General features: G+C 73.4%; 47 protein-coding genes (2 of these 47 only partly in view). 27 read left to right on the plus strand and 20 right to left on the minus strand.

What is annotated here, in order from left to right; all coding sequences use genetic code 11:
* From ESZ52_RS13065 to ESZ52_RS13075, 3 genes are all read right to left on the minus strand, one after another.
* Nucleotides 1–138 carry the 5' end (the start) of a regulatory protein RecX gene (locus tag ESZ52_RS13065; RefSeq protein WP_131105313.1) on the minus strand. It extends 543 nt beyond the left edge of the window, so only the first 138 of its 681 coding nucleotides appear in the window; the start codon lies at nt 136–138; the stop codon falls past the left edge of the window.
* Complete coding sequence (recA, locus tag ESZ52_RS13070) at nt 138–1160, minus strand: recombinase RecA (protein WP_425600053.1); 1023 nt, start codon at nt 1158–1160, stop codon at nt 138–140. The genes ESZ52_RS13065 and recA overlap by 1 nt, the downstream gene beginning before the upstream one ends.
* Nucleotides 1161–1563: 403 nt before the next feature.
* Nucleotides 1564–2751: an NYN domain-containing protein gene (locus tag ESZ52_RS13075; protein WP_131105315.1), complete on the minus strand. Its 1188-nt coding sequence runs from the start codon at nt 2749–2751 to the stop codon at nt 1564–1566.
* Between the two features lie 142 nt (nt 2752–2893).
* Between ESZ52_RS13075 and ESZ52_RS13080 the strand changes: the two genes are divergently transcribed.
* On the plus strand, nt 2894–4165 hold the full coding sequence (locus ESZ52_RS13080; RefSeq protein WP_131105316.1) for an aspartate kinase: 1272 nt from the start codon (nt 2894–2896) through the stop codon (nt 4163–4165).
* 5 nt (nt 4166–4170) lie between these two features.
* Nucleotides 4171–5274: an aspartate-semialdehyde dehydrogenase gene (locus ESZ52_RS13085; protein WP_131105317.1), complete on the plus strand. Its 1104-nt coding sequence runs from the start codon at nt 4171–4173 to the stop codon at nt 5272–5274.
* A 15-nt stretch (nt 5275–5289) separates the two neighbouring features.
* Here the strand turns inward: ESZ52_RS13085 and ESZ52_RS13090 are convergent, their stop codons facing one another.
* Complete coding sequence (locus ESZ52_RS13090) at nt 5290–5514, minus strand: DUF3046 domain-containing protein (protein WP_131105318.1); 225 nt, start codon at nt 5512–5514, stop codon at nt 5290–5292.
* 18 nt (nt 5515–5532) lie between these two features.
* Nucleotides 5533–6456 (minus strand): AEC family transporter, encoded by a 924-nt coding sequence (locus tag ESZ52_RS13095; protein WP_238154430.1) that lies wholly within the window; start codon nt 6454–6456, stop codon nt 5533–5535.
* A 115-nt stretch (nt 6457–6571) separates the two neighbouring features.
* Between ESZ52_RS13095 and ESZ52_RS13100 the strand changes: the two genes are divergently transcribed.
* Nucleotides 6572–8455, plus strand: a complete 1884-nt coding sequence (locus tag ESZ52_RS13100) for a carboxyl transferase domain-containing protein (protein WP_131105319.1) — start codon at nt 6572–6574, stop codon at nt 8453–8455.
* A gap of 4 nt (nt 8456–8459) precedes the next feature.
* On the opposite strand, the gene ESZ52_RS13105 is transcribed toward ESZ52_RS13100, so the two are convergent.
* Both ESZ52_RS13105 and ESZ52_RS13110 read right to left on the minus strand, forming a co-directional pair.
* A complete protein-coding gene (locus ESZ52_RS13105) occupies nt 8460–10409 on the minus strand; it encodes an ABC transporter ATP-binding protein (protein WP_131105320.1) in 1950 nt (649 codons plus the stop codon).
* The gene (locus tag ESZ52_RS13110; RefSeq protein WP_131105321.1) at nt 10406–12478 is read right to left on the minus strand and encodes an ABC transporter transmembrane domain-containing protein; all 2073 of its coding nucleotides are present in this window, start codon (nt 12476–12478) and stop codon (nt 10406–10408) included. The genes ESZ52_RS13105 and ESZ52_RS13110 overlap by 4 nt, the downstream gene beginning before the upstream one ends.
* 141 nt (nt 12479–12619) lie before the next feature.
* Here ESZ52_RS13110 and ESZ52_RS13115 point away from each other — a divergent pair, with 141 nt between their 5' ends.
* From ESZ52_RS13115 to ESZ52_RS13140, 6 genes are all read left to right on the plus strand, one after another.
* A complete protein-coding gene (locus ESZ52_RS13115; RefSeq protein WP_131105322.1) occupies nt 12620–12817 on the plus strand; it encodes a hypothetical protein in 198 nt (65 codons plus the stop codon).
* Between the two features lie 60 nt (nt 12818–12877).
* Nucleotides 12878–17833 (plus strand): Lhr family ATP-dependent helicase, encoded by a 4956-nt coding sequence (locus ESZ52_RS13120; RefSeq protein WP_202865340.1) that lies wholly within the window; start codon nt 12878–12880, stop codon nt 17831–17833.
* Between the two features lie 114 nt (nt 17834–17947).
* Entirely contained in the window at nt 17948–18433 is a 486-nt protein-coding gene (locus ESZ52_RS13125) for a DUF2500 domain-containing protein (protein ID WP_202865341.1), read from the plus strand.
* A 110-nt stretch (nt 18434–18543) separates the two neighbouring features.
* On the plus strand, nt 18544–19440 hold the full coding sequence (locus ESZ52_RS13130; RefSeq protein WP_131105323.1) for a hypothetical protein: 897 nt from the start codon (nt 18544–18546) through the stop codon (nt 19438–19440).
* 4 nt (nt 19441–19444) lie between these two features.
* Nucleotides 19445–20047 (plus strand): peroxidase-related enzyme, encoded by a 603-nt coding sequence (locus ESZ52_RS13135; RefSeq protein WP_131105324.1) that lies wholly within the window; start codon nt 19445–19447, stop codon nt 20045–20047.
* A gap of 4 nt (nt 20048–20051) precedes the next feature.
* The gene (locus ESZ52_RS13140; protein ID WP_131105325.1) at nt 20052–20855 is read left to right on the plus strand and encodes a DNA-formamidopyrimidine glycosylase family protein; all 804 of its coding nucleotides are present in this window, start codon (nt 20052–20054) and stop codon (nt 20853–20855) included.
* 25 nt (nt 20856–20880) lie between these two features.
* On the opposite strand, the gene ESZ52_RS13145 is transcribed toward ESZ52_RS13140, so the two are convergent.
* From ESZ52_RS13145 to ESZ52_RS13165, 5 genes are read right to left on the minus strand one after another with little or no spacing between them, the layout of a single operon-like run.
* Nucleotides 20881–21222 (minus strand): helix-turn-helix domain-containing protein, encoded by a 342-nt coding sequence (locus ESZ52_RS13145; RefSeq protein WP_131105326.1) that lies wholly within the window; start codon nt 21220–21222, stop codon nt 20881–20883.
* A 21-nt stretch (nt 21223–21243) separates the two neighbouring features.
* Complete coding sequence (locus ESZ52_RS13150) at nt 21244–21780, minus strand: CinA family protein (protein ID WP_131105327.1); 537 nt, start codon at nt 21778–21780, stop codon at nt 21244–21246.
* A gap of 16 nt (nt 21781–21796) precedes the next feature.
* Complete coding sequence (pgsA, locus tag ESZ52_RS13155; protein WP_131105328.1) at nt 21797–22399, minus strand: CDP-diacylglycerol--glycerol-3-phosphate 3-phosphatidyltransferase; 603 nt, start codon at nt 22397–22399, stop codon at nt 21797–21799.
* Entirely contained in the window at nt 22396–23919 is a 1524-nt protein-coding gene (rimO, locus tag ESZ52_RS13160; RefSeq protein ID WP_131105329.1) for a 30S ribosomal protein S12 methylthiotransferase RimO, read from the minus strand. The genes pgsA and rimO overlap by 4 nt, the downstream gene beginning before the upstream one ends.
* A 34-nt stretch (nt 23920–23953) precedes the next feature.
* Nucleotides 23954–26710, minus strand: a complete 2757-nt coding sequence (locus ESZ52_RS13165) for an FtsK/SpoIIIE family DNA translocase (protein ID WP_131106631.1) — start codon at nt 26708–26710, stop codon at nt 23954–23956.
* A gap of 392 nt (nt 26711–27102) precedes the next feature.
* Here ESZ52_RS13165 and ESZ52_RS13170 point away from each other — a divergent pair, with 392 nt between their 5' ends.
* On the plus strand, nt 27103–27546 hold the full coding sequence (locus ESZ52_RS13170; protein ID WP_238154431.1) for a 2TM domain-containing protein: 444 nt from the start codon (nt 27103–27105) through the stop codon (nt 27544–27546).
* A gap of 15 nt (nt 27547–27561) precedes the next feature.
* Here the strand turns inward: ESZ52_RS13170 and ESZ52_RS13175 are convergent, their stop codons facing one another.
* Nucleotides 27562–29247 carry a ribonuclease J gene (locus tag ESZ52_RS13175; RefSeq protein ID WP_131105330.1) on the minus strand — a complete coding sequence of 562 codons (1686 nt, stop codon included), beginning with the start codon at nt 29245–29247 and terminating at the stop codon, nt 27562–27564.
* Nucleotides 29248–29292: 45 nt separating this feature from the next.
* On the opposite strand from ESZ52_RS13175, the gene ESZ52_RS13180 reads away from it, so the two are divergent.
* From ESZ52_RS13180 to ESZ52_RS13195, 4 genes are read left to right on the plus strand one after another with little or no spacing between them, the layout of a single operon-like run.
* A complete protein-coding gene (locus ESZ52_RS13180; protein ID WP_131105331.1) occupies nt 29293–30114 on the plus strand; it encodes a thymidylate synthase in 822 nt (273 codons plus the stop codon).
* A gap of 16 nt (nt 30115–30130) precedes the next feature.
* Nucleotides 30131–31129: a dihydrofolate reductase gene (locus ESZ52_RS13185; protein ID WP_131105332.1), complete on the plus strand. Its 999-nt coding sequence runs from the start codon at nt 30131–30133 to the stop codon at nt 31127–31129.
* A gap of 53 nt (nt 31130–31182) precedes the next feature.
* The gene (locus ESZ52_RS13190) at nt 31183–33168 is read left to right on the plus strand and encodes an alpha/beta hydrolase family protein (protein ID WP_131105333.1); all 1986 of its coding nucleotides are present in this window, start codon (nt 31183–31185) and stop codon (nt 33166–33168) included.
* A gap of 40 nt (nt 33169–33208) precedes the next feature.
* Nucleotides 33209–34495: a threonine/serine exporter family protein gene (locus ESZ52_RS13195; protein WP_131105334.1), complete on the plus strand. Its 1287-nt coding sequence runs from the start codon at nt 33209–33211 to the stop codon at nt 34493–34495.
* A gap of 97 nt (nt 34496–34592) precedes the next feature.
* On the opposite strand, the gene ESZ52_RS13200 is transcribed toward ESZ52_RS13195, so the two are convergent.
* Nucleotides 34593–36164 (minus strand): acyl-CoA carboxylase subunit beta, encoded by a 1572-nt coding sequence (locus ESZ52_RS13200; protein WP_425600016.1) that lies wholly within the window; start codon nt 36162–36164, stop codon nt 34593–34595.
* A 43-nt stretch (nt 36165–36207) separates the two neighbouring features.
* Nucleotides 36208–37389, minus strand: coding sequence for an acyl-CoA dehydrogenase family protein (locus tag ESZ52_RS13205; RefSeq protein WP_131105336.1), 1182 nt, complete (start codon nt 37387–37389; stop codon nt 36208–36210).
* Between the two features lie 155 nt (nt 37390–37544).
* Between ESZ52_RS13205 and ESZ52_RS13210 the strand changes: the two genes are divergently transcribed.
* Nucleotides 37545–37964: a MerR family transcriptional regulator gene (locus tag ESZ52_RS13210; RefSeq protein ID WP_181009905.1), complete on the plus strand. Its 420-nt coding sequence runs from the start codon at nt 37545–37547 to the stop codon at nt 37962–37964.
* Nucleotides 37965–38033: 69 nt separating this feature from the next.
* Nucleotides 38034–39809, plus strand: a complete 1776-nt coding sequence (locus ESZ52_RS13215) for an acetyl/propionyl/methylcrotonyl-CoA carboxylase subunit alpha (protein ID WP_131105338.1) — start codon at nt 38034–38036, stop codon at nt 39807–39809.
* A gap of 236 nt (nt 39810–40045) precedes the next feature.
* Here the strand turns inward: ESZ52_RS13215 and ESZ52_RS13220 are convergent, their stop codons facing one another.
* Entirely contained in the window at nt 40046–41512 is a 1467-nt protein-coding gene (locus tag ESZ52_RS13220; RefSeq protein WP_131105339.1) for an NAD(P)H-quinone dehydrogenase, read from the minus strand.
* A 32-nt stretch (nt 41513–41544) separates the two neighbouring features.
* On the opposite strand from ESZ52_RS13220, the gene ESZ52_RS13225 reads away from it, so the two are divergent.
* From ESZ52_RS13225 to ESZ52_RS13265, 9 genes are all read left to right on the plus strand, one after another.
* A complete protein-coding gene (locus ESZ52_RS13225) occupies nt 41545–42393 on the plus strand; it encodes a purine-nucleoside phosphorylase (protein ID WP_131105340.1) in 849 nt (282 codons plus the stop codon).
* A 13-nt stretch (nt 42394–42406) separates the two neighbouring features.
* Entirely contained in the window at nt 42407–44128 is a 1722-nt protein-coding gene (locus ESZ52_RS13230) for a phospho-sugar mutase (RefSeq protein WP_131105341.1), read from the plus strand.
* On the plus strand, nt 44125–44757 hold the full coding sequence (locus ESZ52_RS13235) for a hypothetical protein (RefSeq protein WP_131105342.1): 633 nt from the start codon (nt 44125–44127) through the stop codon (nt 44755–44757). The genes ESZ52_RS13230 and ESZ52_RS13235 overlap by 4 nt, the downstream gene beginning before the upstream one ends.
* Nucleotides 44754–45392 carry a uridine kinase family protein gene (locus ESZ52_RS13240; protein ID WP_131105343.1) on the plus strand — a complete coding sequence of 213 codons (639 nt, stop codon included), beginning with the start codon at nt 44754–44756 and terminating at the stop codon, nt 45390–45392. Before ESZ52_RS13235 ends, ESZ52_RS13240 begins: the two co-directional genes overlap by 4 nt.
* Nucleotides 45389–46558 carry a proline-rich domain-containing protein gene (locus tag ESZ52_RS13245; protein ID WP_131105344.1) on the plus strand — a complete coding sequence of 390 codons (1170 nt, stop codon included), beginning with the start codon at nt 45389–45391 and terminating at the stop codon, nt 46556–46558. Before ESZ52_RS13240 ends, ESZ52_RS13245 begins: the two co-directional genes overlap by 4 nt.
* A gap of 7 nt (nt 46559–46565) precedes the next feature.
* Nucleotides 46566–47201: a DUF4129 domain-containing protein gene (locus ESZ52_RS13250; RefSeq protein WP_131105345.1), complete on the plus strand. Its 636-nt coding sequence runs from the start codon at nt 46566–46568 to the stop codon at nt 47199–47201.
* Nucleotides 47198–48424 carry a DUF4350 domain-containing protein gene (locus ESZ52_RS13255; protein WP_131105346.1) on the plus strand — a complete coding sequence of 409 codons (1227 nt, stop codon included), beginning with the start codon at nt 47198–47200 and terminating at the stop codon, nt 48422–48424. Before ESZ52_RS13250 ends, ESZ52_RS13255 begins: the two co-directional genes overlap by 4 nt.
* A gap of 78 nt (nt 48425–48502) precedes the next feature.
* Entirely contained in the window at nt 48503–49537 is a 1035-nt protein-coding gene (locus tag ESZ52_RS13260; protein WP_131105347.1) for an AAA family ATPase, read from the plus strand.
* A 34-nt stretch (nt 49538–49571) separates the two neighbouring features.
* Nucleotides 49572–50921 carry a DUF58 domain-containing protein gene (locus ESZ52_RS13265; protein WP_131105348.1) on the plus strand — a complete coding sequence of 450 codons (1350 nt, stop codon included), beginning with the start codon at nt 49572–49574 and terminating at the stop codon, nt 50919–50921.
* A 25-nt stretch (nt 50922–50946) separates the two neighbouring features.
* Here ESZ52_RS13265 and ESZ52_RS13270 read toward each other — a convergent pair whose 3' ends face one another.
* On the minus strand, nt 50947–51942 hold the full coding sequence (locus tag ESZ52_RS13270) for a stage II sporulation protein M (protein WP_131105349.1): 996 nt from the start codon (nt 51940–51942) through the stop codon (nt 50947–50949).
* A gap of 56 nt (nt 51943–51998) precedes the next feature.
* On the opposite strand from ESZ52_RS13270, the gene ESZ52_RS13275 reads away from it, so the two are divergent.
* Complete coding sequence (locus ESZ52_RS13275) at nt 51999–52802, plus strand: RDD family protein (protein ID WP_131105350.1); 804 nt, start codon at nt 51999–52001, stop codon at nt 52800–52802.
* A gap of 52 nt (nt 52803–52854) precedes the next feature.
* Here ESZ52_RS13275 and ESZ52_RS13280 read toward each other — a convergent pair whose 3' ends face one another.
* Both ESZ52_RS13280 and ESZ52_RS13285 read right to left on the minus strand, forming a co-directional pair.
* Nucleotides 52855–54030, minus strand: a complete 1176-nt coding sequence (locus ESZ52_RS13280; protein ID WP_131105351.1) for an adenosine deaminase — start codon at nt 54028–54030, stop codon at nt 52855–52857.
* Nucleotides 54023–54379, minus strand: coding sequence for a cupin domain-containing protein (locus ESZ52_RS13285; RefSeq protein WP_131105352.1), 357 nt, complete (start codon nt 54377–54379; stop codon nt 54023–54025). The genes ESZ52_RS13280 and ESZ52_RS13285 overlap by 8 nt, the downstream gene beginning before the upstream one ends.
* A 24-nt stretch (nt 54380–54403) precedes the next feature.
* Here ESZ52_RS13285 and deoC point away from each other — a divergent pair, with 24 nt between their 5' ends.
* Nucleotides 54404–55189 carry a deoxyribose-phosphate aldolase gene (gene deoC / locus ESZ52_RS13290; RefSeq protein ID WP_131105353.1) on the plus strand — a complete coding sequence of 262 codons (786 nt, stop codon included), beginning with the start codon at nt 54404–54406 and terminating at the stop codon, nt 55187–55189.
* 151 nt (nt 55190–55340) lie between these two features.
* On the opposite strand, the gene ESZ52_RS13295 is transcribed toward deoC, so the two are convergent.
* On the minus strand, nt 55341–56371 hold the 3' portion of the coding sequence (locus tag ESZ52_RS13295; protein WP_131105354.1) for a thymidine phosphorylase. Its footprint extends 259 nt past the window's final position; 1031 of the gene's 1290 nt are visible here — the last part of the coding sequence; its start codon lies off the right edge, out of view; its stop codon occupies nt 55341–55343.

The following is a 56371-nucleotide window of genomic DNA, read 5'->3' on the forward strand; positions in this document are numbered from 1 at the left end:
AGAGCCACGAGCGCCTGGCTGGTGCCCGCCCTCGGCACCGGCCCTGGCCCCGGCCGGCCGCAGGCCGGACGCGGCGGCGGCCGCCTCCGCGGCCGCCAGCGCCTCCCGAGCTGCAGACAGCCGGTCTGCGCCGCCCATCAGAAGTCGACCGAGACCTCACCGGTGACCGGGTCCACCCCGGCCGGGAGGTCGTCGGTGGGCGTCGGGACGCCGATCCCGAGCTTGGTCTTGATCTTGCGGTCGATCTCGTCGGCCAGGTCGGGGTTGTCCTTGAGGAACTGTCGGGCGTTCTCCTTGCCCTGCCCCATCTGCTCGCCCTCGTAGGTGTACCAGGCGCCCGACTTGCGCACGAAGCCGTGCTCCACGCCCATGTCGATCAGGCCACCCTCTCGGGAGATCCCGTGGCCGTAGAGGATGTCGAACTCCGCCTGCTTGAACGGCGGGGACACCTTGTTCTTGACGATCTTGGCGCGGGTGCGGTTGCCGACCGCGTCGGTGCCGTCCTTGAGGGTCTCGATGCGGCGCACGTCGATGCGCACCGAGGCGTAGAACTTCAGCGCCTTGCCACCGGTGGTGGTCTCCGGGGAGCCGAACATCACGCCGATCTTCTCGCGCAGCTGGTTGATGAAGATCGCGGTCGTGCCGGTGGAGCTCAGCGCGCCGGTGATCTTGCGCAGCGCCTGGCTCATCAGCCGGGCCTGCAGACCGACGTGGCTGTCACCCATCTCGCCCTCGATCTCCGCGCGCGGGACCAGGGCGGCGACCGAATCGATGACGATGATGTCCAGGGCGCCGGACCGGATCAGCATGTCGGCGATCTCCAGCGCCTGCTCGCCGGTGTCCGGCTGGCTGACCAGCAGCGCGTCGGTGTCCACACCCAGCTTCTTGGCGTACTCCGGATCCAGCGCGTGCTCGGCGTCGATGAAGGCCGCGATGCCGCCAGCCTTCTGGGCGCTGGCCACGGCATGGAGCGCGACCGTCGTCTTGCCGCTGGACTCCGGGCCGTAGATCTCCACCACGCGTCCGCGGGGCAGGCCACCCACGCCCAGCGCGACGTCGAGGGCGATGGCGCCGGTGGGGATCACCTGGATCGGCGGCCGCTCCTCGTCACCGAGGCGCATGACCGAGCCCTTGCCGTGCTGCTTCTCGATCTGCGCCATCACGGTGTCCAGCGCCCGCAGCTTGTTGTCGCTGCCCGCTGCCTGCGGGTTCCTCGTGGCCTGTGCCATTGCCTGCTCCTCTACGTCTCGTGGGGTGAGCGCGCCTACCTGCGACCGACCTCGGTGCCGCCCCCCGTGCGAGGGACGCGTTCACCGCCGTCCAGTCAGACGCTAGATGCCCGGACCGACAGACCCGGTCCGACCGCCCCGATCCTGTGGATAACCCGGGACGGAATGGACATCTGGGGCCCAGCGTACTCGCACCTGTGTACGAGGGCGGCGCGACACGCCGCCTGCAGGAGTGGACAGGTGAGCGGGACCTGTGATGGGACGACGCCGCGACGACAAGGGTCGCCTGCGGACAGGGAGCCGCCGGACACCCCCGGAACGTCAGCCGGACCGGTCAGTCGAACGGGTGCACGAGGTAGGCGTTGCCGTCCCGCTCCAGGTCCACCACACCGGCCGCGGCGGCGCCCCGGCAGAACTGCAGGAAGGAGCCGTAGCCCAGGGGTTTCTCGGAGAAGCCCGGGCGGCGCGCCCGCAGCTGGTCCTTCAGCCCGGAGAGCGGCACGCCCTCGCCCTCGTCCATCTCCTGCACGACCTCGGACAGCAGGGCGAACGCCTCCGGCCGGCCCCCCTCGGGCAGGGTCACCTCCGGGTCGCCCTTGGCCGGACCTGCCGAGAGCGCGATGATGCCCCGGTCGGCCAGGTGCTCGAGGAGCTCGCCGAACGCGCGGAACCCGTGGGCCGCCTCGGAGAAGGTCGAGTCCTTGCGCAGCAGGGTGCGCTTGAGGACGGAGGCCGTCACCGCGCCGCCGGAGCCGCGTTGCAGCCCGGCCACGGTCTGCGCGACGAGCACGTCCAGGTCCGGGCTCTCCAGCTCGGTGGTGTCCTCGAGCTCGTCGACCTCGTCCACCTCGTCGACCTGGTCAAGCACGTGGCTTACCGGCTCGTCTGTCCCCTCGTCGAGCGGCTCCTCGACCGGCCTGTCCACCGGCTCGCGAGGCACCTCCGGCCCGGCCGGGCCGTTCCCCTCCCGCCGCGACTTCTGCCCCTTCCCGCCGCCGGCGCCGCGGCGCCGGCCCCGGGACGGTTCCCCGCCCCGGACCTCGCCGTGCGGGGCACCGTCGAGGTCGTCGTAGAAGAGGAACTCGTCGCAGGCGGGCGGCAGCATGGTGGAGGTCGAGTCGCGCACCCCGAAGCCGATCACCCGCTTGTTGAGCTCGCGCAGCTTGTGCACCAGCGGGGTGAAGTCGCTGTCGCCGGTGCAGATGGCGAATGTGGTGATGTAGTCCCGCTCGTAGGCCATCTCGATGGCGTCGACGGCCATCTTGATATCGGCGGCGTTCTTGCGGGAGGCGCCCATCCGCTGCGTCATCTCGATCAGCTCGACATGGTTGCGGGTCAGCATCCGCCGGTCCTCGTCGAAGTAGGACCAGTCTGCGTAGGCCCGTCGGGTGACCACCCGGCCCCGCTCGGCCAGCGCGTCCGCCACCGGCCTGAGGTCGAAGGGTGCCCCGAGGTGGTCCCGGGCCCCCAGCGCCAGGTTCTCGTAGTCGATGAGCAGCGCGATCCGATCCTCGTCATCCATGGCGCCCAGGGTATGCCGCCGCCGCCCTTCCCCGGCGTCAGGGCCAGCCGCGGGGAGCCCTAGACTGGCCTCTCGTCGGGGTGGGATGCCAGCGCGGGCCCGACCCGGCGGCCTGCGCCCCATACCCCAAGGGAAGTTCCGGATGGCTCTGCTCGTGATGAAGTTCGGTGGCTCCTCGGTCACCGACGCCGAGGCGATGCGCCGCGTGGCCCAGCGGGTCGTGGCCGTGCACCGCGCCGGTGCGCAGGTCGCGGTCGTGGTCTCGGCCATGGGAGACACCACCGACGACCTGCTGGACCTGGCCGGGCAGCTCTCCCCCGGCACCCCGCCAGAGCGCGAGCTGGACATGCTGCTGTCCGCGGGCGAGCGGATCTCGATGGCCCTGCTGGCGATGGCGATCCAGCAGCTCGGCGTCCCCGCCAAGAGCTTCACCGGCGCCCAGGCCGGTATGCGCACCGACACCGCGCACGGCCGGGCCCGGCTGCTCGACGTGCAGCCGGAGCGGGTGCGACGCACCCTCGACGACGGCGCGGTGGCCATCGTCGCCGGCTTCCAGGGCATCTCCACCGACGACGACATCACCACCCTGGGCCGGGGCGGCTCGGACACCACCGCGGTCGCCCTGGCGGCGGCGTTGGGGGCCGACGTGTGCGAGATCTACACCGACGTCGACGGCCTCTACACCGCCGACCCGCGCATCGTCCCCTCCGCCCGCCGGGTCACCAGGATCACCATCGAGGAGACCCTGGAGATGGCGGCGCACGGCGCCAAGATCCTGCACCTGCGGGCCGTCGAGTACGCCCGCCGCTTCACCGTCCCGCTTCACGTGCGCAGCTCCTTCTCCGACAAGGAGGGCACCTGGATCCTGGTCGGCCGACCCCTCACGGAGGACACCATGGAAGACCCGCTCATCTCCGGCATCGCCCACGACCGCCGGCTGGCCAAGATCACCGCGGTCGGGATCCCCGACCGTCCCGGGGTCGCCGCGGCGGTGATCGAGGCCGTCGCCCGCGCCGGCGTCGCGATCGACATGATCGTGCAGAACGTCTCGACCTCCCAGGCCGACACCTCGGACCTGTCCTTCACCCTCCCCGAGGAGGACGGCCCGACCGCGGTCGCGGCGGTGCGCCGCCTGCAGGAGTCGATGGGCTTCGCCGACGTCCTCTACACCAGCCACGTGGGCAAGCTGTCACTGATCGGGGCGGGCATGCGGTCCAACCCCTCGGTCGCGGCCCGGCTGTTCTCCGCGCTCGCCGACGCGGGCGTGAACATCGAGATGATCAGCACCTCCGAGATCCGTATCTCGGTCATCTGTGACCAGGCCGACCTGGACCAGGCGGTGCGGGCGGTGCACACGGCGTTCGACCTGGACGCCGAGGAAGATGCCGTGGTCTACGGCGGGACAGGACGGTGAGCGGTATGCCGCACGAGAAGAAGCACCTGCACCTCGCCCTCGTGGGCGCGACGGGCCAGGTCGGCTCGGTCATGCGGCGGCTGCTCGCCGACCGCTCCTTCCCGGTCGCCTCGGTGCGCTACCTGGCCTCGGCCCGCTCGGCGGGCACCGAGCTGCCCTGGGACGGCTCCAGCAGCGGCATCGACGGCTGGGACCAGCCGCGGCAGGTCGTCGTCGAGGACGTGGCCACCGCGGACCTGAGCGGCATCGACATCGCCCTGTTCTCGGCCGGGGGCGGCGCCAGCCGCGAGCATGCCGGCCGCTTCGCCGAGGCGGGGGCCGTGGTCGTGGACAACTCCTCGGCCTGGCGGATGGACGACGCGGTGCCGCTGGTGGTCAGCGAGGTCAACCCCGACGACCTGGAGCTGGCCGTGCGCGCCGGTGGCCCCCGGATCGTCGCCAACCCCAACTGCACGACGATGGCCGCGATGCCGGTCCTGCGTCCGTTGCACGACGCCGCCGGTCTGCAACGGCTGCGGGTCGCGACCTACCAGGCGGTCTCCGGCTCCGGGGTGGCCGGGGTCAGCGAGCTCGGCGGCCAGGTCCGGGCGGGCGTCGAGGGCGAGGTGCCGGTCGAGGCGCTGGCACACGACGGGGCGGCCGTGCAGCTGCCTGACCCGTCGGTCTACGCCGCCCCGATCGCCTTCAACGTGGTGCCGGTCGCGGGCGACCTGGTCGAGGACGGCGAGACCTCCGAAGAGGTCAAGCTGCGGTCGGAGTCCCGCAAGATCCTGGGCATCCCCGCCCTGGCCGTCTCGGGGACCTGCGTGCGGGTCCCGGTCTTCACCGGGCACAGCCTGGCCATCCACGCCGAGTTCGCCGAGCCGATGACCCCCGCGGCGGCCACCGCCCTGCTGACCGACGCTCCCGGCGTCGAGGTCGTCGACATCCCGACGCCCCTGGCGGCGGCCGGTCAGGACGGCTCGCTGGTGGGCCGGATCCGGGTGGACCAGGCGGTCCCGGACGGGCGGGGTCTGGTGCTCTTCGTCAGCAGCGACAACCTGCGCAAGGGCGCGGCGCTCAACGCGGTGCAGATCGCCGAGGTGCTGCTGGAGCGCGACCTGGTCTGAACCACCCGCACGCCCTCAGGCGCGGCGGTCCTCGGGGTCGGCGAGCCAGTGGTGGTGGGGCGGCACGTCCGTGTCCCGCACCACCGCCTCCCAGATCGTCCGGACCGGCACGCCCTCCTCCAGGGCCTCGTGCACGGTCCGTCCCCCGATCGAGCCCAGGGTCTGGGTGCGGGCGACCACCCCGGCATACCCGGAGCCGAACTCCTGCTCCATCAGTGCCCAGAACTCGCTCAGCCGCATTCGGCACAGGCTAGGTCATCACCGCGGCATCACCGAGACGAGGACGAGCATGGCCGGCATGGCCAGCAGCGTGGTGGTGAAGACGACGTCGCGGGCCAGCTGCTCCCCGCGCCCGTAGGCGACGGCCAGGACGAAGACGTTCTGCGCCGTGGGCAGGGCGGCCATCACGCCCGCAGCCAGGACGGCCTGCGGGTCCAGCCCCAGCACCGGGCCGGCCACCAGGACGGCGACGGCCGGCATGAGCGCCAGCTTGAGCCCGGCCGCCACCAGCAGCTCGGTCGCGGTGCCGCCCCGGCCCGGCAGCGGAGAGAGCCGCAGTGAGATACCGAAGGCGATCAGCATGCACGGGATCGCCAGCCCCGCGATGAGGTCCACCGGGTCGAGCACCACCGACGGCAGGGTGATCCCGGTGAGCGAGACGGCCAGGCCCAGCAGCGAGCCGATGGTCAGCGGGTTGGTGAAGGGCGAGCGCAGCAGCCGGGCCAGCGAGATGCGCTCCCCGCCGCTGGCGTCCAGGGCGGCCAGCCACAGCGGCTGCAGCACGAGCAGCTGCAGCAGCACGATGGGCGCGGCCCAGGCCGGGTCGCCCAGGACGTAGATGGCGATCGGCAGGCCGAGGTTGTTGGAGTTGACGTAGGTCACGCTCATCCCGCCCATGACCGTGTGCGTCCAGGTGCGGCGCCACAGCAGCCGGGCGAGCAGCAGGTAGGCCGCTCCGGTGACCGCCACGGCCACCACGGTGGCGACCAGGAAGCCGGAGAAGACCACCTGGACGTCGGCCTCGGCGACGACGAGGAAGAGCAGGCAGGGCGAGCCGACCCGGAAGGTGAGCACGGCCAGCATCCGCTGGGCCTCGACGCCCAGCAGCCGGGTATGGGCCAGGAGCCAGCCGACGGCCACGACGACCCCGATGAGCGAGAAACCCTGGAGGACGGCGGCCACGGGGCCCCATTATCCGCAAGGCTGCCCCCTGGCCGGCACGAGGTCCCGAAGGGTCCGGGTAGGCCGTCCGATCGGCCCCGGCGGAGGGGTCCCGCGCTGCTAGCATGCACAGGCCATGACCGAACCCCGAGGCCCCGACGAGAGCACCCCGCTCGAGCTCGACGCCGACTACATCACCGGCGACGGCGGTCTGACCCGCGAGATGCTGGACCGACGCCCGGTGCAGCCCCGCACGGTGAACTCGCTCTACGAGACGCGCCCTAAGCTCAACCCCACCCAGGCCATCGGGTCCTTCGTGGAGCAGGTGGGTCTCCAGGAGCGGTACGGCCACCTTCGCGTCGTCGATGACCTGGTCGGGCTGCAGCGGCGCGTCGGGGACCGGATCGAGCGCTACATGGACAAGCTGCTCAACGCCGAGGCCAAGTCGGGGACCACCGAGTCGGCCAAGTTCGGCATCGGGCACTTCGCCGGTGAGCGGGCGGTCGTGTATGTCGTGGACTGGGCCTTCTTCGCCGGCTCGCTCGGCGAGGTGGCCGGGGAGAAGTTCGTCCAGGCCGCGGAGCTGGCCGAGCGGGAGAAGCTGCCGCTGGTGAGCATGGGCGCCTCCTCGGGGGTGCGCCAGCACGAGAACGTCCTGGGCCTGATCCAGATGCAGCGGATGGCTGCCGCCGCCAACAAGTTCCAGCACACCACCAACCGTCCCTACATCTCGGTGCTGGCCGGTCAGGTCTGGGGCGGCATGTCCGCGAGCGCGGTCCCGGCGGCCGACCTGATCATCGCGCTGGAGGGCACCGACTACGGCTTCGCCGGGGCGCGGGTCATCGAGACCTTCGAGGGCAAGGCGGTGCCCAAGGGGATGCAGTCGGCCGAGGCCAACTACCTGGACCGCAACGTGGACGTGCTGGTCAAGGGGGTGGACGAGCTCATCGAGCTGCTCGGCCGCGTCTTCGCCGCCGGTCGCGACAGCGGCCGGGTCACCGTCGGCAGGGGTCCCCACGCCGACCGGGCCGGGGAGGGTGAGCGGGAGCTGACGCGTGGCCCGGAGGGCTTCTCCGCCGCCCTGTGGGACCGCCAGCAGGTCGAGGAGACCGTGCTGCTGCCGCGGGCCCGCCGCGACCGCGGGGTCGAGGTGCACCGGGACGCCCTGATGGCCCGCTACAACGAGATCGCCGCCGGTGCGGGGCGCCTGGACACCGAGTTCTTCCTGCGGCACGTCTTCGACTCCGCGGTGCCGTTCTACAACCACGTGCAGTTCGAGGACGAGAAGAAGTACCCCAACATCGTCGCCGCCCTGGCCACCATCGACGGGCACTCCTTCATGGTCATCGGTGACCAGCCCTCCTACCGGATCTCCGCCGGCTACGTCGGCAAGGCGCCGGCCAACCCCTCGCCGGAGGACTTCGAGTACGCCGTGCGGATGATGGAGGCGGCCGAACGCTGGGAGCTGCCGATCATCTTCTTCACCGACACCCTGGGCGCGCTGCCCACGATGGCCGCCGAGCGCCGCGGCCAGTCCCGCGCCATCGCGCAGAGCATCAAGAAGGCAGCCTCCCACCCCTACCCCACGGTCTCGGTGATCTCCGGGGCCATGGGTTCCGGCGGTGGCCTGGCCACCACGCCGTTCGGGCGGGAGACCATCATGCTGGACTCCGCCCTCGGCTTCGTCTCCGAGCCGCGCTCCACGGCCACGATCCTGTATGCCGAGGCCAACCCCAGCGTCGAGCAGGTCGGGATGACCCTGGAGACGATGAAGGCCTCCGCCGACGACCTCAAGGCCCAGGGTCTGGTCGACACCATCGTCGAGGACGACGACAGCCCGTTCGTCACCGCGCAGTCCCTGCGGCAGGCGATCGTCGAGGGCTACAACCAGCAGCAGGGCCTGTCCCCGCGCCGGCTGCGGCAGAAGGCCGACGAGCGCCTGCGACCGCGGACCCTGGGCCGGCTGGCCACCGAGCAACCGGTGGCCATCACCGACCTGGAGCCGGCCGAGGAGCTCTGAGCCCTCAGCTGGTCCAGGCCCGCCAGAGCGCGGCGTACTCGCCGTCCGCGGCGAGCAGCTCCTCGTGGCTGCCCAGCTCGACGATCCGCCCGTCCTGCACCACCGCGATGCGGTCCGCGTCATGCGCGGTGTGCAGCCGGTGCGCGATCGCCACCACGGTGCGGCCCGTGAGCAGGGCGCTCATCGACCCCTCCAGGTGCCGGGCGGTGCGCGGGTCGATGAGCGAGGTCGCCTCGTCCAGCACCAGGGTGTGCGGGTCGGCCAGGATCAGCCGGGCCAGGGCGATCTGCTGGGCCTGCGCCGGCGTCAGCGGGTGGTGTCCCGAGCCCAGGACGGTGTCCAGACCGCGCGGCAGGGCCCGCACCCAGGCGGCTGCGTCCACCGTCGCCAGCGCACGCCATACCTCGTCCTCCCCCGCACCCTCCCGCGCCAGCTCGACGTTGTCGCGCACGCTGCCCCGGAAGACGTGGTGCTCCTGGGTCACCAGCGCGACCTCGGTGCGCAGCCGCTCCAGCGGCAGCGCCGTCAGCTCGACCCCGCCAAGGGCCACCGAGCCGGTGCGCGGGGCGTGGATGCCGGAGAGCAGCCGCCCCAGCGTGGACTTGCCGGAGCCGGAGGGACCGACGACGGCCAGCCGCTCCCCCGGCTGCAGGGCCAGGTCGACGCCGTGCAGCACGTCATGGCCCTCGCGGTAGGCATAGCGCAGGTCCTGGCCCACCAGCTCGGACCCGTCCGGTTCTGCGCGACCGGGGGTACGGTCCGGCGGGACCTCGGCGATCCCGAGGAGGCGGGTGGTGGAGGCGATGCCGACCTGCAGCTCGTCGATGGTGCCCACCAGCCGGTCGAACGGCCCGTAGAAGGTCTCGATGTAGAGCATCGCGGCCGTGATCTGGCCGAGGGTGACGAGGTCCTGGGTGTAGAGGACGGCACCCAGGACCAGGGTGACCACCCGCGGCAGCGAGAACGCCATGTCCATCACGGCGAAGAGGACGTTGCGCAGGAACAGCCCGTAACGCTCGGCCTGCGCCGAGACCTCGATGTCCTGCGACACCGCGCGGCGGCGCCGCTCCTGCAGCCCGTAGGCCTCGACCGTGCGCAGCCCCTCGACGGTCTCGGTGAGGGTGCTGTTGATCTGGGAGTAGGTGGCTCCCTCGAGCAGGTAGGCCGCGGGCGCCCGCTGCAGGTAACGACGCACCTGCAGCATCGACAGCGACGCCGTGACCAGCGTGGGCAGCGCGAGCGCCCAGGAGTTGACGACCATCGCCACGCAGGTCAGGAGCACGGTGACGATACCGATGATGAACTCGGGCAGCGCCCAGCGCACGGCACGGCTCATCGACCCGACGTCGCGGGTGACCCGGGTGACGAGGTCGCCGGTGCTGGCCGCCTCGACCGTGCCCAGGGGCAGCCGCAGCACGGAGCGCACGATGTGCTCGCGCGCCTCCGCGAGCACGCCCTGCCCCAGCACGGACGCGAGCCACTTGGCCAGGTAGGTCAGCACGGCCTGGGCGGTGAGCACGCCGGTGACGACGAGGACGAAGGTGGTGACGGTGCCGGAGGCCGGCACCCCGCCAGCCTCCACCACCGCGTCGACCAGCCGCCCGAGGAGCAGAGGCACCGCCAGACCGGCCGCGGCGGCGAGCGCGTTGGCGATGATGACCACCGCGACGAGGACGGCCCGGCGGCGCAGCAGGCCACCCAGGTAGTCCACGACGGTGCGCGGGGAGGCGACCGGCAGCCCGTGCTCGGGGCTCATCGAGCCGGCGACATACTCCTCGGCCCGGGCGCGCCGCAGGGCGTGCCGCGCCCAGAGCTGCCTGTGGCGCTCCCGCAGCGGCACGCTGCCCGGGGAGGGGGGCCGCAGCTCCGCGGGGATGACGTCGGGGCGGTCTCCCTCGGCGCGCCAGGTGCGCTCGGAGTCGGCCTGGAAGGCCTGGCTCGGCGTGGGGGTCATCGGGTCACCTCCTCGGGGTGCAGCCGCTCCGTGGGGTCGGGCTCGGGGTCGCGTCCGTGCACAGGCTGGTGCCTGGGACCCTGGTCGTGCGCGGTGCCGGGTATGGGGTGCGCTCCGGACACCGGCGGGCCGGACCGGGTCGGGTCGGGGGTGGACAGGTCGGGCTGGTCGGCCGCGTCGGCTGCGTCGACCTCGTCGGCTGCCTCCCCCCGCAGCACGACCGAGCGGTAGCCCGGGTGGTGGGTGACGAGCTCCTCGTGGGTGCCGCTCGCCACGACCCGTCCGTCCTCCAGCAGGACGACGTCGTCGGCGTGGTGGAGCAGCAGCGGGGAGCTGCTGATCACCACGGTGGTCCGTCCCGCGCGGTGGGCCGGCAGTCGCTGGGCGATCCGGGCCTCGGTGTGGGCGTCCACCGCGGAGGTGGGCTCGACCAGGACCAGGACCGGTGCGTCCGAGGCGAGCGCCCGGGCCAGCACCAGACGTTGGCGCTGACCTCCGGACAGGCCGCGGCCGCGCTCGTCCAGCCGGCCCTGCCAGCCGCCGGGCACGATGTCGTAGACGTCCTCGGCCGCGGCGGCATGCAGCGCGGCCTCGGCCTGCTGGCGGGTGAGCCGCCCGTGCGGGTCGACCGCCTCCTGCAGCGTGCCGGCGAAGACCTGGGCGACGCTGTCACTGACCAGGACCAGGGCCCGCGTCTGCGCCAGGGGCAGGTCGGCCAGGTCGGTGCCGGACAGGCTCACGCCCCAGCGTCCCTCGGCTCGTGCCGAGTCCTCCGCGGCCAGGGCTGCCCGGGTGGCGATCCGCTCCGCCAGGGCCTGCCGGGCGGCGCGCCCCGTCACCTCCTCGTCGTCGGCGTCGTCGGCGTTCTCCCGGCCGTCCCCGGCGGGTAGGTAGCGACCGAGCCGGTCGGCGAGGGCGGCGCTGTCGTCGGGCACGGCGCTGACCACCATCGTCAGCCGACCGGGCCGCACCCTCAGACCCGAGGCCTCGTCGACGAGCTCGCCCTCCGCGAGCCGGCTCAGCGTCCGGTCGTCCACGGGCGCCCGCTCGGGCCACGGGTCAGGGGTGCCCAGGACGCCGATCGTCTTGCGGGCGGAGACGAAGGACTGGGTGATCTGCTGGAAGGAGAAGAAGACGACGCGGATAGGTTGGACCAGGAACAGGGCGTAGCCCAGGAAGGTGACCAGCTGGCCGACCTGCAGCTCCCCGGTCCGGACCCGGTCCACGCCCATCGCCAGCAGGGTGACGACGAACAGGCCGGAGAGGAGCACGCCGACGGCCTCCACGAAGGCGGCCCAGCCACCGGCCTGCACTCCCGCGCGGCGGACGCGCTGGGACTGCCGGGCGTAGTTGTCGCCGAAGATCCGCTCACCACCGATGCCGCGCAGGATGCGCAGGCCGGCCACGATGTCCGTGGCCATCGAGGTCAGCTCGGAGTCCCTGGAGCGTTGCCGTGTCTGGGCCGCGGACATCGGCCGCAGCAGGACGCTGGAGACCGCCACCAGCAGCGGGGCCACGAGCAGGACCACGAGCCCGAGCTGCACCGAGATGGACAGCACGATGACCGCCACCAGCGCATACGCGACGAGGTTGCCGACGAGGCGCGAGAAGATCTCGACGAAGTGGCCGAACTGCTCGCCGTCGCTGCCGTTGACCGACAGCACCTCCCCCGTCGGGGCACGGCGCGGCAGCACGTGCCCCAGGCGGACCGCCTTGTTCGTCACCATGCCCGTCTGGCCGTAGGCCGCGATGAGCCAGGAGCGGACGACGACGGTGTGGTAGACCACGCCGCTGGCGGCGCCGATGACGGTGATGAGGAGCAGCACACCCGCCCAGAGCCAGGTCCGGCCACCGTCATGGGGGACGATCCCCTCGTCGATGGCCCGGCCGAGCACCCAGGGGGTGAGCGCGGCCGGCAGCATCCACAGCAGGCTGACCAGGCACCCGGCCACCACCAGACCCCACTGCTGCGCCAACAACCAGCAGAGGAAGCGCAGCGGGGACCGGGTGTCGGGGACGCTCGAGGAGCCCGGGGTCCAGGCCGTGGTGGTGGGTGGGAAGTCGCGCATGGCGTCCTGCAGCGTACGCCTGCCCGCAGACGCGGCACCACGGGTTTTGCCCGACCGCGCTTCCCGTCCGACGACGCGGGGTGAGAGACTGGGGGCCGTCCGTCTGCTCGTCATGCACCTCGTCATGCACCTGGAGGAATCGTGCGCACTCGTCAGGACCTCGCCTGGTGGCAGAAGCCGCTGGTCTTCCTCAAGCTCTGGCGACCCCCGCACCGGACCAAGCACCACGAGGTGAGGGACATGGAGCGACCGCCGGTGCCGCCGGTCACCGGCAACCACGGCAACCTCATCGACACCCGGGTGCGCCGCAGCCGGGTCCCGCAGCGCTCGGACGGCTGAGACCGGCCCCACCCGCTGCGCCCGGCCGCCCCTGTCGGTGGCTCGTGGCAGGCTGACCGCGTGACCAGCCTCGACCCTGCCGAGATCCTCGGCCGGTTCTCCCCCGCCACCCGCTCCTGGTTCGACGCCTCGTTCCCGGGCCCGACCGCCGCCCAGCTGGGCGCCTGGGACGCGATCAGCCGCGGTGAGCACACCCTGGTCGTGGCCCCGACCGGGTCGGGCAAGACGCTGTCCGCCTTCCTGTGGGCGATCGACCGCATCATCACCACCCCCCGGGCCGCACAGGACCCGCGCCCCCGGTGCCGGGTGCTCTACGTCTCTCCGCTGAAGGCGCTGGCCGTGGACGTGGAGCGCAACCTGCGCTCCCCGCTGGTCGGCATCGGGCACGCGGCGGCCCGCCTGGGCTCCCCCTCACCCGGTGTCTCGGTCGCCGTCCGGTCCGGCGACACGCCGGCGGCGGAGCGTCGAGCCTTCGCCAAGGACGGCGCCGAGATCCTCATCACCACCCCCGAGTCACTGTTCCTGCTGCTCACCTCCCAGGCGCGGGAGGCGCTCAGCGGGGTGGAGTCGGTGATCATCGACGAGGTCCACGCCGTGGCGGGGACCAAGCGGGGGACGCACCTGGCGGTGACGCTGGACCGGCTGGACGTGCTGCTGGAGCGGCCCGCGCAGCGGATCGGGCTGTCCGCGACGGTGCGCCCGGTCGAGGAGGTGGCGCGCTACCTGGCCGGGGGGCGGCCGGTGACCACGGTGCAGCCGCCCTCGACGAAGAAGTGGGACCTCGAGGTGGTCGTCCCCGTGCCCGACATGAGCGACCCGGGGGCGACCGAGCGTCCGGAGGTGCCGGGCGCGTCCCCGGCGCAGCGGCGCACAGCTGGCGGCGACCGGGGCACCGGCGGGCAGGACGGTGGTGGGCAGGACGGTGGTGGGCAGGACATGGGTGCCCGGGGGCCGGACGACGACCCTGCCGACGACAGCCAGGGCATCGCTGAGGACGCCTGGCTGGCCGGCCCAGGACCGGTCCTGCCCGACCTCGTCGGGGAGGGCGGCATCACCGACGCCGAGTGGGCCCCGGCCCCGGACCCCGAGGAGCGGGTCTCGATCTGGCCGCACGTGGAGCGTCGGGTGGCCGGGCTCATCGAGGAACACTCCTCGACCCTCGTCTTCACCAACTCCCGCCGGGTGGCCGAGCGGTTCACCTCCCGGCTCAACGAGGAGTGGGAGGAGCAGCAGGAGACGACCGCCGGGACGGAGGAGTCCGCCCCCGGGTCCGACGAGCACGACGATGCGCCGGCTCAGGTGATGGGTCAGGCGGGCGCGAGCCGTGGCGCACCGCCGGCCCTGGCCCGGGCCCACCACGGCTCGGTGAGCAAGGAGCAGCGGGCCGTCATCGAGGACGCGCTCAAGACCGGTGCGCTGCCGGCCGTGGTCGCCACCAGCAGCCTGGAGCTCGGCATCGACATGGGCGCGGTGGACCTGGTCGTGCAGGTGGCCAGTCCGCCGAGCGTCGCCTCCGGTCTGCAGCGGGTCGGCCGCGCCGGCCACCAGGTCGGGGCGGTCAGCCACGGGGTGTTCTTCCCCACCCACCGGGCCGACCTCGTCCAGACCGCCGTCGTGGTCGAGCGGATGCGTGCCGGCATGATCGAGTCCCTGCGGGTCCCCGCCAACCCGTTGGACGTCCTCGCCCAGCAGGTGGTGGCGATGGTGTCGATGGAGGACTGGGCGGTCGACGAGCTCTTCGACGTGGTGCGCCGGTCGGCGTCCTACGCAGCCCTGCCCCGCCCCCTCTTCGAGGCGGTGCTGGACATGCTGGCGGGCCGCTACCCCGGGGAGGACTTCGCCGACCTGCGCCCCCGCGTGGTCTGGGACCGGGTCACCAACACCCTCGCCGCCCGCCGCGGCGCCCAGCTGCTCGCGGTCACCTCGGGCGGCACCATCCCCGACCGCGGCCTGTATGCCGTGATGCTCGCCACCGGCGAAGGGCCCGGCCGCCGGGTCGGGGAGCTGGACGAGGAGATGGTCTACGAGTCCCGGGTCGGTGACGTCTTCACGCTGGGCACCACCAGCTGGCGGATCGAGGACATCACCCACGACCAGGTGCTCGTCACCCCCGCGCCGGGGCAGATCGGCCGGCTGCCGTTCTGGAAGGGCGAGGCGCAGGGCCGGCCCGCCGAGCTGGGCGCCGCCGTGGGCGCCTTCCTCCGCGAGACGGCCGGGCACGCCCAGTCGGGGGGCAGCGCCGCCGTCGCGCGTCTGCAGGAGCGGGGCCTGGACGCCTGGGCGGCCCAGAACCTGCTCACCTACCTGGCCGACCAGCGGGAGGCGACGGGCCACCTGCCCGACGACCGCACGATCCTGGTGGAGCGCTTCCGTGACGAGATCGGTGACTGGCGGGTGGTCGTCCACTCCCCGTGGGGCACCCCCGTGCACGCACCCTGGGCGCTGTGTCTGGCGGCCCGGCTCCGGGAGCGCTACGGCACCGACGTGCAGGCCCTCGCCGCCGACGACGGCATCGTGCTGCGCCTGCCGGACCTGGGCGCCTGGGACGAGGACGGCACCCGCGCGGACCGCCAGGCCGGGGCCCAGCAGCTGGACGCCGAGATCGCCGAGCTGCTCACCCTGGACCCGGAGGAGGTCGCCGACCTGGTCACCCAGGAGATCGGCGGATCGGCGCTGTTCGCCGCCCGGTTCCGGGAGTGCGCCGCCCGCGCGCTGCTCCTGCCGCGACGCAACCCGGGCCGACGGCAGCCGCTGTGGCAGCAGCGACAGCGGTCGGCACAGCTCCTGGAGGTCGCTGCCCGTTACCCGACCTTCCCGATCGTGCTGGAGGCGGTCCGCGAGTGCGTGCAGGACGTCTACGACGTCGACGCGCTCGTCGACCTGATGCGCCGGGTCGCCGCGCGCGAGGTCCGGGTGGTCTCGGTCGCCAGCTCCAGCCCCTCCCCGTTCGCACGGTCGCTGCTCATGGGCTACCTCGCCCAGTTCCTCTACGAGGGCGACTCCCCGCTCGCCGAGCGACGGGCCGCGGCGCTGTCCCTGGACCCCTCCCTGCTGGGTGAGCTGCTGGGCCGGGGCGAGGGCGCGGCGCTGCGTGACCTGCTCGACCCGGAGGTCGTGGCACGCACCCACGCCGAGCTGCAGCGGCTGAGCCCCGAACGCGCCGCCCGGGACGCCGAGGAGGTACTGGACCTGCTGCGGCTGCTGGGTCCGCTGTCGACCCCGGAGATCCGCGAGCGCACCCAGGAGGAGCACCGTCCCCAGGTCGAGGACTGGCTGGGTGCTCTCGACCAGGCCCGACGGGTGATCCAGGTCCGGATCTCCGGCGAGCCCCGCTGGGCCGACGCGCAGGACGCGGGCCGGCTGCGGGACGCGCTCGGCGCGGCGATGCCGGTCGGGGTGCCGGCGGTCTTCCTCGAAGGGGTCGAGGACCCGCTCGGTGACCTGGTGGTCCGCTACGCCCGCACCCACACCCCGTTCACCGTCCCCGACCTGGCTGGCCGGCTCGGGCTGGGCACGGCAGTGGTCCGAGACGCGGTGCGCCGCCTCGTCTCCTCGGGCCGGATGGTGCAGGGCGCCCTGGTGCCGCACAGCACCGGCACCGACGACGTCTGCGACGCCGAGGTCCTGCGCCTGCTGCGCCGCCGTTCGCTGGCGGCGCTGCGCCAGGAGGTCGAGCCGGTCACCCAGGCGACCTATGCCCGCTTCCTGCCCCGCTGGCAGTCGGTCGGCGAGCTGCGCGGGGCGGACGGGCTGCTGCGGGCGGTGGAGCAGCTCGCCGGGGCCCGGATGCCGGCCTCGGCGATCGAGGCGCTGGTGCTGCCGTCCCGGGTGCAGGGCTACTCCCCCGGCCTGCTCGACGAGCTCATGACCTCCGGCGAGGTGCTCTGGCAGGGCCACGGCACCCTGCCGGGCGACGACGGCTGGGTCTCGCTGCACCTGGCCGAGACGGCACACCTGACGATGACGCCGCCGGCACCGGCGCCGACCTCGCCAACCGCCCAGACCACACCTGAGGACGCACCGGCCGGTGCGAGGCTGGTCGACCTGCTCGAGCGGACCCCCGGCGCGGCCTACTTCTTCCGCGCGCTCGCCGACGGCGTCGGCTCCACCGACGACACCGCCCTGATGGGCGCGTTGTGGGACCTGGTCTGGGCCGGCCGGGTGAGCGCCGACACCTTCGCCCCCGTCCGTGCCCTGCTCGGCGGCGGACGGACCGCGCACAAGGTGCGCCGCCCGCCCCCACGACCGGGCCGCTGGTCCCGTACCACCGTCGCCCTGGCATCCCGCCCCTCCCGCCCGGCACTCCCCGCCAGGTCCGGCCCGCCGACCGGTGTGGGCCGCTGGTCGCTGCTGCCCCCTGTCGAGGAGGACCCGACCGTCCGGGCCCTGGCCACCGCCGAGCAGCTGCTCGACCGCTACGGCGTCCTGACCCGCGGGTCCGTGGTCGCGGAGGGGATCCCGGGCGGGTACGCCGGGGTCTACCGCGTGCTGGCCACGGCCGAGGAGGCGGGTCGCGTCCGCCGCGGGTATGTGGTGGAGGGCCTGGGTGCGGCGCAGTTCGGCACGGCCGGTGCCATAGACCGGCTCCGGGCCCTGGCCGGGGACCTGCTGGAGGCCGGGCGCGGGTCGGAGGTGGTGCTGCTGGCCGCCACCGACCCGGGCAACCCCTACGGCGCAGCGGTGCCCTGGCCGGAGCGTGACGACGAGGCGACGCACCGGCCCGGCCGCAAGGCGGGCGCGATGGTCGTGCTGGTCGACGGTGCGCTCGTGCTCTACCTCGAGCGGGGCGGGCGCAGCGCGCTGACCTTCGCCGTGCCCGAGCACCTGGACCCCGACGACACGTGGGCCGCCGTCGCCCGGGCTCTCGTCGGTGCTGTCCGGGGGCAGACCCTCAGCGGCCTGACGATCGGCAAGATCGACGGGACCGGTGCCCTGAGCTCCCCGGTGCCGTTGGCCCGCGCCCTGGTCGACGCCGGCTTCCACACCGCGCCCCAGGGGCTGCGCCTGCGTCGGTGACCCCGACCGTGCGCCGGCGCCGAGCCGGGCCTGTCGGCAGCCGGAACCGTGAACGCGGGTGTACCGTCCGAGCACCGGCCGGGCGCAACCCGGCCCCGAGACCGGAGGTGCCGGATGCGCATGGTGGAGACGATCCCGTGGGAGGACGGCCTCCCGGGGCCGGTCGGGGTGGCTCCGTTCGGTGCGGTCGACCATGCGTTCAGCGGCATCACGTCGATGATCGGGCTGATCGCCTTCGCGGTCGTGGTGGTCGTCGTCCTGCGTCTGCTGCGGGCAGGGCGCCAGCTCGTGCAGAACGTGAACGAGGTCGAGCGGACGCTGCCCGCCCGCGTGGTCGGCAAGCGCACCCACACCCAGGGCGGTGGGGACAGCTCGGTGACGACCACCTACTACGCCACCTTCGAGCTCGACGGTGGCGACCGGCTGGAGCTCACGGTGCGCCACCACCAGTACGGCCAGCTGGTCGAGGGCGACCAGGGCCGGCTCACCCACCAGGGCACCTGGTTCCGCGGCTTCGAGCGCACCAGGATGACGCCGCTGCAGGGCCCGTGGGAGGCTCCTGGAGGTCCTACCCTCCTGCCACCGCCGCCGCCCCACTGACCCCCGCGGACCACATCCCGGCGCCCCGACGTGCGGCACCCGCACCGCAGCACCGGCACGCGGATCGGCCCCCCAGCCGGTCTTCCCCTGTCCGGTGTGAGGATGAGGGCATGTCCTTCCAGCCGACCCGCCGCACGGGGCTCAACCGAACCGTCCTGCTCTCCCCCGGGGCGCCGTGGCACGGTGCCCCCGCAGGCCGCGCCCTGGGTGCCGCCTCCCCGCTGGACGACGGACAGTGGTTGATTGCCCTCGAGCGCCTCGTCAGCAGCCTCGTCGAGCCCACCGAGCAGGACCGGTCAGCCCGCCCGGACTGGAGCGAGGACGACTGGGCCCGGTGGGCCCAGCTGGAGAGGATCGTGCTGTGCGGAGGCGTGCTCGCCGGCGGCCGGGGCGACCTGGTGCGGTCCTTGTTCCGGGCACCCGGCGAGCTGGGCCTGCCCCCGGTGGCGGTCGAGGTCGACCCCGACCCGCTCTCGGCCCCCCTGCGCGGGCTCACCGCCTGGCCGCCCGTCGGGGCGCCCACCCTGGTGCTCGACCTGGGGCACACCGCGGTCAAGGCCGCCGTCTCCACGGCGGTCGGCCAGCTCGGGCCGGTCACCGCCGTCCGGGTGCCCTGGACGCCGTTCGACCTCAGCACCTGGCCGGACCCGCCCACGCTCCTGGCGGTGGTGCGACAGGCGGCCACGCACGCCCTGGCCCACGAGGACCTACCGTCGGACGCCGCGCCCGCCGAGGCCCGGGTCGCGATCGGCAACTACGTCGTCGACGGCCGGCTGGACGAGGATCAGACGTGGGGCACCCTGGCCCGCTCCGGTGAGCCGGCCGACGAGCTGCTCTCCGCCGAGCTGGGGCTGCCCGTCCGCCTGCTCGTCAACGACGGTCAGGCGGCGGCCCTGGGTCGGGCGGGGCAGCGGCATACCGCGGTGATCAGCATCGGCACCTCGCTGGGGGTCGGCTTCCCGCCCAGCTCCGTCCCGACGCCACGGACACCGCCCGGACTAGGGTGAGCCCATGACCACGCGCCCCGACCCGTCGATCTCGGCGCTCCCCCTGCCCGGCCCGGACGACGTGCCGGAGGGCGTGCGGCGGCTCTGGGAGAAGTCCCGGGAGGCCTTCGGCTTCGTGCCCAACGTCTTCGTCGCGCAGGCCTACAACGGCGAGCAGTTCCAGGCGTGGTGGAACTACTTCAACCTGCTGGTCAACAAGGAGGGGCACCTGACCAACGCCGACCGCGAGCTGCTCGCGGTCGTGGTCAGCGGGCTGAACCGGTGCACCTACTGCGCGGTGTCGCACGGCGCTGCTCTCCGGCACTACAGCGGTGACCCGGTCACCGCCGACCTGGTCGCCGTCAACTGGCGCCAGGCCGACCTGTCCCGCCGGGAGGCGGCGCTCGCCGCCTACGCGGAGAAGCTCACCCAGACTCCGGCCGAGGTGACCCCGGACGACCTGGAGCCGCTGCGTGAGGTGGGTCTGGACGAGCACCAGATCCTGGAGGTGGTGCAGGTCATCGGGATGTTCAACATGACGAACCGGGTCGCGACGGCCCTGGCCATGGTGCCCAACGCGGAGTACCACTCCCAGGCCCGCGCGTCGAGCCCGCCGCCCGGGCCCTGAACCGGTGCCGGAAGGCGACGCGGTCTGGCGCACGGCCCGAAGGCTGCACACCGAGCTGGTGGGCCAGGTCCTGCAGGGGTCGGACCTGCGGGTGCCGGAGCTGGCGACCCGTGACCTGTCCGGACGGCGCACGATCGAGGTGGTCCCCCGAGGCAAGCACCTGCTGCACCGGCTCGAAGGTGGCCTGACGCTGCACAGCCACCTGCGGATGGACGGCTCGTGGAAGGTGCAGGGCTCAGGGGCTCGGTATGCCGCGGGCCGCCGGCACACCACGCGCGCCCTGCTCTGGACGGCGCACCGCGTGGCGGTCGGGGACCGGCTGGGCATGCTCGACCTGGTGCGGACCCGGGACGAGGACCAGGTCGTGGGTCACCTCGGCCCGGACCTGCTGGACCCGGGCTTCGAGGTGGCGCAGGCGGTGGCCAACCTGATGGAGCAGCCCCTCGTGCCGGTGGCGGAGGCGCTGCTGGACCAGCGCAACCTGGCCGGGATCGGCACGATCTGGGCCAGCGAGCCGCTCTTTCTGCACCGGATCAACCCCTGGGACCCGGTGGGGAAGGTGGGCGCCAAGGCGCTGGGCGAGCTGCTCGTCGCGACCCGCACGCTGATGGTGCAGGCCTGCCGGGTCGGTCGGCCGGCCACCACGGGACGCACCGGGGCCGGTGAGGAGACCTGGGTCTTCGGGCGCCGTGGCCGGCGCTGCCACCGCTGCGGCGCGACGGTCGAGCAGGGATCGGTGGGCAGGGCGCCGCAGGCGCGAGTCTTCAGCTACTGCCAAGGGTGCCAGGGCGCGCCGGCGGACGCCTGAGCCGGGGCGGCCCAGCGCCTCGACCTCAGGCTGCGGAGATGACGGTCCGGCCCTGCGGGTCGACCACCTTGCGGTGCCGCAGCGGCTTGGCCAGCCCCTCCGTCAGCACCGAGGTCATCTGCTGCTCCGCGGCCTCGGCCAGGCTCACCCGGTCGGCGACGTCGGAGAGCATGTCGGACAGGGGCACGTCCAGCGCCCGGCAGATCGAGGCGAGCAGCTCGGAGGAGGCCTCCTTCTCCCCGCGCTCGATCTCGGACAGATAGCCCAGCGAGCAGGAGGCCGACGCGCTGACCTCGCGCAGCGTGCGGCCCTGCGTCTGGCGGGTCTCACGCAGGGCGTCCCCCAGCTCTCGGCGAAGCAGCACCATCGTCTTCCCTCCTCATTGCCATCACGTCCCGGCCCTCGGCTGCCGGGAATGGTCTTCTACCGTACCCCGCCCGTCCGACAGGTGCGGGCCGAGGACCTCCAGCAGGAGCTCGAGGACGGCGGTCACAGTGTCTGTCCGGACCCGGGTCCGGTCACCACTCAAGGTCAACGCCCGATGGGCGCTCCGCTGTTCCCCGGCCACGGCGACGTGGACGGTGCCCGCGGCCTGACCGTTCGAGGGGCCGGGGCCGGCGACCCCGGTGGTGGACAGGCCCCAGTCCGCGCCCAGCGTCCCGCGGACCCCCTGCGCCATCGCGACGGCGCACGAGCGCGACACCGCACCCTCGTCCTCGAGCACCGCGAGGGGCACCCCGAGCACCTCGGCCTTCACCTCCTCGACGTAGGCCACCACGCCGCCCCGCACGCTCGCGCTGGCACCCGGGACGTCGGTGAGGGCGGCGGCGACCAGACCCCCCGTGAGCGACTCGGCGGTGGCGACAGTCTGTCCGTGGGCCTGCAGCGCGGCCAGCACCCGGGCTGCCAGCGGCGCCGCCGGCATCGTGGTCCTCAGGTCCTCAGGCCGCGCGCCGACGCGGGGACAGCGCCTGGCGCACATAGTCGACACCCGTGACCACGGTGACCACGAGCGCGGCATACATCACCAGCAGGCCGAGCTGGGCGAACCAGCCGGCCACGGGCAGGATGAGGATCGAGATGCCGACTGCCTGCAGCACCGTCTTGAGCTTGCCGCCCTTGCTCGCCGGGATGACCCCGCGCCGGATGACGATGAAGCGCAGGAGGGTGATCCCCAGCTCGCGCACGAGGATGACCACGGTCACCCACCACGGCAACCGGTCGATGACCGACAGCCCGACCAGGGCCGTGCCGATGAGCGCCTTGTCCGCGATCGGGTCCATGAGCTTGCCGAAGGCGGTGATCAGCCCCTGCCTGCGGGCCAGGTAGCCGTCCACCCAGTCGGTGCCGATGGCGACCAGGAAGACCGCGAGCGCCCACCACCGCAGGGAGGTGTCGTCGCCGCCCTGCGACATCAGCAGCCAGCCGAACACCGGCACCAGGAGGATGCGCAGCACGGTCAGCGCGTTCGGGACGTTCCAGGGCGAGGCCAGGGGTGCCTCCGGCGCGCTCGCGAGGTCGGGCCCGTCGGGATCGTGGATCATGCCTCCGGCTCCCGCGCGACCGGGACAGCCACGAGGTCGACCCCCTCTGTGGCGACCACCCTGGCGGTGACGAGGGAGCCGACGGCGAGGGACGGCATACCCCCCTCCTCGTCCTCCAGGTAGGTGACGCCGTCCACGTCGGGCCCCTGCTGGCCGGCGCGGCCGACGAGCCGACCGTCGTCCTCGTCGACGTCCTCGACGAGCACCTCGACGACGGTGCCGATCCGGTCCTCGGCCCGCTGCGCGGTGAGCTCCTCCACGAGGGCGCCGACCCGCGCGACGCGCTCCAGGATCGTGGCCTCGTCCAGCTTGCCGTCGTAGCCCTCCGCCTCGGTGCCGTCCTCGTCGGAGTAGCCGAAGACGCCGACGACGTCGAGCCTGGCCTCCTCGAGGAAGGCGGTGAGCTCGGCGAGGTCCTCCTCGGTCTCCCCGGGGAAGCCGACGATGACGTTGGTCCGGATCCCGGCCTCTGGCACCCGCGCGCGCACCTGCTCCAGCAGGGCCAGGAAGGACTCCCGGTCACCGAACCGGCGCATCCGGCGCAGCAGCGGCCCGGAGGCGTGCTGGAAGGAGATGTCGAAGTAGGGCGCGACCCCGGGGGTGCGGGCCATCGCGTCGAGCAGGTCCGGCCGGATCTCCGCGGGCTGCAGGTAGGACACCCGCACCCGGGCGATCCCCTCCAGGGACGCGAGCTCACCGATCAGGCCGTCGACGAGCCGCAGGTCGCCGAGGTCCTTGCCGTAGGAGGTGGTGTTCTCGCTGACGAGGAAGACCTCCTTGACGCCCCGCTCCGCGAGCCACTGCGCCTCGGCCACCACGTCCTGCGGCGGCCGGGAGACGAAGGCGCCCCGGAACATCGGGATGGCGCAGAACGCGCAGCGCCGGTCGCAGCCCGAGGCGAGCTTCAGCGGGGCCCACGGCCGGCCGTCCAGGCGCGCCCGCACCACGCGTGGCCCGCTCGCCGGCGCCACCTGCGCCAGGGGGGTCGAGGGCTCTTCGCGCGTCACCACCTCGCGAGGCGTGACGGGCTGGCCGGCGGGGCTGGGCTGCTGGTGGCCGGGGAGGGCCACCGCCGTGCTGGCGGTATGCCGTGCCACGGGCGAGACGGGCAGCAGGCGTCGCCGGTCGCGGGGCACGTGCGAGGCGGGGCGCTCCCCCTCGAGGATGCGCTGCAGGTGGCTGGACATGTCCGCGTAGGAGTCGAACCCGAGCACGGCGTCGGCCTCCGGCAGCTCCTCGGCGAGCTGCGTGCCGTACCGCTCGGCCATGCAGCCGACGGCGACCACCTTCTGGGTGCGGGCGGTGCGCTTGAGATCGCCGGCCTCCAGCAGGGCGTCGATCGAGTCCTTCTTGGCCTGCTCGACGAAGCCGCACGTGTTGACGACCGCCACGTCGGCCTCGGCGGCGTCCGACACCAGGGTCCAGCCCTCGGCGGCCAGTCGGCCGGCCAGCTCCTCGGAGTCCACCTCGTTCCGCGTACAGCCCAGGGTGACGACGGCGACGGAACGGGGGTGGGACATGGCGTCAGTCTACGGCCGGGTGGGACGGCCGAGGTCAGTAGCGCTCGCGGCCGCCACGGTCGGTGAGGTCCCAGGCGTCCTCCGACTCCTCCTCACCCTCGTCCTCGACGGAGGACCCGCTGACCGGGTCGTTGTCGTAGCGGGCGTCGCGGGGACGGGACCGGGCGTGGGGACCGGTCTGGTCGCCGTCGTCATACTCGCCGAACGCGTCCGCGTCACCCTCCTCGCGTGCCACCTCGGTGGGGTCGGCGTCGAAGGGAGCGGTGTCGGTCTCCGGCTCCGGGCGCGGCGCGGGCTCGTGGCCCTGGAGCAGTGCCAGCGTCTCCTCCAGCTCGTCCGGCTTGACCAGCACGTCGCGCGCCTTGGACCCCTCCGAGGGCCCGACGATGCCGCGGGACTCCATCAGGTCCATCAGCCGGCCCGCCTTGGCGAACCCGACGCGCAGCTTGCGCTGCAGCATCGAGGTGGACCCGAACTGGGTGGTGATCACCTGCTCGACCGCCTGCATCAGCAGGTCGAGGTCGTCGCCGATGTCCTCGTCGATCTGCTTCTTGGCCGGGGTGGCCAGGACCTCCTCGACGTAGGTGGGCTTGAGCTGGCCGGTGACGTGCGCGACGACGTCGTGCACCTCGGACTCGCTGACCCAGGCACCCTGCACGCGCAGCGGCTTGGAGGCGCCCATGGGCAGGAAGAGCGCATCACCCTGGCCGATGAGCTTCTCGGCGCCGGGCATGTCCAGGACCACCCGGCTGTCCGACAGCGAGGAGGTGGCGAAGGCCATCCGGGAGGGCACGTTGGCCTTGATCAGGCCGGTGACCACGTCGACCGACGGTCGCTGGGTGGCGAGCACCAGGTGGATGCCGGCCGCCCGGGCCAGCTGGGTGATCCGCACCACCGACTCCTCCACGTCACGGGGCGCCACCATCATCAGGTCGGCCAGCTCGTCGATGACGACCAGCAGGTAGGGGTAGGGCTGCAGGACGCGCTGCGAGCCGGGGGGCGGGGTGATCTTGCCCGAGCGGATCGCCTTGTTGAAGTCGTCGATGTGCTTGTAGCCGTAGGCCGCCAGGTCGTCGTAGCGGGTGTCCATCTCCTTGACCACCCAGCTCAGCGCCTCCGCCGCCTTCTTGGGGTTGGTGATGATCGGGGTGATCAGGTGCGGGATGCCCTCGTAGGCGGTCAGCTCGACCCGCTTGGGGTCGACCAGGATCATCCGCACCTCGTCCGGGGTGGAGCGCATGAGGATCGAGGTGATCATCGAGTTGACGAAGCTCGACTTGCCCGAGCCGGTCGCACCGGCGACGAGCAGGTGGGGCATCTTGGCCAGGTTGGCGATGACGTAGCCGCCCTCGACGTCCTTGCCCACGCCCATCACCATCGGGTGGGTGTTGTTGCGGGCCGCCTGGCTGCGCAGCACGTCACCGAGGTTGACGTTCTCCCGGTCGGTGTTGGGGATCTCGACGCCGACGGCGGACTTGCCCGGGATCGGCGAGAGGATCCGCACGTCGGCGGACGCCACGGCATACGCGATGTTCTTGGACAGCGCGGTGATCCGCTCGACCTTCACGCCGGGGCCGAGCTCGACCTCGTAGCGGGTGACGGTGGGGCCCCGGGTGAAGTCGGTGACCTGGGCGTCGACGTTGAAGTCCTCCAGCACGCCGGTGAGCGCGTCGACCACCTTGTCGTTGGCCTCCGAGCGCTCCTTGTGCGGGCTGCCGGGCCTGAGGACCGCGGAGTCGGGCAGGGTGTAGGTGACGTCCCCGGCGAGCTGCAGCTGCTCCACCCGCTGGGGCAGCTGGGTGGTCGGCGGCGGCTCCAGGGGTGCCTTGGCCTTGGCCTTCTCCACCGCGGTGGGCGGCTGCGGGCGCTTCTGACCGGGGCGCAGCCCGGCGATCTCCTCGGTCGTCTCCCCCGGCGCCTCCCGGCTGGCGGGGGTCGCTCCCCTGCCGGCGCTCGCCCGCTGGTCCGGGCCCTGGCCCTCGGGTGCGGGTCCGGAGGTGGGGCCGCTGCGGCGGCCGGCCCTGGGGGCGTCGCTCCCCTGCTCGGGGCCGTCCTCGGGACGCACCTGGGTCCGCGCCTGGGCTCGCGACTGGGTTCGCGCCTGGGTACGCGGTGAGCGCCCGCCCTCACCCCGCTCGACCACGGCCGCCTGCTCGAAGGCGACGTCGCCGTCCCGTTCCGCGTCGAGCTCGCCGGCCCGGCGCCGTGAGCGGCGGGCACGCGGGAGCACCTCCCCGGTCACGGGGTCGATCTCGTCGAAGCGGGCGGAGTCGAAGAGCTGCTGCTCGAGCTCGCGCAGGCGGTCGGGGATGCGGTGGACCGGGGTACGGGTGAGCACCAGGAAGCCGAAGACGCCGAGCAGGGAGAGCACCGCATACGCCCCGATGGGGGTGATCGCGGCCGAGATCATCGAGGACAGGATGAAGCCCAGGACGCCGCCGGAGGACTGCATCACCGTCAGGCCCTCGCTGTAGTCGGGCGCCCCGACGGCCAGGTGGGTGATGCCGGTGGCGGACAGCAGGAGGGCGATGGTGCCGATCGACATCCGGTTCGTGGCCTGCTGGTCGCTGGGCCGCCGGAAGAGACGCAGGGCGAAGAAGAGCAGCACCACGGGCAGCACGAGCGCGACCCGGCCGAAGGTCCCGGCCGTGACGGTGTGGACCGCATCGCCGAACATCCCGTCCAGCTGCCACCACTCCCGCAGGGCCACCACGATCGCCAGCGCGAGCAGGAGGAAGCCGGCACCGTCGCGCCGGTGCTCGGGCTCCAGGTCACGGGCGGAGTCGGTCATCGCGCGCACGGTGCCACCGGTGGCCCCGGCGACGCCGCGGAAGACCCGCCCCGGCAGGGAAGGCCCGTGGTCCGCCGGGGCGTTGGCCCCGCCCCGCGCCCCACCAGCGCGCGCACCACCAGCGCGCGCGGCGTTCGCCCGCGTGCTGCCCGACGGTGTGCCACCGGCGCGGCTCGCCGGGCGCGTCGAGGCAGCCTTGGCGCCGCCCGCGCGGGTGCTGGTCGTCGAGGATGCAGATTTGGCCACGATGGCACCGTACCCAACAGTCACGAGGGTCACAGCCGCCCCACGCCGCGCAGACGGGCATCAGGGCGCGCGCGCTGCTCCATACCTGCCCAAGATCCGTCCGAAAGATGGTGGTGCTCCGGCGCCAGCCTCACTACGGTGAGAGCGTGAACGAGGACCAGGGGAGCCCGCCGCCCATCCCGCCGTACCGACCCGAGCGGGTCGAGGCAGGGCCGCAGGACAGCCGCGACGAGCCGGGCCCCCTGGACCGGGCCCCGGACCGCACGGACCCTGCGGCCGCGGGGAAGCGCGCCAAGGACGCACCCCTCACCGACCGCCAGCGGGCACTGGAGTCGCTGGAGGCCAAGGCCGAGTTCCGCGGACACCTGACCATCTACCTGCTGGTCATGGCGCTGCTGGTCGGGATCTGGGCGTTCACCACCGGGTTCAGCGGCTTCTTCTGGCCGATCTTCCCGATGATGGGCTGGGGCCTGGGCGTGGCCATCCACGGCGTCAGCCTGGGCTGGGACAAGGACCCCACCGAGGAGGAGATCAACGCCGAGATCGAGCGGCTGCGGCGGCGGCAGTCGCGGGGCCGGCTGGAGGAGTGAGGCCGGCCGGTCGCCTCAGGCGTCGATGACGATGGGGATGATCATCGGCCGCCGGCGCAGCTTGTTGCCGACGAAGGAGCCGATCGTCCGGCGGATGACCTGCTGCAGCTGGTAGGTGTCCTGGACGCCGTTGCGCTCGGCCTCCTGCAGCGCCTCCACCAGGCGGGGCCGCACCTGCTCGAAGGCGTCCTCCCCCTCGGCGAAGCCACGGGTCTGGATCTCCGGGCCGGCGGCGAGCGCACCGGAGGAGGCGTCGCGCACCACGATGACGGTCACGAAGCCCTCGTCGCGCAGGATCCGGCGGTCCTTGAGCATGGTCTCGTCGGCCGCCCCCACGGTGGAGCCGTCGACGTAGACGTAGCCGACGTCCACCGCGCCGGCGACGCGGGCCTGCCCGTCGACGAGGTCGACGACCACGCCGTCCTCGGCCAGGACGACGTTCTCCTGCGGCACGCCGGTCGCCACCGCGAGATCCCCGTTGGCGACCAGGTGCCGCCACTCGCCGTGCACCGGCATGACGTTGCGCGGACGGACGATGTTGTAGCAGTAGAGCAGCTCCCCCGCGCTGGCGTGGCCGGAGACGTGGACGAGCGCGTTCTCCTTGTGCACGACCTTCGCGCCGCGGCGGGTCAGCCCGTTGATCACCCGGTAGACCGCGTTCTCGTTGCCCGGGATGAGCGAGGAGGCCATCAGCACCGTGTCGCCCTCGCCGACGTCGATCTTGTGGTCGCCGTTGGCCATCCGCGACAGCGCGGCCATGGGCTCGCCCTGGGAGCCGGTGCAGATCAGCACCTGCCGGTCCTCGGGCAGCTGGGTCAGCCGCCCGAGGTCCACCAGCACCCCGTCGGGGATGTGCAGGTAACCCAGGTCCGCGGCGATGCCCATGTTGCGGATCATCGAGCGCCCCACCATCGCCACCTTGCGGCCGGACTCGACCGCGGCGTCCAGCACCTGCTGCACTCGGTGCACGTGCGAGGCGAAGCAGGCCACGATGATCCTGCGGCGGGCGTCGTGGAAGACCCGCTCGATCGCCGGGGTGATGTTGCGCTCGGGCGTGGTGAAGCCGGGGACGTGCGCGTTGGTGGAGTCGGTCAGGAACAGGTCGACCCCCTCCTCCCCCAGCCGGGCGAAGGCGCGCAGGTCGGTGAGGCGACCGTCCAGCGGCAGCTGGTCCATCTTGAAGTCGCCGGTATGCAGCACCGTGCCGCCCGAGGTGCGCACGAAGACGGCCAGGGCGTCGGGGATGGAGTGGTTCACGGCCACGAACTCGCAGTCGAAGGGCCCGAAGGTCTCCCGGTCGCCCTCCCTCACCCCGAGCGTCAGCGGCGTGATCCGGTGCTCCTTGAGCTTGGCCTCGACCAGGGCGAGGGTGAGCTGGGAGCCCACCAGCGGGATGTCCCCCTTCAGCCGCAGCAGGTAGGGCACCGCCCCGATGTGGTCCTCGTGGCCGTGGGTGAGCACGACCGCCACGATGTCGTCGAGGCGGTCCTCGATCGGCCCGAAGTCGGGCAGGATGAGGTCCACGCCCGGGTGGTGCTCCTCGGGGAAGAGCACCCCGCAGTCGATGACGAGCAGCTTGCCCCGGTGCTCCAGCACCGCCATGTTGCGGCCCACCTCGCCCAGCCCGCCCAGGGGTATGACGCGCACGCCGCCGTCGACCAGGGGGGCGGGCGGGCTCAGCTCGGGGTGCGGGTGACTCATGGCCGCCGAGTTTACTGACGTGGCGCGCCCACTAGGCTGGCGCGCATGCAGGCCTACCTGGACCTCCTGGAACGGATCCGCACCGAGGGTGTGCGCAAGAGCGACCGGACCGGCACCGGCACCCTGTCGGTCTTCGGCCACCAGATGCGCTTCGACCTGACGGACGGGTTCCCGGTGCTGACCACCAAGCGCCTGCACCTGCGCTCGATCATCGGTGAGCTGCTGTGGTTCCTCCGCGGCGACACCAACATCGGCTGGCTGCACGAGAACGGCATCAGCATCTGGGACGAGTGGGCCGACGAGAACGGCGACCTCGGCCCGGTCTACGGCCACCAGTGGCGTTCCTGGCCCGACCCCGACGGCGGCACCATCGACCAGATCCAGCGCCTTGTCGAGGGCCTGCGCAGCAACCCCGACTCGCGCCGTCACATCGTGTCCGCCTGGAACGTCGCGGACGTCGACGACATGGCGCTGCCGCCCTGCCACACGCTCTTCCAGTTCTACGTCTCCCCCGCCGCCGCGGACGACCCGGACCAGCGCGGCTGGCTGTCCTGCCAGCTCTACCAGCGCAGCGCCGACACCTTCCTCGGGGTGCCGTTCAACATCGTCAGCTACGCCCTGCTGACCCACCTCGTCGGGCAGGTCGTCGACCTGCGCCCCAAGGACTTCGTGCACACCCTGGGCGACGCCCACCTCTACCTCAACCACCTGCAGCAGGCGCAGGAGCAGCTCACCCGCACGCCCGGCCCCCTGCCGACCCTGTGGCTCAACCCCGACGTCACCGAGATCGACGCCTTCGAGCTGGCCGACATCGAGGTGCGTGACTACGTCGCCGCACCGACGATCAAGGCACCGATCGCGGTATGACGCGGGGCCGGACGGTATGACGCGGGAGAGGTTCGCGCTCGTCCCCGCCGCCTACCTCGTGCTGCTGCGCGACGCGACCGACGGTGAGCACGAGACGGACGCCGGCCGGCGCGAGGTGCTCCTGCAGCTGCGGCGCGGCACGGCCTACTTGGACGGCTGGTGGGCCTGCGGCGCAGCCGGTCACGTCGAGCGGGGGGAGACCGTCCTGCAGGGTGCCGCGCGAGAGGCCCGCGAGGAGCTCGGCATCGAGGTACGCACCGAGGACCTCGCCCTGGCCGCGACCGTGCAGCGCACCTGCGTCGTGCCCTCGCGCCGTGGGAACCTCGAGGAGCGCGTCGATCTCTTCCTCACCGCCACGTCCTGGACCGGGGAGCCGACCGTCCAGGAGGCGGACAAGGCGGCCGAGCTGCGGTGGTGGCCGCTGGACGAGCTGCCCGAGCGGGTGGTGCCCCACGAGCGGGTGGCGCTGGAGTCGGTGGCCGCCGGCCAGCGCGGGACCTTCCATGCCCTGGGTTTCGACCAGCGGCTGACGCTCATCGCCGCCGTCGGGCGCAACGGCGTCATCGGCGACGGCCGCGTCATGCCCTGGCACCTGCCCGAGGACCTGCGCTTCTTCAAGGACACCACGATGGGTGGGGTGCTGGTGATGGGACGGGGCACGTGGGACTCCATCGGCCGGGCTCTCCCCGGCCGCCGCACCATCGTCGTCACCCGGCAGCGGGGCTGGTCCGCCCCGGGGGCCGAGGTGGCGCACTCGCTGCGCGAGGCGCTCGCGGTCGCCGGGGACGGGGAGGTCTTCATCGCCGGCGGCGGGCAGATCTACGCCCAGACGATCGGGCACGCCCACCGGCTGGTCCTCACCGAGGTCGACCTGGAGCCGGAGGGCCAGACCCGGTTCCCGGCCGTCGATCCCACGCTGTGGCAGGAGGTGTCCCGCGCCCCCGGCGCGCCCCCGGTGACGGCGTGGGTCACCTGGGAGCGGCGAGACCTGCGTCCTGCGCAGCACGCCGGGTGACTCGCGCCAGACGAGTCGCGGAGGCGCCGGTGCCTGCGTCGTAAGGTCGGAGGGTGCAGCCCAGCGACCTGACCCGCATCCGCCTCCTGTCCTCGCCCACGGTCCACCCGGAGTGCCGCGACGTCGTGCTGGCGATGAGCCGGCCCGACGTCGAGGAGAACCGCTACCGCAGCAGCCTGTGGCGCCAGCGGCTCTCCGCCGACGGCACGGCCGACGGTGACCTGCAGCGCTTCACCCACGGCACCCGGGACAGCAGCCCCGCCTACTCCCCCGACGGCTCGCGCCTGGCCTTCCTGCGCGCGGGCGAGGACGGGCCGGCGCAGCTGCACGTCATACCGGCCGCGGGCGGGGACGCCCGTCGCCTCACCGACACCGCGCTGGGGGTGGGTGCCTTCGCGTGGTCGCCCGACGGGCGCCGGATCGCGTATGCCGCCCGCGTCCCCGAGGAGGGCCGCTACGGCACCGACGAGAAGGTCAAGCCGGACCAGGAGGCACCGCGGCTCATCGAGCACAGCACCTACCTCGCCGACGGCCTGGGCTACGTGCTGGACCGGCCGAGCAAGATCTTCGTCGTGGATCTACACGCCGACCTCGACGCCGACCTGGACGAGCCGGCCACGACCGACGCCGCGGAGGCGGACGAGCTCCCCGAGAGCCGGCAGCTGACCACGGGAGACGGCGATGACCGGCAGCCGGTCTTCCTCGACGACGGACAGCGGGTCGGCTTCATCTCCTCGCGGGACGAGCGGGGCGGCTGGCGGCCGGACACCCTGGTCAGCGACCTGTGCTCGGTGGACCTGCGCGGCAAGGACTTCCGTCGGCACACCTCCGGGACCGGGTCGGTCAGCAGCGTGCACGTCGCCGCCGACGGTGCGGTCGTCTACGGCGCCAACGACCTGGGCCCCAGCGGCCAGGACTTCGTGGCCCGCAACGCCGTCCTGCACCGGCTCCCCCCGAACGGCACCGCACAGGACGGTGACGGGCTGACCGACCCGGAGGAGGACCACCTGGCCTGCGCGCCCGCCCTCGGTGTCGGCGGGACGCTCGTCGCGGCCGTCGAGCGACGCGGCGACACCGTGGTCCGCGACGTGGACACCGGGCAGACGCTGCTCGACGGGCACGTCTCGGTCAGCGACCTGGCCGTCGGGGGCGGGGTGGTGGTGGCGGTGGCCGGCACCCGCACCTCATACTCCGAGCTGTTCGTCGGGCCTGTCGGCGAGCGCCTCACCCAGGTGACCGACCTCGGCACCGCGCACCTGACCGGCACGGCGGCGCCCGTCGAGCCGGAGGAGCTGGAGGCACAGGCCGAGGACGGGTACCCGGTGCACGGCTGGCTGTTCCGACCCACCACGAAGGCCCGGCGGAAGGCTGGACACCCGGTCGTGCTGATGATCCACGGCGGGCCGTACACCCAGTACTCCGGCAACCTCTTCGACGAGGCGCAGGTGCTGGCGGGTGCCGGGTATGCCGTGGTGATGGGCAACCCGCGCGGCGGGTCGGGCTACGGCGCCACACACGGCCGTGCGGTCAAGGAGGCGATCGGCAGTGTCGACATGGCGGACGTCTCCGCTCTGCTCGACCACGCGCTGACCCTGCCCGGGCTGGACGGCACGCGGGTCGGGGTGCAGGGCGGCTCCTACGGCGGGCTGATGACCACCTGGCTGGTGGCGCACAGCGACCGGTTCACCGCAGCCATCAGCGAGCGCGCGGTCAACGCCTGGGACTCCTTCGCGGGGACCTCCGACATCGGCTGGTTCTTCGGTGACGAGTACGTCGGTGACCTCGCCCACGAGCAGTCGCCGCTGACCTGGGCCGACCAGATCCGCACGCCCACGATGGTCATCCACTCCGAGCGCGACTTCCGCTGCCCCCTGGAGCAGGGCCAGCGGCTCTATGCCCGGCTGCGCCGCAACGGGGTACCGACCAAGCTGCTGATCTTCCCCGGCGAGGGGCACGAGCTGAGCCGGGCCGGGCAGCCGCGGCACCGGGTGCAGCGCTTCGAGCACATCCTGGACTGGTGGCGCGAGTACCTGAGCTGACCGGACAGCGTCGACGAACGGGCCGACCATGGGTGGCGTGATGACGGACGGTGGGACGGCGGGCGGCGGGCCGGAGACCCTCGGGGCGCGGGACCGGCGGCTGCTGGCCTGGCTCGGGGCCGGGCTGCTGGCCGGCGGCATCCCCACGCACGAGGTGGAGCAGGACCTCCGCACCCTGGCCACCACCCTCGGGCACCCCCGTGCCCAGGTCGCCTGCCTGCCCCGCGGGGTCTGGGTCACCCTCTCCGCGGGTGAGCCTGCCACCTTCGAGGGGGTCGAGGGCGGACTGCGGCTGGAGCAGCTGGCCGACGGTTCCGCCCTGCTGGCCGGCCTGCGCTCCGGGCGGCTGTCCCCCGAGGAGGCCCTCGCCTCGCTGGCGACGCTGCGGGCCCAGCCGCACCGCTACAAGGTGCCCGGACTGCTGGCCGGCGGGGTGCTGTCCGGCGTGGGCATCGCGCTCGTCCTGGCGCCGGCCTGGCCGTCCGTGGCGTTCGCCGCGCTCCTGGCACCGGTCACCGTCGTGCTGATGGTCCTGTCCGGCCGCAACCGCACCATCTCGACCCTCACCCCGCTGCTCGCGGCGTTCATCACCGCGCTCGTGGCCTTCTCGGCCGCCTCGGCCGGCCTGGTCCCGGCACCGCTGTGGACGCTGGTCGCGCCGATCGCCGTCCTCCTGCCGGGAGCGACCCTGGTCACCGGGCTGGTCGAGCTGGCGGCGGGCTCGATGGTCGCCGGCACCTCGCGGCTCGGCCACGGCACGGTCCAGCTGCTGCTCTTCGCCATGGGGGTCGGCGCCGCGGCGGCTCTGCTCGACGTCCCCGCGGAGCTGCTCGACCCGACCCGTCCCGTCGAGCTGGGCTGGTGGGCGCCCCTGCTGGGCGTCGCCGTCGTCACCCTGGCGATCTCGCTCATGGAGTCCCTGCGGCTCTCCCTGGTCCCGTGGGTGATGGTCACCGCCGTGGCCACGTACCTCGGCCAGCTCCTGGGGCAGACCTTGTCCGACGCCCGGTGGGCCGGGGCGTTCCTGGGCGCCGTGGTCGCGATCCTGGCCGCCACCGTGGTCGAGTTCGTCCGACCCCAGCTGCCCCGGTCCGTGGTCTTCCTGCCCAGCTTCTGGCTGCTGGTGCCGGGCTCCTTCGGCCTCATCTCGGTCACCCAGCTCGAGGCCGGTCCGGCGGTCGCCTTCTCCGCGGTCGTCGCGGTGACCCTGGTCATCGCCGCGATCGCCCTGGGCATCGTCGTCGGCGCCAGCCTCGCCTTCCCGCTGCGGCGGGCCGCCCGCCGGGTCGGGCTGCTGCACGTGCTGCGGCTGCTGCGCCGCGGCTGATGCTGTCTGTCGATCACCCCGCGAGCAGGGTCCGTGGCAGCGGCACCCCTCGGACAAGGACAGGCTGCCGGCTGGCCACCGGCGGCCGGGCGGGTGTTCAGACCGGGGGGATGCCGCGGTGCCGGGAGGAGAAGTGGCGGTCGCGGCGCGCGGCATACCGGAACCGGCGGATGATCTCCTCGCGCAGCTCCTCGGGCTCGACGACGGCGTCGATGACGAGGTCGGCGGCCAGCCGCTCCAGGTCGACGTCCTCCAGGTACTCCGCCCGGCGCTCCTGCACGAACCGCTCCCGCTCCTGCTCGTCGGTGAGCCCGGCGATCTTGTTGGCGTAGACGGCGTTGACGGCCGCCTCGGGCCCCATGACCGCGATCCGGGCGGTGGGCAGCGCGATCGTCGCCTCCGGCCCGAAGCCCGGACCGCCCATGGCGTAGAGGCCGGCTCCGTAGGCCTTGCGGACCACGACGCACAGCTGGGGCACGGTCGCCTCGGAGACCGCGGAGACCATCTTGGCGCCGTGCCGGATGATGCCGCCGCGCTCGACCTCCGAGCCGATCATGAAGCCGGGCACGTCGGCCAGGTAGAGCAGCGGGATCCCGTAGGCGTCGCACAGCCAGATGAACCGGGTGGCCTTGTCGGCGGAGTCGGTGAACAGCACCCCGCCCTTGACCGCGGAGTTGTTGGCCAGGATGCCCACGGTCTGGCCGTCGATCCGGCCCAGCCCGACCACCAGCTCGGCGGCGAAGAGCGGCTTGATCTCGAAGAAGCTGTCGTCGTCCACCAGGCCGTCGATGACGTCGTGCACGTCGAAGGGCACCGACTCGGACTCGGGGACGGTCTGCCGGTCCAGCGGCACGGCGGGCGGCTCGGCGGCGTAGTGCGGTACCGGGTCGTGCCAGGTCTCGGGCAGGTAGGAGAAGAAGTGCCGGGCCAGCTCGATCGCCTCGACGTCGTCGCCGGCGAGCAGGTCGCCCACGCCGGAGACGGTGCAGTGCATCCGGGCCCCGCCCATCTCCTCCAGGCTGACCTTCTCCCCCACGACCATCTCGGCCATCCGCGGGCTGCCGAGGTACATCGAGGCGTTGCCCTCGACCATGATGATGAGGTCGGTGAAGCTGGGGATGTAGGCACCGCCGGCGGCCGACGGCCCGAACAGGCAGCAGATCTGCGGCACCTTGCCGGACAGCGCGACCTGGTTGTGGAAGATCCGCCCCGCGCCGCGCCGGCCGGGGAAGAGGTCCACCTGGTCGGTGATCCGCGCGCCGGCCGAGTCGACGAACCAGAAGAGCGGCAACTCCTCGCGCAGCGCGGCCTCGGTGGCGCGGATGATCTTCTCCACCGTCCGCGCGCCCCACGAGCCCGCCTTGACGGTCGGGTCGTTGGCCACGACGATCGCCGGCCGCCCGTCCACCTCGCCGCGACCCGTGACCACGCCGTCGGCGGGCAGCCCGTCGGCGGTGGCGTTGGCGTAGCGCCCGTCCTCGACGAAGGTGCCCTCGTCGAAGAGCAGCGCGATCCGGTCGCGGACGTAGAGCTTGCCCTGGCTGTCCAGCTTCGCCCTCGCGCGCTCGGTCGGCTCCGCCGAGGCCCGGTATGCCGTCCCCAGCCGGTCCCGCAGGTCGGCGACCCGGGGGTCGGGGTGGGGGTTGGGAGAGGTGGGCGAGCTGCTCATACCGCTCATCGTGTCAGGCTCGTCACTGAGGACACCCCGCCGCTCAGGCGGGGAGGCCGAGGCCACGGGCGATGAGCATGCGCTGCACCTCGGAGGTGCCCTCGCCGATCTCCAGGATCTTGGCGTCGCGGTAGAACCGGGCGACGGGGTACTCCTCCATGAAGCCGTTGCCGCCGAAGATCTGCGTGGCGATCCGGGTGGAGCTCACCGCGGCCTCGGTGGCGTAGAGCTTGGCGATCGCGGCGGCCTGCTTGACCTCGGCGACCGAGCGCTTGCCCGCCGCCTGCTGCTCGCGCAGCCAGGCGGCCCTGTAGGTGAGGGTGCGCGCGGCCTCGGTCATCACCGCGAGGTCGGCGACCTGGAAGGAGACGCCCTGGTTGACCGCGATCGGCCGGCCGAAGGCCAGCCGCTCCTGGCTGTAGCGGGTGGACTCCTCCAGCATCCGCTGGCAGCAGCCGACGGCGAGCGCGGCGATGGCGATCCGGCCGTCGTCGAGGGTCTTGAGGAACTGGCGGAAGCCCTGGCCCCGCTCCCCCAGCAGGTTGGCCTCGGGCACCCGGGCGCCCTCGAAGGTCAGCCCGTGGGTGTCGGAGATGTGCCAGCCGAGCTTGCGGTAGGCCGGCTCGACGGTGAACCCCTCGGTGCCGTTGGGCACGATGATGGCGCTGATCTCGGGCCGGCCGTCGGCCAGCTCGCCGGTCCGGGCGGTGACCGTGACCACGGAGGTGATCTCGGTGCCGGAGTTGGTGATGAAGGCCTTGGCGCCGTCGATGACCCACTGCCCGTCCGCCAGCCGTGCCCGGGTGCGGGTGGCACCGGCATCGGAGCCGGCCTCGGGCTCGGTCAGGCCGAAGCCGGCGAGCGCGCGACCCTGGACGAGGTCGGGTAGCCAGCGTTCCTTCTGCTCCTGGCTGCCGTAGGTCTGGATCGGGTTGATGCCCAGCCCGACCCCGGCCTCCAGGGTGATCCCCATCGACTGGTCGACGCGACCCAGCTCCTCGATGGCCACGCAGAGGTAGGAGAAGCCGTCGTGCCCCATACCGGCCCCGCCGAACTCCTCCGGCGCCTCCAGCCCGAACAGGCCCAGGTCACCCATCTGCGGCACCAGGTGCGCGGGGAAGTGCCCGTCGCGGTCCCACTGCTCGACGTGCGGCGCGATCTCGGCCTCGGCGAACTCGCGCACCAGGCGGCGGAAGTCCTCGTGGTCCTGGCTCAGCTCGAACATGCGTGTCCGGTCCCTCTCAGCGGTGGTGGTGGGTCGTCGTGGGTCGTCGCGGGCTCGGGGGTCGTGGGCGGTCCTGGGTGGTGCCCACGGGTGATGGCGTGCCGGGCCCCGGCACGGGCCCATCGTGCTTGACGTTGACGCGAAGGTCAAGCACGATGGAGCCGCCCCTGCACCTTGACGTAAGGACAACCGTGACCGACACGATGACGTGGACGATCGCCCAGATGGCCGACGACTTCGACGTCACCCACCGCGCGCTGCGGCACTACGAGCACCTCGGGCTGCTCTCCCCCGAGCGCGACGGCCAGCGCCGCATCTACCACCGCCGCGAACGGACCCGGCTGGCGCTGATCCTGCGCGGTCGCCGCCTCGGCTTCCCGCTGGAGGAGGTGGCCACGATCCTGGACATGTATGACGACCAGCCCGGTGAGGTGGGCCAGCTCACCTACCTGCTCTCCCAGATCGACGACCGACGCGCGGACCTGGAGCGGCGCCGCCGCGACATCGAGGACAGCCTGCGCGAGCTGGACGAGCTGGAGAAGCGCTGCACCGAGGACCTGGCGCAGATCGGCTGACGCGGGCGCTCGCATGTGTCGGGGACCTCGTCGCCGGGGTACGGGCAGCCTGGGTCTAGGGTGTGCGCTATGCCGATCAGCAAGGTCCTCATCGCCAACCGCGGCGAGATCGCCGTCCGCATCGCCCGCGCCTGCAAGGATGCAGGGATCGGGTCCGTCGCCGTGTATGCCGAGCCCGACCGGGACGCGCTGCACGTCAAGGTGGCCGACGAGGCCTACGCCCTCGGCGGGAACACCCCGGGCGAGTCCTACCTGGTGCAGGAGAAGCTGCTCGACATCGCCCGGCAGGCGGGGGCGGACGCGGTCCACCCCGGTTACGGCTTCCTGGCCGAGAACGCGTCCTTCGCCCAGGCCGTGATCGACGCGGGCCTGATCTGGATCGGGCCCGGCCCGCAGGCCATCGACTCCCTGGGCGACAAGGTCAAGGCGCGGCACATCGCGCTCAAGGCCGAGGCGCCGCTGGTGCCCGGCACCAAGGACCCCGTCGAGGGCCCGGACGAGATCGTCGCCTTCGCCGAGGAGCACGGCCTGCCGGTCGCCATCAAGGCGGCCTACGGTGGTGGCGGTCGCGGGCTGAAGGTGGCCCGCACGATCGAGGAGATCCCCGACCTGTTCGACTCCGCGGTGCGCGAGGCGGTCACCGCCTTCGGTCGCGGCGAGTGCTTCGTGGAGCGCTTCCTGGACCGCCCCCGGCACGTGGAGACCCAGTGCCTGGCCGACCAGCACGGCAACGTGGTCGTCGTCTCGACCCGGGACTGCTCGCTCCAGCGGCGCAACCAGAAGCTGGTCGAGGAGGCGCCCGCGCCGTTCCTGACCGAGGAGCAGCACACCGAGCTGGTCCGGGCGAGCAAGGCGATCATGACGGAGGCCGGCTACATCGGCGCCGGCACCTGCGAGTTCCTCATCGGTCCCGAGGGCGACATCTCCTTCCTGGAGGTCAACACCCGCCTGCAGGTCGAGCATCCCGTGACCGAGGAGGTCACCGGCATCGACCTGGTGCGCGAGCAGTTCCGCATCGCCGACGGCGAGGAGCTGGGCTACGACGACCCCGAGCCGCACGCGCACTCCATCGAGTTCCGCATCAACGCCGAGGACCCGGGCCGCGACTTCCTGCCCGCACCCGGCACCGCCCTCGTCTTCCGCCCGCCGTCGGGCCCCGGCGTCCGCCTGGACTCCGGCGTCGAACAGGGCGACGTCGTCGCCGGCGCCTTCGACTCGATGCTGGCCAAGCTGATCGTCACCGGGCGCACGCGTCAGGAGGCGCTGGCCCGCTCCCGCCGCGCCCTGGCCGAGTTCGAGGTGGAGGGTATGCCGACCGCCCTCACCTTCCACCGTGCCGTGGTCTCCGACCCGGCCTACGCGCCCGAGGACCCGTCCGAAGCCTTCACGGTGCACACCCGGTGGATCGAGACGGACTTCGACAACACCATCGAGGCCTACTCCGGTCCGACCGCGGAGGACCCGGGCGAGGACGGCGAGCGCCAGCAGGTCGTCGTCGAGGTCGGCGGCCAGCGGCTCGAGGTCTCCCTGCCGGCCGGGCTGGCGCTCGGCGGCGGTGGTGGTGCGGCGGCCGGCCGCAAGAAGGCGCCCAAGCGCTCCCGCCGGGGCGGAGGCACGGCCGCCGCCTCCGGTGACTCCGTGACCGCGCCCATGCAGGGCACCATCGTCAAGATCGCCGTCGAGGAGGGCGCCACCGTCGCCGAGGGCGACGTGGTCGTGGTGCTCGAGGCGATGAAGATGGAGCAGCCGATCAAGGCCCACAAGGCCGGCACCGTCACCGGCCTGTCCGCCGCCGTCGGCGAGACCGTCGCCAACGGCGCGGTCATCTGCGAGCTCAAGGACTGACAGGACACCCCGAAGGGCCCGACCGAACGCGCCGAAGGGCCCGACAGGACACGCCGAAGGGCTCCACAGGACAGCCGAAGGGCTCCACAGGACACGCCAGCCGTGCGTGTCGGGCCTCTCACGTGTTCAGTGGGGCCGTCTCGCGTGTCCTGATGGGCCTTTCGGCGTGCTCAGTGGGGACGTCTCACGTGTCCTGATGGGCCTTCTCCCGTGCTCTGAGGGGCCCTTTGCGGTGCTCAGTCGGCGATCTCGTGCAGCTGGCGGGCGGCCTCCGACAGGGAGCCGGACAGCGAGGGGTAGACCGTGTAGGTCGCGGCGAACTGGTCCACGTTGAGCCGGTTGGCCACGGCCAGGGCGATCGGAAAGATGAGCTCGCTGGCGCGGGGGCCCACGACCACGCCGCCGACGATCGTGCTCGACCCCGTCTTGGCGAAGAGCTTGACGAAGCCGTCCTGGACGTTCTGCATCTTGGCCCGGGGGTTCTTGGTCAGCGGCAGCATGACGCCCCGCGCGTCGACCCGGCCCTCGTCGATGTCGGCCTGGCTCACGCCGACCGTCGCGATCTCGGGGTCGGTGAAGATGTTCGAGCTGACCCGGCGCAGGGACAGCGGAGCGACGGCGTCGCCCAGCGCGTGGGCGACCGCGATCCGGCCCTGCATGGCGGCGACCGAGGCCAGCGGCAGCACGCCGGTGCAGTCACCGGCGGCATACACGCCGGGCAGGCTGGTCCGCGAGACACGGTCGACCTCGATGTGGCCGGAGGGCGCGAGTCTGATCCCGGCCTCCTCCAGCCCCATGTCCGTGGTGTTGGGCAGGGAGCCGACGGCCAGGAGCGCGTGGCTGCCCCGCACCTCGCGGCCGTCCTCCAGGGTGACCACCACGCTGTCGCCCTCCCGGCGGACCCCGCCGGCCCGGGAGCGGTTGAGCACCGTCATCCCGCGACGGCGGAAGACCTCTTCCACCACGTTGGCGGCGTCAGCATCCTCCCCCGGCAGCACCCGGTCCCGGGAGGAGATCAGGGTGACGGCGCAGCCGAGCCCGAGGTAGGCGTGCGCCAGCTCGGCACCGGTCACGCCGGAGCCGATGACGATCAGGTGCTCGGGCAGCTCGGCGAGGTCCCAGATGTGCTGCCAGGTCAGGATCCGTTCGCCGTCCGGGACGGCGGTGTCCATGATCCGGGGCCGGGCACCGGTGGCGATGAGCACGAGGTCACCCTCGAGCACCCGGCTTCCGCTCGCCTCTCGACGGTCCTCCTTGTGCGGTGAGGGCTCCTCCCCCGACTCGACCTCGCCGACGCCCTCGACGACCTCGACCCGGCCGGGGCCCAGGAGCCGACCGGCACCCTGCACGACGTCGACGCCGGCGGACTCCAGCCGCTCGGAGATGTCGCGGCTCTGCGCCTGGGCGAGGTTCATGATGCGACGGTTGACGTGGGGGATGTGCGCCGTGACCCCCTGGTCCTGCGGCACGCCGGCACCGTCGAAGTGGACCCCGATCCGCTCGGCTGCGGTGAACCGGTCCATGAAGTCGGCGGTGGCGATCAGCGCCTTGCTGGGCACGCAGTCGGTGAGCACGGCCGCACCACCGACCCCTGACCGCTCGACGACGGTGACCCCCGCCCCGAGCTGGGCCGCCACGAGGGCAGCCTCATAGCCGCCGGGACCGCCACCGATGATGACCACGGACTTGCCTGCTGCGCTCACGGCTCCTAGTCAACCATCGGTAGTCTGTCCCGGTGACCACTGGTGCAGATCTCGACCTCGCCGACCCCTCGACCGACCCGCACGCAGTGGCCCGGGAGGCTGCGGCGGTCATCGCCGACCGGACCGGCGCCGAGCGGCACGACATCGCCCTCGTCCTGGGCAGCGGCTGGAAGCCGGCCGCCGAGGCTCTGGCCGAGCTGGCGGAGCCGGGCTCGGGCACCGAGATCGACAACACCGACGTCCCCGGGTTCACCGCGGCGGCGGTCGCCGGCCACAGCGGGACCATCCGCTCCATCCCGCTGCCGGACGGTCGGCGGGTCCTGGTCTACGGCACCCGCACGCACTACTACGAGGGCCGCGGCGTGCGCGCGGTCGTGCACGCGATCCGCACCGCCGCAGCCGCGGGCTGCCGCACGGTGGTGCTCACCAACGGCTGCGGGGGGCTGCGGCCCGAGTGGGCGCCTGGCACCCCGGTGCTGATCCGCGACCACCTCAACCTCACCGCGGACTCCCCCGTCGAGGGCGCCAACTTCGTCGACCTCACCGACCTCTACAGCCCGCGCCTGCGCGACCTCGCCCGGGAGATCGACCCCAGCCTGCAGGAGGGTGTCTACGTCCAGTTCCGCGGACCCCACTACGAGACCCCTGCAGAGGTGGCCATGGCCAAGGTCCTCGGCGGGGACCTGGTGGGGATGTCGACCACCCTGGAGGCGATCGCCGCCCGCGAGTCGGGGATGGAGGTCCTGGGGGTCTCCCTGGTGACCAACCCCGCGGCCGGCATCAGCGCCACGCCCCTGGACCACCAGGAGGTCATCGCAGCGGGGCAGGCGGCGGCCGAGCGGTGCGGCCACCTGCTGGCCCGTATCGTCGAGCGCATCTGAGTCAGGGGTAGGGATGACGGACCAGTCGAGCCGGGAGCAGCTCCTCCACCAGGCACGCACCTGGGTGGGGGACGACCCCGACCCGCACACCCGGGACGAGCTCACGGCCTTCGTCGACCGCGCCGTGCAGGGCGACGAGGCCGCCTGGCCGGAGCTGGCCGACCGCTTCGCCGGCTTCCTGGAGTTCGGCACCGCCGGGCTGCGTGGTGCCCTGGGGTCCGGCCCGAACCGGATGAACCGCGCGGTCGTCATCCGCACGGCCGCCGGGCTCACCGCGTACCTGCGCCAGCAGCTGGGTCTGGCCGGTGAGGAGCGGGGCCCCGTCGTGGTCATCGGCTTCGACGCCCGGCACAACTCGGACGTCTTCGCCCGCGACACCGCGGCCGTGGTGACCGCCGCGGGCGGGCGGGCGATGATGCTGCCCCGGCCGCTGCCGACGCCGGTGCTCGCCTTCGCGATCCAGCACCTGGGGGCGGACGCCGGCGTGATGGTCACCGCCAGCCACAACCCGCCGCAGGACAACGGCTACAAGGTCTACCTGGGTGACGGCTCGCAGATCGTGCCGCCCGCCGACCTCGACATCGCCGCCCAGATCGCCCGCATCCGCACCGTCAGCCAGGTCGCGATGACCGGTGACGGGTGGGAGACCCTGGGCGAGGAGATCCTGGACGCCTACCTCGACGCCGCCGTCGCGGTGCTGGACCCGTCCAGCCCGCGCGAGCTGAAGGTCGTGCACACGGCCCTGCACGGCGTGGGCTCCGACGTGGTCCGGAAGGCCTTCGAGCGCGCCGGCTTCACGGCGCCGGAGCAGGTGGCGGAGCAGGCCGAGCCCGACCCGGAGTTCCCCACCGTCGCCTTCCCCAACCCCGAGGAGCCGGGGGCCATCGACGCGGCGCTGGCTCTGGCGGAGCGGGTGCAGCCGGACCTGGTCATCGCCAACGACCCCGACGCCGACCGGTGCGCCCTGGCCGTGCGTGATGGCGGGGGCGACGGGGGCGACGGGGACGGAGTCGGCTGGCGGATGCTGCGCGGTGACGAGGTCGGCGCGCTGCTGGGCCAACACGTCATCGACCGGGGTTTGCCCACGTCCGAGCGGCCCGTCCTGGCCCGCTCGATCGTCTCCTCCCGGCTCCTCGGCGCCCTGGCGGACGCGGCCGGGCTGCGGGGGGAGGAGACGCTGACCGGGTTCAAGTGGATCGGCCGGGTCCCGGGGCTGGCCTACGGGTATGAGGAGGCGCTCGGCTACTGCGTCGACCCCGCCACGGTCCCCGACAAGGACGGCGTCACCGCCGCGCTGCTCGCGGCGGAGCTGGCCGCGACCCTCAAGGCGCAGGGCCGCACGCTCACCGACGTGCTCGACGACCTGGCGCTGACCCACGGCGTGCACCAGACCGACGCCTTCTCGGTGCGGGTCAGCGACCTGGGGCTCATCGCGCCGGTGATGACCCGGCTGCGCGAGGACACGCCTGAGGAGCTCGGCGGGACACCCGTCAGCCGCATGGACGACCTCGCCCTGGGCGAGGGCGGCCTGCCGCCCACGGAAGGGGTGCGCTTCTACCTCGCCGACGACACCCGGGTCATCGTCCGGCCGAGCGGCACCGAGCCCAAGCTCAAGGTCTACCTCGAGGCCATCGTCCCGGTCACCGGACCCGACGGCCTGACCGCGGCCCGCGCCGAGGCCACCCGTCGGCTGGCTGCGGTCCGTGCCAGCATGGAGGGGCTCACCGCCGTATGACGCACTCCTCCCCCAGCTCCTCGCCCGGGCTCGCCGGCGAGCTCCTGGGCGTCTACCGCACGCTGCCGTCCACCGTCCTGGGCTGGGTGATGGTCACCGGCGCGGCCCTGCTGGCCGCGCTGACCGTCTGGGACGTCAGCCAGGGCCGGGACGAGGGCCTCATCTATCCCGCCGCCCTCATCGTGGGGATCGCCGCGGTGGCGTGGGTCCTGTTCCTGCGCCCGCACGTGCGGCTGCACAGCGACGGCGTGCTGATCGCCAACATCGTCACCGACAGCGTCGTGCCCTTCGCCGCGGTCGAGGACATCACCCACCAGTGGGCGCTGGAGGTGCACGACACGCAGGGCCGCAAGCACAGCGCGTGGGCGATCCCGGTCAAGCGGGAGCGGGCCCGGCGCCGCGGGATCGACGACTTCGCCGAGACCACCACGCGCCGGCGCGGCTCCGCAGGTCGCACCGCGCAGGGGGTCGCCGACGAGGCGCAGCGGGCGCTGCAGCGCTGGCGGCTCGACGGTGGTCAGCTCGGCGGCCCGCACCCCGAGGCGCAGGCCGAGAAGCGACCGGCGTGGGCAGCCGTCGCCGTGCTCGGTGTCGCCCTCCTGCTCATCGTCCTGGCGGTGCTCGGATGAGCGCCCGCGTCATCGTGCTCTCCGGCCCCAGCGGCGCCGGCAAGTCGCGGCTGGCCCGCCGCCTGCACGAGCACCATTCCTGGCCCGTGCTGCAGCTGGACGACTTCTACCGCGAAGCGGGTGACCCCGGCCTACCGATGACCTCCCCCGGGCTGGTCGACTGGGACGACGTGCGCTCCTGGAACCTGGGGGCGGCCCTGGACGCCATGACCGCGCTGTGCCGGGAGGGCCGTGTCGGGCTGCCCGTCTACGACATCAGCACCTCCTCGGTGGTCGGCCGGCAGGAGACCCGCCTGGACGGTCACCCGTTCGTGGTGGCCGAGGGCATCTTCGCCGCGCACACGGTGGCGGGGCTGCGTGAGCGCGGCCTGCTCGCCGCCGCGGTCTGCGTGCGCAACCGGCCCTGGCTCACCTTCGGCCGCCGCCTGGTGCGTGACCTGGCCGAGCGCCGCAAGCCGCCGCTGACCCTGTGGCGCCGTGGCAACCGGCTGCGCCGCGCCGAGCCGCAGATCGTCGCGGCGCACCAGGCGCTGGGCGCCGAGCCGATGACCGCGCGGGAGGCCGAGCGCAGGATCCTCTCCCTGCTGGCCGACGCCGGCCTGATGACCCCCGACCGGCCGGAGGCCGACCGATGAGCACGCCCGAGCAGTCATCGCGGCCCTGGACGGCGCCCGGCGGTATGCCGTCCGTCCCGCCCGCGTCCCCGGGTTCCCAGCCGCCGCAGCGCACGGACGGCGGACCGCAGGACGGCCGGCAGCAGCCACCGCATACCTCCCGTCCCGGCCAGCCGCCGACGTGGCAGCAGCCGCCCACCACCGGTGGGGGCCCGGGGTGGCAGCAGCTGCCGCCCGAGGACGTGGCCCGCCTGCACCGGCCGGGCGTGGCCCCGCTGCGGCCCCTGCTGCTGAGCGACATTTTCGGCGGCGCGCTGCAGACGATGCGGCGCAACCCCGAGGCCACGATCGGCATGGGGCTGATCGTCATGGCCGTGCTCCTCGTCCCCTCCCTGCTCGGCTCGCTGGCGACGGTCCGGCTGCTGACCTCGTTGGCACCCACGGACGTCGAGGTGCTCACCCTGACGGTCAACCTCGGCTTCAGCCTGCTGGCGTCCTACGCGCTGACCGGGATGATCGTCCACGTCGTGGGCGAGGCCGTGCTGGGCGAGAAGGCCGGGCTGGGCGCGACCTGGCGGGCCGTGCGCGGGCGGCTGCCGGCCCTGATCGGCGCGATGCTGCTGATGGGTCTGCTGATGCTCGTCGGCACCGTCGTGCTCGTCCTCGCCGTGGTCCTGCTGGTCATGGCCCTCGTGGAGACCGGTGGCGGCATGGCGGTCCTCGGGGTCATCCTGGTGGTGCTGGTCGTCCTGGGGGCCCTCGTCCTCGGTGTCTGGGTCTCCGGCCGGCTCACCCTGGCCCCCGCCGCCGTGGTGCTCGAGCGCCTGGGCCCCTGGCGGTCGATCGCCCGCGCCTGGTCCCTGACCCGGGGCCGGGAGGGCTGGCGGGTGGTGGGGATCAGCCTGCTGGCCGGGCTGGTCACCAGCCTGGTCAGCTTCCTGGTCCAGCTGCCGCTGCTGGGGGTCGCCCTGTGGGCGCTGGCCTCCGGCGGCATCGACCTGTCGCCGCTGTCGACCTCGACCCTGGTCATGGACCACGCCTTCCAGCTGGTGGTCGGGGCGCTGGTCACCCCGTTCACGGCGGGCGTGGCAGCCCTGCTCTACCTCGACCAGCGGATGCGCCGCGAGGGTCTCGACGTCGTCCTGGTGCGGGTCGCGCAGGACCGCGCGGCCCGCCGGGCCCGCTGAGGTCGGCATGCGTGCCCGGCCGCCCCTCGACCCCGACCGCGACGAGGCCAGGCGCCTGTTCCAGGACGAGCTGGCGCGGGGGGACTACCAGCTGCAGGAGTCGTGGGTCTCCCGGGCCTGGCGCTGGTTCACCGACCTGTTCTCCGGCTTCGGCGGCCTCGGCCCCCTGCCCGGCTGGGTGACCTGGGTGCTGCTGGCCCTGGTGCTCGTCGCGGTCCTGGCCGTGCTCGCCTTCGCCACGCGGGACCGGTGGCGCACCGCCCGCCTGTCCGGGCACGGCGCCCCGGGCGCGGTGCTGGAGGGCCCCGCGCGCGCCGCGTCCGAGCACCGGCAGGAGGCCGCCGCGGCCCTGGGTGCCGGTGACCACGACCGCGCCGTCCTGGAGGCCTACCGGGCCGTCGCCGCGGGCGCCGTCGAGCGCACCTTTCTGGACGACCGTCCTGGTCGCACGGCCCACGAGCTGGCCACCGGGCTGGCTCCCGTCTTCCCCGACGCCCGGGACGAGCTGCTCACCGCGGCCGACGCCTTCGACGCGGTCCGGTATGGCGACCACCGCGCCACGGCGGAGCAGGCCCGCCAGGTCGTCGACCTCGACGCGAGGCTGGACGCCGCCCGCCCCGCCCTGGCGGAGACGGCGTCGTGACGCACACGGTCGAGACCACGACGCCGGCCGCACGCAGGCCGGCGGTGGGCGTGCTGCGTCGCTGGGCACCCTGGGCCCTGCTGCTGGTCGTGGCCGCGGTGGTCGGTGGGCTGCTGGCCACGCCCACCTCAACCGGCCAGCTGGAGCCGGCGAACCGCGGCCGGGACGGCGGCGCCGCCCTGGCGCAGGTCCTGGAGCGGCAGGGGGTCCGGGTGGACGTCGTGGAGGGCTCGACCCGCCTGACGAACGGCTCGACCTCCGTCGGCCCGGGCACGACGGTGCTGCTGCCGCACACGGCATACCTCGGCCCGGAGGGCGGTGCGGCACTGCTGGAGGCGCTGGCACCCGCCGACCGCCTCGTCGTGCTGGTCCCCACGCCCGAGCAGGCGCCGCAGCTGGGCGACGACATCGACGTCGACGTCGACTGGATCGCCCGCGGCCCGCTGGCCGCGGACTGCGCAACCGGCCCGGTGCGCCGGGACGACGTCCTCTCCACGGCCGACGCGCTGCTGTCGGCCGGCGGTGCCGAGCGGGCCCAGGCCGAGGCGTGCTTCCCCCCTGGGGCCGGGCACAACCTGGGCGGTGCCCGCGACGGTGCGCTGCTCACCTGGCCGGCGACGGCGCAGCGACCGGAGACCGTGGTGGCGTCCACGACGACCGCGTGGACCAACGCCCAGGTCACCGAGGAGGCCAACGCGGCCCTGGCCCTGCGGCTGCTGGGCGGCAGCGAGCGCCTGGTGTGGGTGCTGCCCCAGCCCGGCGACGCAGGCCTGGACGCCCCTGCCGGGCTGTGGGACGTGCTCCCCCGGCACCTGACCTCCTGGGTGTGGCTGCTCGGCACGGCCGTCGTGGCGCTGGCCCTGTGGCGGGGCCGACGCCTGGGGCCGGTCGTGGTGGAGCCGCTCCCGGCGGTCGTCCCCGCCGGGGAGACCACCCGCAGCCGCGGACGGCTCTACCGGCAGGCGCGCGACCGTGAGCACGCCCTGGCGGCCATCCGGGCCGGCACCCGGCGCAGGATCGCGCCGTTGCTGGGGCTGCCGCCGGCCACCGACCCGGACCGGCTGGTCGCCGCCGCCGCGGAGGCGACCGCTCGCCCGGCCGGCGAGGTCGCCGCGCTCCTGGCGCAGCGCCGGCCCGTCCGCGACGACGCCGACCTCGTCACCGGGGCCCGCGCGCTGCACGCGCTGGAGGAGCAGGTCAGGACCGCCACGAGCGGGCACTAGGGTGACACCTCGGCAGACCAGCGGCATACCGGCGAGAGACCAGCGGCACACCGGCGAAGTACCGGCGAGAGGACATCGATGACGGACGGGCAGCACCGACAGCAGGGCCAGGACCACCAGCACGCCATCGGGCACGGCGGCGCCCCGGTGTCCGCGGTGTCCGCGGAGGCCGCCCGCGCGGCTCTGCACGCGGTGCGTGAGGAGGTCGGCAAGGCGGTGGTCGGTCAGGAGCAGGCCGTCTCGGGGCTGGTCGTCGCGCTGCTCGCACGCGGGCACGTCCTCCTCGAGGGCGTGCCGGGCGTGGCCAAGACCCTGCTCGTCCGGGCCCTCGCGTCGGCGCTGTCCGTCGAGACCGCCCGCGTGCAGTTCACCCCCGACCTGATGCCCGGCGACGTCACCGGCTCGATGGTCTACGACAGCGGCCGCAGCGACTTCACCTTCCGCCCCGGGCCGGTCTTCACCAACCTGCTGCTCGCCGACGAGATCAACCGCACCCCGCCCAAGACCCAGTCCGCGCTGCTGGAGGCGATGGAGGAGCGGCAGGTCACCGTGGACGGCACCACCCGCCCCCTGCCGACGCCGTTCCTGGTCGCCGCCACCCAGAACCCGGTCGAGTACGAGGGCACCTACCCCCTGCCCGAGGCCCAGCTGGACCGCTTCCTGCTCAAGCTCACCCTGCCGCTGCCGCCCCGCGAGGACGAGGTCGAGGTGCTGCAGCGGCACGCGGACGGCTTCGACCCGCGCGACCTGGCCGCCGCCGGGGTGCGGGCCGTGGCCTCCCCGGAGCACCTGGCCGCGGGCAGCGCCGCGGTCCGGCAGGTGCAGATCGCCCCGGAGGTCATCGGGTATGTCGTGGACCTCGCCCGCGCGACCCGCTCGGCCCCGTCCCTGCAGCTGGGCGTCAGCCCCCGCGGCGCCACCGCGCTGATGAACACCGCCCGGGCCTGGGCCTGGCTCGCCGGCCGTGACTTCGTCACCCCCGACGACGTCAAGGCGCTGGCCCGGGCCACCCTGGTCCACCGCGTGCAGCTGCGGCCGGAGGCCGAGCTCGAGGGGGTCAGCACCGACTCGGTGCTCGACTCGGTCCTGGCCTCCGTCCCGGTCCCCCGCTGACCGCGGCTGTGCCACCGACACGACCTCGACGTCCATGATCCTCCGCGGACCTGTCGTGGCGCTGGTCCTGCTGGGGCTGGTGCCCACCGCGCTGCTGCCCGGGAGGGCTGGCAGCGTGGCCGCGCTGTGGCTGCTCGGGGTGGCGCTCCTGGTGCTGGTGGACGTGCTGGCCGCGCCCTCGCCACGGACGATCGGTCTGGGTCGCGACCCGGTCCCGCAGGTCCGGCTGCAGGAGCAGACCCAGACCGTGCTGAGCCTCACCAACACCGGGGAGCGTCGCGTGCGCGGGCTGGTCCGCGACGCCTGGGTGCCGTCCGCTGGGGCAGAGGGGGCCGAGGGGGCCCGGGGGGCTCGGGGAGCACGGCATACCCTCGACCTCCCGCCGGGTGAGCGACGGCGGGTCACCACGACACTGCGCCCGACCCGCCGCGGAGACCGCCCCGCGACCGGGGTGACGATCCGGACCCACGGGCCGCTGGGCCTGGCCGGTCGGCAGGTGACGGTCCTGGTGCCGGGCACGGTGCGCTCCCTCCCGCCGTTCCGCTCGCGGCGGCACCTGGAGAGCAAGCTGGCCCAGCTGCGCCAGCTGGACGGACGCTCCGCGGTGCGCACGCGCGGGCAGGGCACGGAGTTCGACTCGCTGCGGGAGTACGTCGAGGGTGACGACGTGCGGTCCATCGACTGGCGGGCGACGGCGCGGCGGCAGCACGCGGTGGTGCGGACGTGGCGGCCCGAGCGCGACCGGCGCGTCATCCTGGTGCTGGACACCTCGCGGACCAGTGCGGCTCGCGTGGGCGACGAGCCGCGGCTGGACGCGGCGATGGACGCGGCCCTGCTGCTCACCGCAGTCGCCTCCCGCGCCGGCGACCGGGTCGATCTCATCGCCGGTGACCGGGTCGTGCGCGCCCGCGTCGGTGCCGCCGGGGCGGGGAGCGGCTCGACGACCGGGGCCAGCTCGCTGCTGCACCGGATGGTGACCGCCATGGCGCCGCTGGAGCCGGTGCTGCTCGAGGCCGACTGGCCGGTGCTGGCCGGCGCGGTCACCGGGACCACCCGCCGCCGGGCGCTGGTCGTGCTGCTGAGCACGCTGGAGCCGGCCGCCGTCGAGGAGGGTCTGCTGCCGGTGCTGCCCTCGCTCACCGCCCACCACCGGGTGGTGCTGGCCTCGGTCGCCGACCCCGGCCTGCGCTCTCTGCGGGAGGACCTCTCCGGCGTGGACGCCGTGTATGACGCAGCCGCGGCCGAACGCACCGAGGCGCTCCGCCACCGCACCGCCACCGGCCTGGCCCGGCTCGGCGTCACGGTCGTGCACGAGCCACCCGAGGACCTACCGGTGGCGCTGGTCGACCACTACCTCGCGCTCAAGGCGCAGGGCCTGCTCTGAGTCTCCGGCTCCGAGAGGTCTGGCCTCAGCCCGCCGTCGGCGCGGAGGCCGCCTGCAGCTCCTCCCCCACGTCCCCGGTCGCGCCACGCAGGACGGCGCGCCGGCCCAGGGTGAAGACGTAGACGAAGAAGGCGAGCAGCGCGACCACGCCGATCCCGACCCGCGCCCAGGTCGGTAGCGGCGACGGGGTGACGAAGCCCTCGATCACCCCGGACAGCAGCAGCACGAAGACCAGTCCGATCGCCACCCCGGCCGCGGTCCGTCCCTCCCGGGCCAGGTTGGCCAGCCTGGTGCGGGGCCCGGGCGCCACCCAGGCCCAGAACAGCCGCAGCCCCACCCCGGCCGCGACGAAGATCGCCATCAGCTCCAGCAGCCCGTGCGGCGTGATCATCCCCCAGAACACCTCGGCCCGGCCGTGCCGGTGCATCAGCGCACCGATCACGGCCACGTTGGCGATGTTCTGCCACAGCACCCAGATCACCGGGAAACCCAGGACCCCCATGCCGATGCACCGGGCCGCCACCCACGCGTTGTTCACCCAGACGAGCGTGGAGAAGCTGCTGGCGGCGTGCTCGGAGTAGTAGCTCTCGAACTGCACGTTGACCAGGGCCTGCACCTCCTCCATCGGCAGCAGGGACTGCTCCACGACGGGGTTGCGCACCAACCACCAGCCCAGCACCAGACCGACGACCACGTTGGCGACGGCGGTGATCCCCCACCACCAGCGCAGCCGGTACAGCGCCGCCGGGAAGTCCTCGGCGAAGAACCGGCCGACGCCGGCCCAGCTGGCGGTCGGCACCCGTGCGGCGCGGCCCCGAGCCCGCGCGACGAGCGCGGACAGGTGGGAGACGACGGTGGCGTCAGGGGCGCTGGAGCGCACCACGGACAGGTCGGTCGCCGCCCGCTGGTAGCCGTCCAGCAGCTCGTCTGCCTCCGCCCCCGTCAGTCGTCGCCGCCGGGCCAGGGCGTCGAGCCGGGCCCACGCGCCCTGGCGCCGTCCCACCAGCGCGTCCAGGTCCACGGTCACACTGTATGCCGTGCCCCCGACCCGTCCGGGCCCCGCCGTAGGCTGGGCCCATGACCACCCGGGGCATCTTCGAGGCCGAGCGCTTCGTCACCGGCGAGGCGGTCGAGGTGGAGCTGCCGCCGGCGGGCCTGCCGCTCCGGGTCGCCTCCGGCCTGCTGGACCTGCTGGTCATCGCGCTGCTGGTGCTCGGGGTCCTCCTCCTCGTCCCGCTGGAGGTCTTCCTCGCCGACGCGGCGCTGGGCCAGGCCTTCGTCATCGCCGTGATGGTGCTGGCGATGGCCGGGATCCCCATCGCCCTGGAGACGTTCACCCACGGCCGCACCGTCGGCAAGCTGGTCCTCGGCCTGCGCACCGTCCGCGACGACACGGGCCCGATCGGCCTGCGGCACGCGACCATCCGCGCCCTGGTCGGCACCGTCGAGCTCTGGCTCACCCTGGGCAGCCTCGCGCTCATCGTGGCCATGACCAACGAGAAGGCCCGCCGCCTCGGCGACCTGCTCGCCGGCACCTACGTCATCCGGGACCGGGTCCGGCTGCGCATGACCGAACCGCCCCAGGTCTCGCCACGTCTCGCCGACTGGGTGGTCGGCGCCGACATCGGGGTGCTGCCCGACGCGCTGGTGGTCGCCACCCGGCAGTTCCTGGGCCGGGCCGCCTCCTTGTCCCCGCAGGCGCGGGCGCAGGTCGGTGCGGAGCTGTATGCCGCGCTGCTGGCCCGGGTGGCGCCCGCACCGCCCCACGGTGCGCACCCGGAGGAGGTCATGGCCAGCCTGCTGGCCGAGCGGCGCCGCCGCGACGAGGAGCGGCTGGCCCGCGCCGACGCCCTGCGCGACCGGATCCTGCCGCCGGGGTGACCGGGCTGAGGGCGTCGTCCGCTCGGTCGTCGTCCGCTCGGCCGTCGTCCGCTCAGCCGTCCCAGGCTGGCTTGAGCACGTCCTCGATGATCTGCAGCCGCTCGTCGAAGGGCAGGAAGGCCGACTTCATCGCGTTGACCGTGACCCGGCGCAGGTCGGGCAAGGTCCACCCGGCCCGGTCCACGAGCAGCTGGGCCTCGCGGGTCATCGAGGTGGCGCTCATCAGCCGGTTGTCGGTGTTGAGGGTGACGCGGAACTGCAGGCGCGTCAGCAGGCTGATGGCGTGCTCCTCGATCGAGGGCGCCGCGCCGGTCTGGACGTTGCTGCTGGGGCACAGCTCCAGCGCGATCCGCCGGTCCCGCACGTAGCCCGCCAGCGGACCCAGCGCGAACGCCTCGGGCTCGGTCCTCGAGCGGGCGATCGCCGCGGCAAGGTCGTCGGTGACCGGACGGCCGTCCAGGGTGATGTCGTCGATGATCCGGATCCCGTGCCCGAGCCGCTCCGCGCCGCACACCTGCACGGCCTCCCAGATGCTCGGCAGGCCGAACGCCTCACCGGCGTGGATGGTGAAGTGGGAGTTCTCCTGGCGGAGGAACTCGAAGGCGGCCAGGTGCCGCGTGGGCGGGAAGCCGTCCTCGGCCCCGGCGATGTCGAAGCCGCAGACCTCCTGCTCGCGGTGGCGGACGGCGAGCTCGGCGATCTCCCGGCTGCGCGCGGCGTGCCGCATCGCGGTGAGGATGGAACGGACGCGGACCGGGCCGGCCGGCGCCACCTGGTCGTGCGCGCCCGACGCGCCGGCCGCGACCTCCTCCTCCCCCTCGCGGAACCCCTGGTTGACCGCCCGGACCACCTCGTCCAGGCTGAGCCCGCCCTCCAGGTGCTGCTCCGGGGCGTAGCGCACCTCGGCATACACCACACCGTCCGCGGCCAGGTCCAGCACGCACTCGCGCGCCACCCGGGTCAGGGCCGCCGCCGTCTGGGTCACGCCGACGGTGTGCGCGAACGTCTCCAGGTAGCGCTCCAGCGACCCGCTGTCGGCCGACCGGGCGAACCAGGCCGACAGCGCTTCGACGTCGTCGGCGGGCAGCGCGGCATACCCCTGCTGCTGCGCCAGCTCCAGCACCGTGGCGGGGCGCACGCCACCGTCGAGGTGGTCGTGCAGCAGCACCTTGGGCAGCCTGCGGATGGCCTCCGCGTCGGGCGTGGTGGACCGGCTGACCTCAGGCATCGTCGCGCCGGGCGGTCTCTGCGGTGAAGGCGGGCGAGCAGACGGCCAGGTAGTCCGCGCCGGTGTCGCCGACGAAGTAGCGCACCCACTCCCCCGCGCGGACGAGCACGCACTCGCCGGGCCCGACGCTGGTGATCCGGCCGTGCTCGTCCTCCACGCACATCTCGCCGGCCAGGACGTAGGTGACCTCGTCGAACTCCGGACGCTGCCCGGGCTCGTCCCACCCGGGGGGCGCGGTCATCCGCGCCACCGACATCGCCCCGTGGCCGGTGCTGGCCGCCCCGGCGTACTCCTGGATGAGCTTCTCACCGGCGCCGGGCACACGGACCGGCTGCAGCATCGTCGGCATGGTGCTGATCATAGAGTGGGGGGTATGCCGCACACGCTCGCCCCCGGGACCGCACTGACCGTCCAGGACGTCGCCGACCTCATCGACCACGCGCTGCTCAAGCCCGAGCTGACCCCCGCCGAGGTGGAGGCCGCCTGCCGAGAGCTGGCGCAGGACCGGATCTGGTCGGTGTGCGTGCGTCCTTCCGACGTCCGGCTGGCGCTGGCCGCGGTGGACGGGTCCCCGACCCGGGTGTGCACCGTGATCGGTTTCCCGCACGGCACCACCTCGACCGCGGCCAAGATCGCCGAGTCCAACCAGGCGATCGCGGACGGCGCGACCGAGCTGGACATGGTGCTCAACATCGGTCGTCTGCGCGGCGGGGACCTCGAGGCCGTCAAGCAGGACATCGCCGCGGTCGTGCAGGTCGGTCACGCCGCCGGCGCCCTGGTCAAGGTGATCTTCGAGACCGCGCTGCTGGACGACGAGCAGAAGGCCGCCGCGTGCCGGGCGAGCGAGGAGGCCGGCGCCGACTTCGTCAAGACCTCCACCGGCTTCGCCGGGGGCGGAGCGACGCTGCCGGACGTGCGCCTCATGCGCGCCAACATCTCCGACGCCGTGCAGGTCAAGGCCTCCGGCGGCGTCCGCGACATCGACACCCTCCTGGCGATGGTGGCCGAGGGCGTGACCCGCATCGGCACCTCCTCGACGCAGGCGCTCCTCGCCGGCGCCCGCGACCGCGAGCAGGCCGGCACCCTGGTCGTCCCCGACTCGGGCCACGGTGCTGGCGAGGCTGGTGCCGACGGGGCTGCCGACTCCGACGGCTACTGACCTACCTCTGACCGGGGACACACTTTGCCCCTGACCGGGGACACACTTTGCCCCTACCGGGCACACGTCCTGGCGTGGGAAAGCGCAGACCGTGTCGCCGGTCAGACGCAGACCGTGTCGCCGGTCGCAGGCAGACCGTGTCGCCGGTCGCTCAGGCGATGCGGTCGATGACGATCGACCCGGCGGTCTGCACCTGGTCGGGCGCGCCGATGTCCCAGGCGCCTTCGAGCGCGGCGACCGCTCGGTCGAAGCGCTCCGGGGTGTCGGTGTGCAGCGTCATCAACGGCTGGCCCTGGGTGACCGTGTCGCCGGGCTTGGCGTGCAGCTCGATGCCGGCGGCGGCCTGCACGGGGTCCTCCTTGCGGGCGCGGCCGGCGCCCAGGCGCCAGGCTGAGACACCGACAGCCATCGCGTCCAGCCGACCGAGGACGCCGTCCGCCTCCGCCACCACCTGGTGGGTCTCCCTGGCGGTCGGCAGGTCGGCGTCGGGGTCACCGCCCTGGGCGGCGATCATCCGGCGCCACACGTCCATCGCGCGGCCGTCCTGCAGCGCGTCGGCGGGGTCGATGTCGGTCACGCCGGCCCCGTCCAGCATCTCCCGGGCCAGGGCGAGCGTCAGGTCGACCACGTCCTGAGGACCGCCGCCCGCCAGCACCTCGACCGACTCCCGGACCTCCAGCCCGTTGCCGGCCGTCAGGCCCAGCGGCGTGGACATGTCGGTCATCAGGGCCACGGTGTGCACGCCCGCGTCCTGCCCGAGCGCCACCATGGTCTCGGCCAGCTCTCGGGCGTCCTCCTGCGTCTTCATGAAAGCGCCGGAGCCGACCTTGACGTCGAGCACCAGCGCGCCGGTGCCCTCGGCGATCTTCTTGCTCATGATGGAGGAGGCGATGAGCGGGATGGCCTCGACCGTGCCCGTCACGTCGCGCAGCGCGTAGAGCCGCTTGTCCGCCGGCGCCAGGCCGGCACCTGCGGCGCAGATCACGGCGCCGATGTCCTCCAGCTGGCGCAGCATGTCGGCGTTCGACAGGTCAGCCCGCCAGCCGGGGATGGCCTCCAGCTTGTCCAGCGTGCCGCCCGTATGCCCCAGCCCGCGCCCGCTCAGCTGTGGCACGGCGACTCCGCAGGCCGCGACGAGCGGCGCCAGCGGCAGGGTGATCTTGTCGCCCACGCCCCCGGTCG

Source organism: Ornithinimicrobium sufpigmenti (assembly GCF_004322775.1).
GTDB lineage: Bacteria > Actinomycetota > Actinomycetes > Actinomycetales > Dermatophilaceae > Ornithinicoccus > Ornithinicoccus sufpigmenti.

What these genes read in the sequence shown, in the direction of transcription:
- recA (WP_425600053.1), bottom strand. Translation starts at nt 1,160, where the DNA reads ATGGCGCAGATCGAGAAGCAGCACGGCAAGGGCTCGGTCATGCGCCTC.
- ESZ52_RS13075 (WP_131105315.1), bottom strand. Translation starts at nt 2,751, where the DNA reads ATGGATGACGAGGATCGGATCGCGCTGCTCATCGACTACGAGAACCTG.
- ESZ52_RS13080 (WP_131105316.1), top strand. Translation starts at nt 2,894, where the DNA reads ATGGCTCTGCTCGTGATGAAGTTCGGTGGCTCCTCGGTCACCGACGCC.
- ESZ52_RS13085 (WP_131105317.1), top strand. Translation starts at nt 4,171, where the DNA reads ATGCCGCACGAGAAGAAGCACCTGCACCTCGCCCTCGTGGGCGCGACG.
- ESZ52_RS13090 (WP_131105318.1), bottom strand. Translation starts at nt 5,514, where the DNA reads ATGCGGCTGAGCGAGTTCTGGGCACTGATGGAGCAGGAGTTCGGCTCC.
- ESZ52_RS13100 (WP_131105319.1), top strand. Translation starts at nt 6,572, where the DNA reads ATGACCGAACCCCGAGGCCCCGACGAGAGCACCCCGCTCGAGCTCGAC.
- ESZ52_RS13105 (WP_131105320.1), bottom strand. Translation starts at nt 10,409, where the DNA reads ATGACCCCCACGCCGAGCCAGGCCTTCCAGGCCGACTCCGAGCGCACC.
- ESZ52_RS13110 (WP_131105321.1), bottom strand. Translation starts at nt 12,478, where the DNA reads ATGCGCGACTTCCCACCCACCACCACGGCCTGGACCCCGGGCTCCTCG.
- ESZ52_RS13125 (WP_202865341.1), top strand. Translation starts at nt 17,948, where the DNA reads ATGCGCATGGTGGAGACGATCCCGTGGGAGGACGGCCTCCCGGGGCCG.
- ESZ52_RS13130 (WP_131105323.1), top strand. Translation starts at nt 18,544, where the DNA reads ATGTCCTTCCAGCCGACCCGCCGCACGGGGCTCAACCGAACCGTCCTG.
- ESZ52_RS13135 (WP_131105324.1), top strand. Translation starts at nt 19,445, where the DNA reads ATGACCACGCGCCCCGACCCGTCGATCTCGGCGCTCCCCCTGCCCGGC.
- ESZ52_RS13145 (WP_131105326.1), bottom strand. Translation starts at nt 21,222, where the DNA reads ATGGTGCTGCTTCGCCGAGAGCTGGGGGACGCCCTGCGTGAGACCCGC.
- ESZ52_RS13150 (WP_131105327.1), bottom strand. Translation starts at nt 21,780, where the DNA reads ATGCCGGCGGCGCCGCTGGCAGCCCGGGTGCTGGCCGCGCTGCAGGCC.
- pgsA (WP_131105328.1), bottom strand. Translation starts at nt 22,399, where the DNA reads ATGATCCACGATCCCGACGGGCCCGACCTCGCGAGCGCGCCGGAGGCA.
- rimO (WP_131105329.1), bottom strand. Translation starts at nt 23,919, where the DNA reads ATGTCCCACCCCCGTTCCGTCGCCGTCGTCACCCTGGGCTGTACGCGG.
- ESZ52_RS13165 (WP_131106631.1), bottom strand. Translation starts at nt 26,710, where the DNA reads ATGACCGACTCCGCCCGTGACCTGGAGCCCGAGCACCGGCGCGACGGT.
- ESZ52_RS13175 (WP_131105330.1), bottom strand. Translation starts at nt 29,247, where the DNA reads ATGAGTCACCCGCACCCCGAGCTGAGCCCGCCCGCCCCCCTGGTCGAC.
- ESZ52_RS13180 (WP_131105331.1), top strand. Translation starts at nt 29,293, where the DNA reads ATGCAGGCCTACCTGGACCTCCTGGAACGGATCCGCACCGAGGGTGTG.
- ESZ52_RS13185 (WP_131105332.1), top strand. Translation starts at nt 30,131, where the DNA reads ATGACGCGGGAGAGGTTCGCGCTCGTCCCCGCCGCCTACCTCGTGCTG.
- ESZ52_RS13195 (WP_131105334.1), top strand. Translation starts at nt 33,209, where the DNA reads ATGACGGACGGTGGGACGGCGGGCGGCGGGCCGGAGACCCTCGGGGCG.
- ESZ52_RS13200 (WP_425600016.1), bottom strand. Translation starts at nt 36,164, where the DNA reads ATGAGCAGCTCGCCCACCTCTCCCAACCCCCACCCCGACCCCCGGGTC.
- ESZ52_RS13205 (WP_131105336.1), bottom strand. Translation starts at nt 37,389, where the DNA reads ATGTTCGAGCTGAGCCAGGACCACGAGGACTTCCGCCGCCTGGTGCGC.
- ESZ52_RS13210 (WP_181009905.1), top strand. Translation starts at nt 37,545, where the DNA reads ATGGAGCCGCCCCTGCACCTTGACGTAAGGACAACCGTGACCGACACG.
- ESZ52_RS13215 (WP_131105338.1), top strand. Translation starts at nt 38,034, where the DNA reads ATGCCGATCAGCAAGGTCCTCATCGCCAACCGCGGCGAGATCGCCGTC.
- ESZ52_RS13230 (WP_131105341.1), top strand. Translation starts at nt 42,407, where the DNA reads ATGACGGACCAGTCGAGCCGGGAGCAGCTCCTCCACCAGGCACGCACC.
- ESZ52_RS13235 (WP_131105342.1), top strand. Translation starts at nt 44,125, where the DNA reads ATGACGCACTCCTCCCCCAGCTCCTCGCCCGGGCTCGCCGGCGAGCTC.
- ESZ52_RS13240 (WP_131105343.1), top strand. Translation starts at nt 44,754, where the DNA reads ATGAGCGCCCGCGTCATCGTGCTCTCCGGCCCCAGCGGCGCCGGCAAG.
- ESZ52_RS13245 (WP_131105344.1), top strand. Translation starts at nt 45,389, where the DNA reads ATGAGCACGCCCGAGCAGTCATCGCGGCCCTGGACGGCGCCCGGCGGT.
- ESZ52_RS13250 (WP_131105345.1), top strand. Translation starts at nt 46,566, where the DNA reads ATGCGTGCCCGGCCGCCCCTCGACCCCGACCGCGACGAGGCCAGGCGC.
- ESZ52_RS13260 (WP_131105347.1), top strand. Translation starts at nt 48,503, where the DNA reads ATGACGGACGGGCAGCACCGACAGCAGGGCCAGGACCACCAGCACGCC.
- ESZ52_RS13265 (WP_131105348.1), top strand. Translation starts at nt 49,572, where the DNA reads ATGATCCTCCGCGGACCTGTCGTGGCGCTGGTCCTGCTGGGGCTGGTG.
- ESZ52_RS13275 (WP_131105350.1), top strand. Translation starts at nt 51,999, where the DNA reads ATGACCACCCGGGGCATCTTCGAGGCCGAGCGCTTCGTCACCGGCGAG.
- ESZ52_RS13280 (WP_131105351.1), bottom strand. Translation starts at nt 54,030, where the DNA reads ATGCCTGAGGTCAGCCGGTCCACCACGCCCGACGCGGAGGCCATCCGC.
- ESZ52_RS13285 (WP_131105352.1), bottom strand. Translation starts at nt 54,379, where the DNA reads ATGCCGACGATGCTGCAGCCGGTCCGTGTGCCCGGCGCCGGTGAGAAG.
- deoC (WP_131105353.1), top strand. Translation starts at nt 54,404, where the DNA reads ATGCCGCACACGCTCGCCCCCGGGACCGCACTGACCGTCCAGGACGTC.